This is a genomic window from Leptolyngbya sp. FACHB-671 (genome assembly GCF_014695745.1).
Taxonomy (GTDB): Bacteria; Cyanobacteriota; Cyanobacteriia; order Elainellales; family Elainellaceae; genus JAAUTN01.
Genome location: NZ_JACJOV010000113.1, coordinates 1 through 57,671 on the forward strand (window position 1 = coordinate 1; position 57,671 = coordinate 57,671).

The 57,671-nt window shown below is 48.4% G+C and carries 47 protein-coding genes, 1 tRNA gene and 1 pseudogene (1 of these 49 running past the window's edge); 23 read left to right on the forward strand and 26 right to left on the reverse strand.

The window, feature by feature from the left end; all coding sequences use genetic code 11:
* Nucleotides 1-132, forward strand: a pseudogene (locus H6F93_RS15120) (IS1 family transposase); the annotation flags it as partial.
* Between the two features lie 48 nt (nt 133-180).
* Here the strand turns inward: H6F93_RS15120 and H6F93_RS15125 are convergent.
* Nucleotides 181-2,415 carry an FHA domain-containing protein gene (locus H6F93_RS15125; protein ID WP_190682153.1) on the reverse strand — a complete coding sequence of 745 codons (2,235 nt, stop codon included), beginning with the start codon at nt 2,413-2,415 and terminating at the stop codon, nt 181-183.
* Nucleotides 2,416-2,444: 29 nt separating this feature from the next.
* Complete coding sequence (locus H6F93_RS15130) at nt 2,445-4,688, reverse strand: WD40 repeat domain-containing serine/threonine-protein kinase (RefSeq protein WP_190682156.1); 2,244 nt, start codon at nt 4,686-4,688, stop codon at nt 2,445-2,447.
* Nucleotides 4,689-4,954: 266 nt separating this feature from the next.
* Here H6F93_RS15130 and H6F93_RS15135 point away from each other — a divergent pair, with 266 nt between their 5' ends.
* The 7 genes from H6F93_RS15135 (at nt 4,955) to H6F93_RS15165 (ending at nt 10,911) form a co-directional block, all read left to right on the forward strand.
* Nucleotides 4,955-5,242 (forward strand): hypothetical protein, encoded by a 288-nt coding sequence (locus H6F93_RS15135; protein ID WP_190682159.1) that lies wholly within the window; start codon nt 4,955-4,957, stop codon nt 5,240-5,242.
* 39 nt (nt 5,243-5,281) lie between these two features.
* On the forward strand, nt 5,282-6,169 hold the full coding sequence (locus tag H6F93_RS15140) for a coiled-coil domain-containing protein (RefSeq protein WP_190682162.1): 888 nt from the start codon (nt 5,282-5,284) through the stop codon (nt 6,167-6,169).
* A 159-nt stretch (nt 6,170-6,328) separates the two neighbouring features.
* Complete coding sequence (locus H6F93_RS15145) at nt 6,329-7,312, forward strand: hypothetical protein (protein WP_190682165.1); 984 nt, start codon at nt 6,329-6,331, stop codon at nt 7,310-7,312.
* A gap of 255 nt (nt 7,313-7,567) precedes the next feature.
* A complete protein-coding gene (locus tag H6F93_RS15150) occupies nt 7,568-8,164 on the forward strand; it encodes a DUF6973 domain-containing protein (protein WP_190682168.1) in 597 nt (198 codons plus the stop codon).
* A gap of 20 nt (nt 8,165-8,184) precedes the next feature.
* Nucleotides 8,185-8,583 carry a hypothetical protein gene (locus H6F93_RS15155; RefSeq protein ID WP_190682171.1) on the forward strand — a complete coding sequence of 133 codons (399 nt, stop codon included), beginning with the start codon at nt 8,185-8,187 and terminating at the stop codon, nt 8,581-8,583.
* A 441-nt stretch (nt 8,584-9,024) separates the two neighbouring features.
* On the forward strand, nt 9,025-9,945 hold the full coding sequence (locus H6F93_RS15160; RefSeq protein ID WP_190682176.1) for a coiled-coil domain-containing protein: 921 nt from the start codon (nt 9,025-9,027) through the stop codon (nt 9,943-9,945).
* Between the two features lie 81 nt (nt 9,946-10,026).
* Nucleotides 10,027-10,911, forward strand: a complete 885-nt coding sequence (locus H6F93_RS15165; RefSeq protein ID WP_190682179.1) for a hypothetical protein — start codon at nt 10,027-10,029, stop codon at nt 10,909-10,911.
* A gap of 29 nt (nt 10,912-10,940) precedes the next feature.
* On the opposite strand, the gene H6F93_RS15170 is transcribed toward H6F93_RS15165, so the two are convergent.
* Nucleotides 10,941-11,165 (reverse strand): DDE-type integrase/transposase/recombinase, encoded by a 225-nt coding sequence (locus tag H6F93_RS15170; protein WP_277882238.1) that lies wholly within the window; start codon nt 11,163-11,165, stop codon nt 10,941-10,943.
* An 88-nt stretch (nt 11,166-11,253) separates the two neighbouring features.
* Here H6F93_RS15170 and H6F93_RS15175 point away from each other — a divergent pair, with 88 nt between their 5' ends.
* The 3 genes from H6F93_RS15175 (at nt 11,254) to H6F93_RS15185 (ending at nt 14,322) form a co-directional block, all read left to right on the forward strand.
* Nucleotides 11,254-12,186: a hypothetical protein gene (locus H6F93_RS15175; RefSeq protein WP_190682182.1), complete on the forward strand. Its 933-nt coding sequence runs from the start codon at nt 11,254-11,256 to the stop codon at nt 12,184-12,186.
* Nucleotides 12,187-12,260: 74 nt separating this feature from the next.
* Nucleotides 12,261-12,965, forward strand: a complete 705-nt coding sequence (locus H6F93_RS15180) for a hypothetical protein (RefSeq protein ID WP_190682185.1) — start codon at nt 12,261-12,263, stop codon at nt 12,963-12,965.
* 568 nt (nt 12,966-13,533) lie between these two features.
* Nucleotides 13,534-14,322 carry an ABC transporter permease gene (locus tag H6F93_RS15185; protein ID WP_190645725.1) on the forward strand — a complete coding sequence of 263 codons (789 nt, stop codon included), beginning with the start codon at nt 13,534-13,536 and terminating at the stop codon, nt 14,320-14,322.
* Between the two features lie 267 nt (nt 14,323-14,589).
* Here H6F93_RS15185 and aptA read toward each other — a convergent pair whose 3' ends face one another.
* Nucleotides 14,590-15,927: an omega-aminotransferase AptA gene (gene aptA, locus H6F93_RS15190; protein WP_190682188.1), complete on the reverse strand. Its 1,338-nt coding sequence runs from the start codon at nt 15,925-15,927 to the stop codon at nt 14,590-14,592.
* A gap of 203 nt (nt 15,928-16,130) precedes the next feature.
* Here aptA and H6F93_RS15195 point away from each other — a divergent pair, with 203 nt between their 5' ends.
* The gene (locus tag H6F93_RS15195; protein ID WP_190682191.1) at nt 16,131-17,735 is read left to right on the forward strand and encodes a glycosyltransferase family 39 protein; all 1,605 of its coding nucleotides are present in this window, start codon (nt 16,131-16,133) and stop codon (nt 17,733-17,735) included.
* Nucleotides 17,736-17,857: 122 nt separating this feature from the next.
* Here H6F93_RS15195 and H6F93_RS15200 read toward each other — a convergent pair whose 3' ends face one another.
* Complete coding sequence (locus tag H6F93_RS15200) at nt 17,858-18,181, reverse strand: Mo-dependent nitrogenase C-terminal domain-containing protein (protein WP_190682194.1); 324 nt, start codon at nt 18,179-18,181, stop codon at nt 17,858-17,860.
* 570 nt (nt 18,182-18,751) lie between these two features.
* Complete coding sequence (locus H6F93_RS15205) at nt 18,752-19,447, reverse strand: 2,3-bisphosphoglycerate-dependent phosphoglycerate mutase (RefSeq protein ID WP_190682196.1); 696 nt, start codon at nt 19,445-19,447, stop codon at nt 18,752-18,754.
* Nucleotides 19,448-19,596: 149 nt separating this feature from the next.
* Between H6F93_RS15205 and H6F93_RS15210 the strand changes: the two genes are divergently transcribed.
* The 4 genes from H6F93_RS15210 (at nt 19,597) to H6F93_RS15225 (ending at nt 23,542) form a co-directional block, all read left to right on the forward strand.
* Nucleotides 19,597-20,511, forward strand: coding sequence for a branched-chain amino acid transaminase (locus H6F93_RS15210; RefSeq protein WP_190682199.1), 915 nt, complete (start codon nt 19,597-19,599; stop codon nt 20,509-20,511).
* Between the two features lie 78 nt (nt 20,512-20,589).
* Complete coding sequence (locus H6F93_RS15215; protein ID WP_190682201.1) at nt 20,590-21,612, forward strand: cytochrome d ubiquinol oxidase subunit II; 1,023 nt, start codon at nt 20,590-20,592, stop codon at nt 21,610-21,612.
* Nucleotides 21,613-21,733: 121 nt separating this feature from the next.
* The gene (locus H6F93_RS15220) at nt 21,734-22,621 is read left to right on the forward strand and encodes a D-alanyl-D-alanine carboxypeptidase (RefSeq protein WP_190682204.1); all 888 of its coding nucleotides are present in this window, start codon (nt 21,734-21,736) and stop codon (nt 22,619-22,621) included.
* A gap of 204 nt (nt 22,622-22,825) precedes the next feature.
* Nucleotides 22,826-23,542: a DUF928 domain-containing protein gene (locus tag H6F93_RS15225; protein ID WP_190682207.1), complete on the forward strand. Its 717-nt coding sequence runs from the start codon at nt 22,826-22,828 to the stop codon at nt 23,540-23,542.
* 89 nt (nt 23,543-23,631) lie between these two features.
* On the opposite strand, the gene H6F93_RS15230 is transcribed toward H6F93_RS15225, so the two are convergent.
* The 10 genes from H6F93_RS15230 to H6F93_RS15275 all read right to left on the reverse strand — a co-directional run bounded on the left by H6F93_RS15230 (nt 23,632) and on the right by H6F93_RS15275 (nt 36,548).
* Nucleotides 23,632-26,499 carry a tetratricopeptide repeat protein gene (locus H6F93_RS15230; protein WP_190682210.1) on the reverse strand — a complete coding sequence of 956 codons (2,868 nt, stop codon included), beginning with the start codon at nt 26,497-26,499 and terminating at the stop codon, nt 23,632-23,634.
* A 117-nt stretch (nt 26,500-26,616) separates the two neighbouring features.
* Entirely contained in the window at nt 26,617-28,587 is a 1,971-nt protein-coding gene (locus H6F93_RS15235) for a cation:proton antiporter (protein WP_190682214.1), read from the reverse strand.
* 177 nt (nt 28,588-28,764) lie between these two features.
* Entirely contained in the window at nt 28,765-29,412 is a 648-nt protein-coding gene (locus H6F93_RS15240; protein WP_190682216.1) for a Uma2 family endonuclease, read from the reverse strand.
* A 44-nt stretch (nt 29,413-29,456) separates the two neighbouring features.
* The gene (mltA, locus tag H6F93_RS15245) at nt 29,457-30,695 is read right to left on the reverse strand and encodes a murein transglycosylase A (RefSeq protein WP_347277299.1); all 1,239 of its coding nucleotides are present in this window, start codon (nt 30,693-30,695) and stop codon (nt 29,457-29,459) included.
* A 96-nt stretch (nt 30,696-30,791) separates the two neighbouring features.
* Entirely contained in the window at nt 30,792-31,106 is a 315-nt protein-coding gene (locus tag H6F93_RS15250; protein WP_524537952.1) for a hypothetical protein, read from the reverse strand.
* Nucleotides 31,107-31,181: 75 nt separating this feature from the next.
* Nucleotides 31,182-31,952: a hypothetical protein gene (locus H6F93_RS15255; protein ID WP_190645713.1), complete on the reverse strand. Its 771-nt coding sequence runs from the start codon at nt 31,950-31,952 to the stop codon at nt 31,182-31,184.
* A 487-nt stretch (nt 31,953-32,439) separates the two neighbouring features.
* A complete protein-coding gene (locus H6F93_RS15260) occupies nt 32,440-33,783 on the reverse strand; it encodes a cytochrome P450 (RefSeq protein WP_190682219.1) in 1,344 nt (447 codons plus the stop codon).
* A 794-nt stretch (nt 33,784-34,577) separates the two neighbouring features.
* Nucleotides 34,578-35,537, reverse strand: a complete 960-nt coding sequence (locus H6F93_RS15265) for a hypothetical protein (RefSeq protein ID WP_190682223.1) — start codon at nt 35,535-35,537, stop codon at nt 34,578-34,580.
* A 139-nt stretch (nt 35,538-35,676) separates the two neighbouring features.
* Nucleotides 35,677-36,297: an orotate phosphoribosyltransferase gene (gene pyrE / locus H6F93_RS15270; protein WP_190682225.1), complete on the reverse strand. Its 621-nt coding sequence runs from the start codon at nt 36,295-36,297 to the stop codon at nt 35,677-35,679.
* Between the two features lie 178 nt (nt 36,298-36,475).
* A tRNA-Ile gene (locus H6F93_RS15275) sits at nt 36,476-36,548 on the reverse strand.
* 245 nt (nt 36,549-36,793) lie between these two features.
* On the opposite strand from H6F93_RS15275, the gene H6F93_RS15280 reads away from it, so the two are divergent.
* The 3 genes from H6F93_RS15280 to H6F93_RS15290 all read left to right on the forward strand — a co-directional run bounded on the left by H6F93_RS15280 (nt 36,794) and on the right by H6F93_RS15290 (nt 39,214).
* Nucleotides 36,794-37,054, forward strand: coding sequence for a hypothetical protein (locus H6F93_RS15280; protein WP_190645709.1), 261 nt, complete (start codon nt 36,794-36,796; stop codon nt 37,052-37,054).
* Nucleotides 37,055-37,141: 87 nt separating this feature from the next.
* Nucleotides 37,142-38,689 carry a hemolysin family protein gene (locus tag H6F93_RS15285; protein WP_190645708.1) on the forward strand — a complete coding sequence of 516 codons (1,548 nt, stop codon included), beginning with the start codon at nt 37,142-37,144 and terminating at the stop codon, nt 38,687-38,689.
* Between the two features lie 81 nt (nt 38,690-38,770).
* On the forward strand, nt 38,771-39,214 hold the full coding sequence (locus H6F93_RS15290; protein ID WP_242043477.1) for an EVE domain-containing protein: 444 nt from the start codon (nt 38,771-38,773) through the stop codon (nt 39,212-39,214).
* An 86-nt stretch (nt 39,215-39,300) separates the two neighbouring features.
* Here the strand turns inward: H6F93_RS15290 and H6F93_RS15295 are convergent, their stop codons facing one another.
* Both H6F93_RS15295 and H6F93_RS15300 read right to left on the reverse strand, forming a co-directional pair.
* Nucleotides 39,301-40,242 (reverse strand): c-type heme family protein, encoded by a 942-nt coding sequence (locus H6F93_RS15295; protein ID WP_190682231.1) that lies wholly within the window; start codon nt 40,240-40,242, stop codon nt 39,301-39,303.
* A 118-nt stretch (nt 40,243-40,360) separates the two neighbouring features.
* Nucleotides 40,361-41,806, reverse strand: a complete 1,446-nt coding sequence (locus H6F93_RS15300; protein ID WP_199313737.1) for a GAF domain-containing sensor histidine kinase — start codon at nt 41,804-41,806, stop codon at nt 40,361-40,363.
* Between the two features lie 402 nt (nt 41,807-42,208).
* Here H6F93_RS15300 and H6F93_RS15305 point away from each other — a divergent pair, with 402 nt between their 5' ends.
* Complete coding sequence (locus tag H6F93_RS15305) at nt 42,209-42,529, forward strand: DUF3155 domain-containing protein (RefSeq protein WP_190645704.1); 321 nt, start codon at nt 42,209-42,211, stop codon at nt 42,527-42,529.
* A gap of 378 nt (nt 42,530-42,907) precedes the next feature.
* Here H6F93_RS15305 and H6F93_RS15310 read toward each other — a convergent pair whose 3' ends face one another.
* Entirely contained in the window at nt 42,908-43,348 is a 441-nt protein-coding gene (locus tag H6F93_RS15310; protein ID WP_190682235.1) for an Hsp20/alpha crystallin family protein, read from the reverse strand.
* Nucleotides 43,349-43,721: 373 nt separating this feature from the next.
* Here H6F93_RS15310 and H6F93_RS15315 point away from each other — a divergent pair, with 373 nt between their 5' ends.
* A complete protein-coding gene (locus H6F93_RS15315; protein ID WP_190682238.1) occupies nt 43,722-44,339 on the forward strand; it encodes a TetR/AcrR family transcriptional regulator in 618 nt (205 codons plus the stop codon).
* Between the two features lie 74 nt (nt 44,340-44,413).
* Here H6F93_RS15315 and lpxD read toward each other — a convergent pair whose 3' ends face one another.
* From lpxD to H6F93_RS15335, 4 genes are all read right to left on the reverse strand, one after another.
* Nucleotides 44,414-45,460, reverse strand: coding sequence for a UDP-3-O-(3-hydroxymyristoyl)glucosamine N-acyltransferase (lpxD, locus tag H6F93_RS15320; protein ID WP_190682241.1), 1,047 nt, complete (start codon nt 45,458-45,460; stop codon nt 44,414-44,416).
* A gap of 177 nt (nt 45,461-45,637) precedes the next feature.
* Nucleotides 45,638-47,059, reverse strand: a complete 1,422-nt coding sequence (gene rlmD / locus H6F93_RS15325; protein ID WP_277882856.1) for a 23S rRNA (uracil(1939)-C(5))-methyltransferase RlmD — start codon at nt 47,057-47,059, stop codon at nt 45,638-45,640.
* A gap of 61 nt (nt 47,060-47,120) precedes the next feature.
* Complete coding sequence (locus H6F93_RS15330) at nt 47,121-48,230, reverse strand: Gfo/Idh/MocA family protein (RefSeq protein ID WP_190682244.1); 1,110 nt, start codon at nt 48,228-48,230, stop codon at nt 47,121-47,123.
* A 39-nt stretch (nt 48,231-48,269) separates the two neighbouring features.
* Nucleotides 48,270-50,354: a chloride channel protein gene (locus H6F93_RS15335; protein ID WP_190682248.1), complete on the reverse strand. Its 2,085-nt coding sequence runs from the start codon at nt 50,352-50,354 to the stop codon at nt 48,270-48,272.
* A gap of 1,419 nt (nt 50,355-51,773) precedes the next feature.
* Between H6F93_RS15335 and H6F93_RS15340 the strand changes: the two genes are divergently transcribed.
* A complete protein-coding gene (locus H6F93_RS15340; protein WP_190682251.1) occupies nt 51,774-54,818 on the forward strand; it encodes a DUF4347 domain-containing protein in 3,045 nt (1,014 codons plus the stop codon).
* 142 nt (nt 54,819-54,960) lie between these two features.
* Here H6F93_RS15340 and hemL read toward each other — a convergent pair whose 3' ends face one another.
* The 3 genes from hemL to H6F93_RS35235 form a co-directional block, all read right to left on the reverse strand.
* Nucleotides 54,961-56,262, reverse strand: coding sequence for a glutamate-1-semialdehyde 2,1-aminomutase (hemL, locus tag H6F93_RS15345; protein WP_190682254.1), 1,302 nt, complete (start codon nt 56,260-56,262; stop codon nt 54,961-54,963).
* A gap of 220 nt (nt 56,263-56,482) precedes the next feature.
* Nucleotides 56,483-56,857 carry a DUF7980 family protein gene (locus tag H6F93_RS15350; RefSeq protein ID WP_190645696.1) on the reverse strand — a complete coding sequence of 125 codons (375 nt, stop codon included), beginning with the start codon at nt 56,855-56,857 and terminating at the stop codon, nt 56,483-56,485.
* A 99-nt stretch (nt 56,858-56,956) separates the two neighbouring features.
* Nucleotides 56,957-57,157: a helix-turn-helix domain-containing protein gene (locus H6F93_RS35235; protein WP_347277302.1), complete on the reverse strand. Its 201-nt coding sequence runs from the start codon at nt 57,155-57,157 to the stop codon at nt 56,957-56,959.
* A 175-nt stretch (nt 57,158-57,332) separates the two neighbouring features.
* Between H6F93_RS35235 and H6F93_RS15360 the strand changes: the two genes are divergently transcribed.
* Nucleotides 57,333-57,671, forward strand: the beginning of a protein-coding gene (locus H6F93_RS15360) for a D-Ala-D-Ala carboxypeptidase family metallohydrolase (protein ID WP_190682257.1). Its footprint extends 1,311 nt past the window's final position; the window shows 339 of its 1,650 coding nt (coding positions 1-339); its start codon is at nt 57,333-57,335; its stop codon lies beyond the right edge, outside the window.

Below are 57,671 nucleotides of genomic sequence, written 5' to 3' on the forward strand. Positions count from 1 at the left end.
CGTCTACGGCATTACCTAGCACGGCTGCACCGTAAAACCTTGTGCTACTCCAAATCCCTTGAGATGTTGAAATGTTCACTCCGTTTGCTGCTTCACTATTTGAAGTATCGAGCTATTCCTCTACCTACTTAACCATTACGGTTTCAGCAACGCCAATCAGTTTAATTTAATTCCTGTTCGCTAAGATTTTACCTCTAGAACCCTCCTCAGCTTTTGTAACTTATCGCGATCGCTTCTTAGCTCCTTCTGCAAAACCTCGTGCTTTAAGATGCGTTGTCTAATTGGAGCTTGATTGCTCTCTGTTTCTGTCGTGATCCGAGTAGTTTGGTGCTTGGCAGCTTGAAGAATTTTTTCTACGCGCTGTTCTTCAACTTCCAGCGCTGTAGTTAGATTTTGCACCAGTCTTTCAACTAGACGATTTTTTGCAAGCGCTTGATAATAGCTACGCAGATTATTTCTAATCTTTTCAGCCTCCTTTTCTCGCTCTAAGTCTCGGTCTTCTCGATAGAGACGAATGAGAGACTTGAACAGAAAATAGAGAATCACAAGTAACACAATAGTTGAGATGTAAGGAGAAGCTTTGAATGCATTGACGATGGGCGCTGAGATGTGTTGCATAATCTGCCTTCTGCCTGCAATGCCCAGCACACTAAAGAAGCTAAACATGAATATGAACTGCATCCACTGTCCTCTAATTTTTTTGAGCATATAAACTACTGGAGAGGCTTCCTGATAGCGGCTCTCGCTTAAAGGCATTGCGAATGCTTCCTCGAAAACAGCTCGGTTGTCAATGCTCTGCTCCGGTTGAAAGAGAGAGCGGTTTAAGTTGACGGAAGGAATTGAGTGGAGCATTTCATAAGCTCTCTGCAGAAGTTCCCTCAAACTACTTTGAGGACATAAACAAAGTATTTCCCACTGTTCATCGGCCCACCAGCTCAGTTCAGAGCGACAAAAATTCATGAGAGCCGTATTGGCATCAATTGTTTTTTCTTCGACGGTTTCTGGTTTTAATGGTTTACGTTTAGCTCTCTTAGATTCAACCACTTCAATCGTAGAAAACCGCAGCTGAATATATTTGCGACCTCGATACTTTACAACATTTGGTTTTAGCTGATCGAGAAATCGGCGAATTTTGCAGGAGATGCTGTTTTCGAGATAATCATCCAATAAATCAACCTTTGACTGTTTCAGCTTATCCTTTGTCTGTTTAAAGAATATTGCTTTGTCATCCTGAATTTTCTTTAGAATTTCGTCAACTTTTTCTTTGATTTGGTGTTGTCCTGGCTCTTTTAATTTTGCTTCATCCCGTTCGGTTTCCCTTGCCAGTTTCCTTTCGTCCAGGTCAATCAACTGTTCAACCAGATGCAATTGAGCCAATACTTGAGCGGTTAGACGTTTGGTCAAAATATCTTCGGGCTTACGTTTGACCAGTGACTCCAATACTTTGAAGAATTTGTCTGATTCATGTTGAGAATTAACACTGAGTTGAGCCGCTGATGCTCCAATGTAAGAATTGCACAGTGGAAAGCAAAAGACATCTAGAGGAGATGTTTGGAGCCAAGCATTCATTCTGGACTGGTGTAATTTAGCAGCTTCGGGCTGGCTAAGCGGATCTGGTAATTCTGCTATGACCAAAAGATTAGTAAATCGAGCGGCGCGAATCTTTTCAAGCAATTGTTGCTCGGCAGCAGCTAGAGGTGGCTGGGGATTTATCACCCAACACAACACATCGCACTCTGTAACTAAAGTATCGAATTGCTGGCTGCTAGAATCCGTGATGGATTGATATTCAAAGAGCAACTCTGGACTAGTTTCAGTAGAGGTTGGAGCGCCTAAGGTGATGCGATCGCCCTCTATCAAAATCTGACAGCCCTGCACCTGCTGTTCGTTAATGTAGGTGCCGTTTCTGCTCAAGTCACAGATTTGCCAACTCGCGCAAGCTGAATTAGAGTTAGCCTCTACACAGGGCTGGATGTTAGCGTGGTATCCAGAAACCGACACGTAGGGGTCAGGAATTAGAATCTGGCATTCAGGGTGTCGTCCAATTGCCAATTTGTCTGTTGCAGAAAGTTGATAGCGCTGTGGCGAGGCATCCGTTTGTAGAATCAGAGCCGCTGTGGGTTCGGATTGAGTCAGCTGCAAGTCATCGGTTAGCGGTGTAACCTTAAACTGATAAGCTGCTGATAGTTCACGGTTCCTCAAAAGGTCATATAGCGCTTTTGCTGAGTTTGGATTGTGGCTCACAATTTGCAGGGTTAATTTCCCCTCTTTGAGGGAAGCAACACTCTTCTCTAATGTTTGAGCGATCGCTTCAAAGTTATTGTGCTGCTGGATTCCAGGCTGTTGGCTTCTGGCAGCAATAAACTGCTGGATTTCCTGAATGCTCTTGACCAATTTCTCAGATTTAACTGACATAACTTCTATTCCATCGATTACTAAATTCGCTACGGAAGTGAGTGAGCCTGAGGCATCCGCCAAAGTTTGATTGTTCTATCCCAGCTTCCACTGGCGATCGTTTGCCCGTCTGGGCTAATCGACACCGAGTGAACTTCACTGGTGTGCCCTCTAAAGGTGTAGAGCGGTTCACCTGTGTATAAATTCCAAAGCCTCACTGTATTATCTGCGCTGCCGCTGACCAGCGTTTGACTATTGGGACTAACCGCAACCGTGTAGACTTCGTCTAAATGTCCGGATAGAGTGTTGATTAACGCTCCACTGTGTAAATTCCAGATCTTGATCGTATTGTCTGCACTGCCGCTAACCAACGTTGCGCCGTTGGGGCTGATGGCAACGGCATGAACTTCTGCTGAGTGCCCCCTAAACTGATTCAGAAGTTCTCCTGTAGGTAAGCTCCACACTTTCACAGTATTGTCTGCGCTACCTCCAACCAGCAACCAGCCATCTGCACTGATATCCATTGAAGTAGTAGGTGCGGTATGCCCTGTGAGATCTTTCACGAGTTCACCCGTTTCCAAGTCCCAAATTTTGATGGTATTGTCTTCGCTGCTACTCACCAAAGTTTGACCATCTGGACTCATGGCGATCGCTGAAATCGTCCAAGTGTGTCCTCTCAAGGTATGCAACAGTTCTCCACTATCCAGATTCCACACTTTAATCGTGTTGCCCATGCTGCTGCTAGCCAGGAGTTTTCCGTTCATACTGGTGGCGATCGCCGGACTTTCCCCTGAGCCCTCTGTTAGAGTTTGAATCGCATGTCCCAATGTGATATCCCAAACCTTGATAGTTTTATCTGTACTGGCGCTTGCGATGTTTCCATCTGCGTTGAAGGCGATCGCTGTAACCATTGAGGAGTGTCCTGTAAGGGTCGTGATTAACTGCTCATCCTGTCGTTCTAACAACTCGGTTGATTGTGTGTTTCGGGAGGAACCCGATCCAGACAGATAGCCCCCAAAAATGGTTGCCCCGATCAGCATCAGCCCTATACCCGTCAACCGGGATATCATTTTAGGCTTGAGCAAAACTTTGAGCTGACGCAATCTTTGATTAAGGCTAGTTTGCTCAGCCTGCCCAGATTCCGAGTTCTGAGTTGGTGTGAGCGATCGCTCCGTCTCCCGCGTCCGTCGATTTGTTCTCAGCGACTCACTAGCAGGAAACAGATCTGGTAGAGGTTGAGAGGAAGCCTCAGGTTGAGTTGGAGCAGGTCTTACTTTAGTAGGTGTGTAGATGGGATTTGCTGCTGGTGGCAATGCTGGAGCAGTGGGAGCAACTTCTGGTACAGAAGGAGCGAGTTGTTGCAGATCTTGTAAGACTTCCGTTGCGGTTTGATAGCGATCTTTCCAGTTGTACCGGGTCATGGTAGTTAATATAGCCACCAGTTCAGGATCCACTTGAGCTTGCTGTGTCCAAAGCACCTCTGCAACATGCAGACTTTCCTCAAAACTGCGGGGATGAAGCCCTGTCAACGCTTGAATGCAAATCATGCCAAGAGCGTAAATGTCGCTGTTCAGGCAAGGTCTGCCTCGAATTTGCTCTATTGGAGTGTACCCTGCACTGTTGATTGCAACCGTTACATCACTTTGTCGAGCTATATTTTCAGAAGATTTCGCAGATGTATTCTGTAGGTGTTTGACGGCACCAAAGTCAATTAGAACTAGCCGTTGGTCCTGTTGGCGACGAATAATATTCTCTGGCTTAATGTCTCGGTGAATGATGCCATGCTCGTGAACGAATGCCAGAATATTTAAGACTTCTTCTAAAAGCTGAATAACTTGAGACTCAGACCAGCGATCGCCCCTTTCCTGAGGTTCCTTGTGCAGTGGTGTAGCTGCTTCAGGGCTAGATCCATGTTCAATCAACAGTTCCTGACTAAGCGGGTGTCCTTTAATGAACTCTTGTACCAGGTAAAACTCTCGGTCTTTCTCAAAATGTGCCAACAGGCGAGGAATCTGGTCATGATGTCCCAGCTTTTCAAGAGTTTCTGCCTCTTTGCTAAATAAGCGCCTGATATCATCTAAGCTATCAAGTTCGGCTGTTGACAGCGGTTTGAGATGTTTGACCACACATTTGGGATGTCCAGGACGGCGAGTGTCTTGAGCAATGTAAGTTTCTCCAAAGCCACCTCTGCCAAGTTTACCAATCACTTGATATCGTCCGTCTAACAGTTGATCTAGGACAACAGGTTGAATTGAAACGGATAGATTTTCGGAAATGTCAACATGGGTAGGCATAAAACATATTCCAGACGCAGTTCTCTATCTAGTTCTCGTTTGGAAAAATTGCGTTTTATGCAAACCATCGATAATTTTCAGGTCAAGAACAGAAATTTAAAGCTTGCTCACTGAGCCACAAATCAAATATGTACTTTTGTAACAAGTTGCAGAATTCTGGCATCTCGGCAACAGAGAAACAAATAGAAGGTTAAGCGATCGCCTTGCAAAGAACTGCTCCAGGAGAAGTCAAGCTACCGAGTTGAAAGTTTTGTAGGAGATGAGTGATGAAGTTTTCTCTGGTTTTGACCGTCGTAACAGTACTATTCTTCCAATTCTTTTGGCTAGCTCCACTGCTAGCAGGAGTTTGGGGGCTCTGGTATAGCTGGCAGATGATATCTAACCCTGACTTTGCCCGCACAGAAGTAGATACCTGGCTGCGTTCTCAAGAAATTGCTCAAGTTCCGACTGTTCATTGGAACAAGCCACGGTTTGTAGATGCGCTTTGGCACATCACACTTGGGCCAATCGGAGTCGTCATGGGAATGTGGTTATTCCTGCAACAGATGGGTTGAAATAAGTCAACGTTTGCAGAAACTTAAAAGGAGACAGCAATGTCAGATATCACCGACTTAATTGATCAGAATATTGAGAAGATGCGAGAGCTTTCGGGTGAAGGCGATCGCGCTCTTGAGGAAGTGAATGGACTAGAGGAGTTAATTGATACTCTGGGCGAGAACTTAACCGCTAAAGAACAAGAAACGCTCTCCAGCTTTGAAACCCTCAATCAACGCTTGGAGACGTTAGAACAACAGTTGACTACTGAGATCCAAACCGCAAAAGATAGCCTCAGTCCCATTCAGGAAACCGCTCAGGGAATTGAAACTCAACTCACCGAATTTGCCGAAATGGTTCGCAGTCAGCTTGACGACCTGCAAAGTAGTGCTGAAGAAATGATGGGGCAAATCGAAGCTAAAGTGACTGAAATTCAGCAAAATTTGGACACCATGACCACTCAGGCAGAAGAATTTGGCTCCGAAGTAGACACACTGGAAAATGAAGCGGTTGCAGAGATTGACGGTATGAAAGAATCTGTCGTATCCGTTCGCAGTGAGTTTACCCAAAGCCAAACTGAACTCACCGATGAATTTACCGCTTTAATGAGTCTAATTGGCGAAAAACTAGAAGCCCTGCAAGCAGATTTTGAGCATCTAATCGAAACTAGCAATACCGAACTGGGTGAGCTAGATGTAGCGCTAGAAACCTCTGCCAGTGATGCCTTCACAACTATTCAAGAAAAGTTCAATGAGATCGGAGAAGGAATCACAACATCAGCTCAAGAGTTGGTAGAAGCAGTCGCAGCCGTTGGAGAAGAAGCCGTAACCGACTGTGAGGAAATGAGCGATCGCTTTGGCGACATCATCGACAAATGTGGTGATGTAGTAGCAATTATCCAAGAAATGATGCCCACTCTCGAAAACGTACAGGAAACACTTGGATAAGCAGAAGGATAAGTTTACCTCGTTTCAATGCTCCGCGTTGAAATGTTTAACAGAGGCTCTGCCTCCTCAAACTGATAGCAGAGTCCCTCAGATGGAATTACCAAGCGGAGCCTAAGAACCCGATCAATTGCTCAATTAACCTTAACGGAGTTACTCATCATGGCTGAAGCTGTTGAACTCAATACTAATGTTGAAGAAACTTCAGATGCGCTAGAACGACTACTCACAACCCTAGAGCAAGCTTGCGGAGACTTTCGAGAACTTGCCACAGAGCTGGAAACTGAAACAGAAGAACTGCGACAAGGGGATGAACTGGACGCTCAGCTAGAAGCGCTGGAGCAAAGTCTATCCGATGCCAATACACAACTGGAAACCGCAGAAACAGAAATTACGACTGCGATAGATGAGTTGGAAGGGGCGATCGCCGACATCTCCACCGAACTCGAAGAGGCAAACGGCACCATTACCGAGATGCAGGGAGAATTTGAACAACTCACGACCACTATTACTGAGTTTGAGACCGAACTGACCGAAGCTCAACAAGCATTAGGCACCTTTGAAGGGACAGTGACTCAGCTTGAAGATGGCTTAACAGAGGCAATTCAAACTATTCAGGAAGCCTTTGAGACCCTGGAGCAAACCATCACCGAAGCTGAGACCCAGGTAGACACTTTCTCTGAGATTGAGACTGGCATAGATGAACTGGTGAGTGAACTACGAGATACCCATCGAGAAGCGATCGAAACTGAATTTGACGAACTCAGCGAGGAGTTAAGGAGCACCCATTCTGAAGCAATCACCACCGCCAGCAATGACTGTGAAACTAGCATCAAAGATCTGTTTGAAACCTTCAGTACTGACGTGAGTGAGATAGTTGAGCAATACGAACAGGACGTTACTGAGACAATTTCAGGACTCACAGATGAGTGCGAAAACACCCACAAAGTAGCAGTTGGCGAGGCAACGGAAGAAGTCACAGGTGGAGCCGTTGAAGAAATCGAAGGTGAAACGGAAGAAACTAGAGGCGAAATGGAAGATACCCTATCCGTCATGAGTGAACTTGATCCTCTCACTCAGGAAATCGTCACCGCCGCAAATGTAATGGTTGCCGCTAACACAATGGTCGAAGAAATTCTGGCTTGATCATGTAACTACTTGCTTCATAAGACTAATTAACATACTAAGGACACCTGAACCATGAGTGCAGTAGACGAACTAATGGCTCGCATCAATACAGCGAAGAGCCAATTGCAAGGGGCTAGCACTGTTCTCAATACAGTGAAGAGCCGATTGCAAGAGGCTAGTACTGTTCTTGAGAATTACCGAGTTCAAGATGATATAAAGACGGTTTGGAGCCCTCTTCTTCATATTAGGAACCCTCTTCCTCCTCTTCTTCCTATGTCTCCTATTCGCATGCCTTTTTTAGGGGAAGTATCCATAACAGAGACAGAAGCAAGAATGCTAGACGAGCTTGGGCAGAGGCAGGGACTGTTGGCTTTGCAAAAAGTTCAAGGGATCAAAGACCAGGCATCTGGCGAAGCAGATAATCAATTTGCATCACCAGGAGACATTCCTGATCATGTCCCCCTTGAGAGTCAAGATAAATGGCTGGGTACTGACGGGCATCGAGATGCTTTTCGTCACGCCTATGCGAATAGTTTGTTGACCAAAGAGTTTGGGGAAGAGTGGACTTCTCAATTTGCTACCGCTCATGAAGCGATACCAGATAATCCCCCTAATCGAGAAGCAATGGATTTGTACAACAACGAGGTTGGACGGCGGATTGCGGTTGAAAATCCTGATGCAAGTGAGGCAGAATTAGCCCAGCTCATTAGACGAGCAGTTGACAATGGGGAACTAGTTGTTCTGGATCAAAATGGAGAGCCTGCCTGGAGCAACGAAGTGCCAGAATGGCAGCATGGTCTAGATAACAGTCCACCAGAGGAAGGTGGACAGCCAGTTCCTGATGGTGATGCTTTAGCAGACGGGTATTAAGGAGTGTTTGAGGAATTCCGATGAAATTCATTCTCGCTGCAATATCACTCGTTCTGGCGACTGCTTTGTTGTTACTTGCTTTAAGTCAGGGATGGGGATCTGTGCTTTATCCCATAAAAGCAATTAAACAGACTGTTTCCATAAGTGGCTTTGACGCTGATTTGTGGAAAGCTCAACACAAAAAGAACAAGCGCGATAACCCTCGTATTGTTATGGTGCCTGCTTTAGAAAGAGAAGTTTTACGAGAAGGAATGTCTCGAGAAATGGTAAGAGAGATTCTTGGCTTGCCTGAGCAAATTCAAGAAAATGTAGATTTGTACGATCTGGGTATCTCTCCTTATGGATTTGATTACGAGCAGTATGCAATTGTGTATGATCGAGAGAACAAATTAGTTGAGTTTTCCATCCGTCGTGGATGAGTTTGAATATTGGCGACAGTTAGTAAGGTGGGCACTGCCCACCTTACAATCAAACTTCTGTCTCAGAGTACGAATATCAAGTTCAGAACGCGATGTTTTGAGCTCAGAGCCAGAACTTTTCCTCTCGAAGGGTAAAGTCTTGCGCTCAGAGCAGTAAATTTCTCCTTCAAAAACTGAAATTTCGGGTTCAGAACAGTAGATCTATCCTTTAGAGCGATGGATTTCTCCTCCAAAGGCTAAAGTTTTGAATTCAGAGTAGAAATTTTTGAGTTTAGAACAGCAGATTTCAGGTTCAGAAGCTCAATGGTTGCGATCGCTACCCAAAATTTCCCTTTCAGAACATCAACTATTGAGTTCAAAACAGCATCGTTCAGGTTTCAAGCTTGAACCTTGAGAATTTCCAAGTTCAGCATTTCTCACAATTTATTAGAGGTAATCACCATGAGTGAAGCAACCAGTTCCTTAGAACAATTGGCAGCGGATTTACCTGAAAAGTTGCGGCTTCTGACTGAAGAAGCAAGTGCAGTTCAAGAGGAAATTAATACATTTGAGGAAAGTTTGAGTGGAATGCAGGAGGAGCTTAGTGGACTGATTGATCAGATTGAAACCAGTTTGGATGAGCTTCAAACAGAAGTAACGGAGCATCAGACAGAATTAACCGAAAGCATCTCTGACTTGGGCAGTGAGTTTGAGAATTTGCAAAGTGAAGTGACGAGCGATCGCACTGAACTCGAAACTGAACTGCAAGAAGCCCAGACCAAACTCACCGAACTGAATACTAGCCTGGAGGAAGGATTATCATCCCTCTCAACTGCGGGTGAAACTGCTCTCAACACCTTAAATGAGGGTCAGGGCATCATTCAGAGTGGACAACAACAGCTTGATCAGGTAGTAGATGCCGTTGAGGAAAGTGTAGATACAGCTCAACAGGCAGTTGAGACAGCAACCACTGCGATCGCTGAAGATATCTCTCAAGCCACCGATGCACTGGAGGAAGCCAACGGAGAAATTGATACCGAAGTGCAGGAAGTAGTAAATGAGTTCTCCAATTTGGATGAGTTAAGCACCGAGTTGACCACTCTGCAAGATAGCACCGTCCAAACTGAAATTGATTCCCTTCTGGAGACAGCCAAAGAATCGATTGATACTTTAGGAACCAACATTGAAGATGCCCTGGAGAAAGTAGTCAGCGCCGTTCAAGAAACGGGTTCAGAATTGTCTGGCACTGAGGGCAATATTTCCACCGAACGAGAAGAGCTGAGCGGTTTAGTCGATCAGCTACGAGAGTTGATTGAACCCCTACGCCAAGGTGTAACCAGCGCTCAAGATGCGGCAGATAAGCTGGGCATTCCCTGGGGATAAAGAACATACAAACTGTCTCTACACAATTCATTGCTTAAACCAATAGCACTGCGTTAATTAATCTAACCAAGGAGAAAACTCATGAGCGACTTACAAACCCTTGCTGGTGAAACCGTTAGCAAACTCTCGACCCTGTCCGATGCTACAGAAGCGACCCAGACCAAACTCACCGATGTTAAAACTGAACTCACGCGAATTCGTCAGGCGGTTGATGATGCTTGGGAGACTCTGAGCGATCGCGCCCAATCTCTGATCGAACAGGTAAATGAGGGTAAGACAGAACTTGCTGCCGAAGTAGAGACTGTCACCCAGGTAATTACTCAATTAAAGCAAACCATTGACACCACTCAAAGTGAGTTAACCCAGGAATTAGAGGCGACTAAGGGAGCGATCGCTGCAATCGACGACAAGCTAGCTGAACTAGATCTGGAAAGTGATATCACTGAAGCTGAAACAGCCTTAAACAGCCTTGGTGAGAAGGAAATTGGCGCTGAAGTTGGAGAGGCGATCGGACTGGCGATCGAAGAACTCAATGGTTTCAGTGGTGAACTCGCTGCCTTTGAATCGGGATTAGAAGCTCAGGTAGATGGACTGGAATCCACTATTACCGATCAGGCTATACCTACCATCGAAGGCGGAGCACAATCCCTCTCCGAACACTTTGACATTGTGGTCGAACACTTCAGCACTTCTATTCAAACCGTTTCAGACAGTATGGAAGAGTCTATTCAAGGGTTAATGGAAGAGGTTAACACCTCACAAGGCGAGTTGTTTACTGAGCTTGAAGGCACTGCTACCAAACTTGACGAGATGATGACCCAGTTGGAAGGGGCAGTTGAAACAGCAAAAACCAGTGTTGTAGATGCCACAGAAGCTCTGGTAGAGGGCATCGACCTCAGCAATCAGAGCTGCCAAAAGGCGGTAGAAGTGCTAACGGAATCCAGGGATGCTTTGGAAGCGATTTAAACCCCCAACAGCAACACCGTTCCCTAGTTTCAAAAAGAGCGATAATTCCAAAGATTGCTTCGATAACTTGGCTTGATATCTGTATAGTCCTGCTCGATCCCGTTATTCAAGTATTTGCTCTGCCGTAATTCGGTCTCCACTGAGATCAGGTCATCCGCTCTCATTGCCTCAATTGCCACCGGGTAAGCAACATTTTTGTCCACCGTGATCACCAGTGGAGATTGAGTATGCTTTGCCTTGAGCCATGTGAACAGAGATAAAGAAGCCCTTTAAGTTGAAGTCAGAGAAAATCAACTTTCTACCCTATCATTTTTGCGACACAGCCTTAAGGAGACTGAAATCATGAGTGCAGATGATTTGATGGCTCGTATTGATGCAGCGAGAGATGGACTCCGAGAAGCTAGAGAGGAGGCACTTGCAACCACTGGCGCTCTCAAAGGAATTTATATGGCAAGAGAACAAATAGGTGGTCTATTTAAACCCCCTCCTTTACCTCCTTTACCACCTTTGGAAGAGAGACTGCGTGGTGGAAGGTCATCTTCTAGAGCCAGTTTTGCGCCTGGCAGGATAAATGAGACAGCTTGGAGAGAACACCTTGAACATAGAGCAAGACGTGAAGGCGGTAGAGTTGTTACTGAACCTTACTGGAAAGATCCTGTTACAGGAAGAAATTTTCTGTTTCCAGGTGGTAAGTCGCGTCGCGTCGATGCCGTGTATGTTCACCCAAATGGTACGGTTGATGTAATAGAACTTAAAAAATCGTCCTTTACAGCTACATCTCCAGGAGCAGAGGCTCAGCGAGCAAAGGATAAATATGCCATGGACCATAGCCTACCAATTGGTAAGAAAAGTGAGGGATTTCTTAGTCACGTTGATAATGTTGTTTATACGAATGGGCTTCCCCTTTTAGAACCAGGAGGCAACACTGCTCTGCCAGGGGCTGGAGAAAGACCAACGCATGTTCACATGGAACCCCAGTCCGGAAAAAGTGTTCTTCGAAGTGTTCTTCGAGGAGGAAGTAGGGCTTTAGGTCCGCTGGGTGCCGCCGTGGATCTCTATTATCTTGGTGATGCGATCGCGGAAGACGGTGGCACGTTTGGAGAAAACACTAAGGCAACCGTAGGTGGAATTGCAGGAGGCTGGGGTGGTGCTGCCGCCGGAGCCGCACTTGGTACTGTGCTCATTCCAGTTCCGGTTGTTGGCACGGTTGTTGGAGGCATTATTGGAGGAATTGGTGGGGGTTTGCTAGGTGAATCTCTAGGTGAGCTTTTATAGGGAGATACTCAAAACCGCCTCATAGGCGATGAGCAGCTTTTAAACTTGAACATTGAGTAATAGGTAGAAAACTCATGAACAGAACCATTGATATGCGCCAATTTGAGCTTGTTCTAGTGGTAGAGAAACACAATCCGATATTGCTGAATCCTGAATTCCTAAAAACCAAAGGAATCATTCCTTTTCATTGGGAGTTGGCTCAGCCACCAACCTATGACGAAGGTGTTGCTTTAACGATCTTCCAAAATGGAGTATATATTGCTCACCGAGGCAACGCGATCGCCTTCTTTGAGGACGTTAGAGAAAAGAACCTCAATGAGTTAGAAGTTCCTGATGTAGTTTACAGGTATGTTGAGAGGCTGCCACAGGAAAACTACCAGGCAGTAGGGCTTAACCTGGAAGGACACACTCTATTTGATAATCAGGACACAGCAAGAAGTTATCTTCAAGGAACGCTTCTAAATGGCGATCGCCCTCACACATCTGACCAAAACCTTGTGCAGATGATCTCAAATTTCATCTACAAACTTAAAGGAGGAGTATTTACTCTAACCGTGCGAAACACAGAGTTAGAGCTTTCGGAAACCGAACACATTCCGGTACTTTTATTTGTTGCTAATTTTCATCGCGATTTGTCTAAAATTCCTGAAGCGGAAAGAGTGCAAACATTATCTGAAATCATCGAGAATTGGGAGGACGACGTAGACACCTATCAAGACATTGTTAACAACAAGTTTCTTGCTCAAAGCAACAGATTGACAGTCTCCGCCTACGGTTAAACAACACTCAAACTTTGGCAGAAGCATAGGATGGGCAAAGAGCGATCGCCATATTCATCAATGGAGAGCTTTGTATCTGGATGCACAAGCGCAGCGCCAGTTTGACTGACTCAATAGCGATCGCTCTTAAGATTTAAGATCCTAGCGTAAGATACAGCTTACGCTAAACAGTTGTGAATTCAATATTCAAGTGTTTGCTGAGAAGTGTTTGCTGAGCTGTTTAAAGCCTAATGCATCAGAGTTTGTATCAATACCAAACAGGAAAATTGAGGTTCAAGCTACATGCAGAACCTGATTAATTTGGGGCGCGATGCCTTTTATCGAAATCCCTGCCGGTACCTTTGATATGCCGAACCAGGTGACACCCACCTATGAGCTCTAGATTTGTCGTCGGGAGAATTGGCTGCCCCGTTCAACGTCGCACGCCGATATGAGCGCGATCGAGAAGGAAGGGCACGCACCGAACCATAACCGAAACCTGATTTAGCTAACTGCAAAGACACTGAAGAGAAAAATTCTTAAATTTTTGGTTAAGTTGACAGTATCTGAATTTTCTACCTTGTTTCCCATGCAAAGTTTTTTTCGTAAAGCCAGTACTCTACTATCCGTCTACTACGCCTACATGGTGGAATATCGGGCAGAACTGTTGTTGTGGATGCTATCTGGGACGCTGCCACTCATTCTTATGGGCGTTTGGGTTGAGGCATCGCGAGAAGGGCAGTTTGGACTGGCACCGCTGGATTTTATTCGTTACTTTCTAGCAGTTTTTCTGATTAGACAATTCACTGTTGTTTGGGTGGTTTGGGAGTTTGAACGAGAGATTGTTGAAGGCAAGCTTTCCTTTCGGCTCTTGCTGCCGCTTGACCCCGGTTGGCACCATTTTGCCTCTCACTTTGCAGAACGGTTTGCTCGGTTGCCCTTTGCTGTGATCCTGGTTGTTCTGTTTTTTACCCTTTATCCACAGGCGATTTGGATACCCAGTTTGTCCAACCTTCTGCTGTTTCTACTGGTCACGTTCATGGCGTTTTGCTTGCGTTTCCTGATGCAATACACTTTCTCCATGCTTGCCTTTTGGACAGAACGCGCCAGTGCAATTGAGCAGTTTTGGTTTCTGTTTTACCTGTTTTTGTCAGGCATGATTGCGCCCCTGGAGATTTTTCCCCCTGTGGTGAGGGCGGTCGTTGAATGGACTCCTTTCCCTTACATGATTTACTTTCCCGCAACGATTTTGGTTGGGTTACCTACAGATGTGGTGCGAGGTTTGCTAATGATGCTGGGCTGGAGTCTAATTTTCTTTGGGTTGAATCGCTGGCTGTGGCATAAGGGATTGAGACAGTATTCAGGGATGGGAGCGTGATACCAAATCCGTCTGTAGAGTAGCGGTAGCGGTAGGGGCGAAGCATTCGGTTACAATCCTTGTAACTGAGGCACAATTCTTTTGCCGAATGCTTCGCCCGTACACCCAATAGTGCTTCTTCACAAAACAAATTCTATATGAGAAGGGATGAAAGACGAGGAATGAGAGTTGCTGGGCGATCGCACCAGTGCTTCTTCCAAAATAGGGAGAGGGATACAGGTCTAGCCTGCATCCCTCTCCCTGTAAAACAATTTTGTTGAAGTGGCGTTAAGCAGTTTCGCGCAGAATGTCTGAAAGCATTTCTACAATTTGATCGATGTGATGTTTTTGGATGATCAGGGGGGGCGAGAGTGCGATGATGTCGCCTGTAGTGCGGATTAGCAACCCTTTCTCGTAAGCTCTTAGGAAACAGTCAAACGCTCGTGCAGTAGGTTTTCCGGGAATAGATTCTAGTTCAATGCCAGCCACGAGTCCCATATTGCGAACGTCAATCACATGGGGCAAATCGCGCAGGGAGTGAACCGCATCTTCCCAATAATCAGACAGATCACGAGCGTGTTGAAATAGTCCTTCTTCTTCGTAAACATCCAGGGTTGCCAGAGCTGCGGCACAGGCAAGTGGATGTCCGGAGTAGGTGTAGCCATGCGCTAGCTCGATCGCCTGCTCCGGTCCATGCATGAACGTGTCATAAATCTCTTTGCGAACGAAGACCGCTCCCATTGGAACGGTGCCGTTGGTGATGCCTTTGGCGACGGTGATCATGTCAGGAACTACGCCGAAATGCTCGGCGGCAAAGGAACTGCCCAATCGCCCAAATCCGGTAATGACCTCGTCGAAAATCAGCAGAATGCCATGTTTGTCGCAAATCGCTCGCAGCCGCTCTAAATAGCCCTGGGGGGGAATTAAAACACCCGTTGAGCCAGCCACAGGTTCCACAATCACCGCTGCGATGTTAGAGGCATCATGCAGAGCAACGATTCGCTCTAACTCGTCTGCCAGGTGTGCGCCCCAGGCAGGCTGTTTTCGGCTGAAGGCGTTGTGTTCGAGGCTATGGGTGTGAGGCAGATGATCGACCCCGTTGAGCAGGCTGCCGAAGAACTTCCGGTTGGGGCCAATGCCGCCGACGGAAATGCCGCCAAAGCCAACGCCGTGATAGCCGCGTTCTCGCCCGATGAGTCGCTGACGGGTGCCCTGTCCTTTGGCGCGATGGTAGGCGATCGCAATCTTTAAAGCTGAATCAACCGCCTCAGAACCAGAGTTAGCAAAAAACACATGGTCTAAATCCCCTGGCAGCATCGTCACCAGCCGTTCTGCTAGCTGAAACGCGCCTGGGTGGCCCATTTGAAATGCGGGCGCATAGTCTAGGGTTGAGACTTGCTTGTGGATTGCTTCAATAATTTTGGGGCGACAGTGCCCTGCGTTGACGCACCACAGCCCTGCCGTTCCATCCAGGACTTGCCGACCGTCTTCTGTGGTAAAGTGCATATCTTTGGCGGACACCATGATACGCGGCTTCGACTTGAACTGTCGATTGGCAGTGAAAGGCATCCAGAAAGCTTCGAGATTGGTTGTGGCGATCGCACTGGGGTGGGTCAGTTCTTGCATGGTCGGTTTCCGATTAGGGTCGGGTGTGGCGGTCTGCAATGGAAAATATTCTGGAATGTAGAATATGGGATCATTCTACATAGTCTGCTTCATCTACCTCTTGCATTTGATTCTTTTCGTAAGAAAAGGTCGCCGAGTGATACCTTTGCCAAACCGTTGAACTTCCTTAAACCGCGTTGAATCAAAAATCGAAGGATCAAGCCATGAGACGATCAACTGGGATTCGGAGGCTACAGCCTGCCTGGTTTAAGTACGCCCTCGTTGGACTGTTAATCGTTGGCATCATCTTTCGATTTATCAACCTTGATAAAAAAGTTTACTGGCACGATGAAGTTTATACCTCTTTGCGAATTACGGCTCACACTCGTAGTGAGTTAGTCGAGCGAGCGTTCAACGGAAACATCATCACACCAGCCGATCTACAGGAGTATCAGCAGATTGATCCCAATCGCGGCTTTTGGCTAGCAATGTACCTCTCAGGCATTGAGGACGCTCAGCATCCGCCGCTTTATTATGCGATCGCCTACTGGTGGGCGCAGGTATTTGGCACTTCTATTTCAACTATTCGTAGCCTTTCGGCAATTTCCAGCTTGCTTATATTTCCCTGCCTCTACTGGCTTTGCCTAGAACTGTTTGAGTCACGTCTGGTCGCAGGGGTGGCGCTCGCCCTGCTGGCAGTCTCTCCCTTTCAAGTTTTGTTTGCTCAGGAGGCGCGAGAATATAGCCTCTGGGCTACAACCATTTTGCTCTGTAGCGCAGCATTACTTTATGCAATTCGACGGCAGACAAAATTTGCTTGGACGGTCTATGGGGTGTCGCTGATTGTTTCCCTCTACACCTTCTTGTTTACAGGGTTAGTGGCGATCGGGCACAGCCTTTATGTATTAGCAATCAACCCATCTTATAGTCTGTCTCTTACAGATTTTCGAGTTAACAAATCGATTATTTCCTATGTCATTACCTCAACCATTGCGCTCATTGTTTTACTTCCCTGGTTTTACTTCATCTTCACTTACATCGAAATTGTCAGGGCAACTTCTGCTTGGTCAAGCATTTCTTTACCTCCGTTAATTTCTTTGCAGCTTTTAGCCTTAAATTTCAGCCGCAGCTTTGTTGATTTTGGTCACAGAATTGATAGCCCTGGCGTTTATTGGCTAATCGTTCCCTTTCTATTGCTTCAGCTCTATTCGCTTTATTTCCTTTGTAGCCATACTCCTCTGAGGGTCTGGCTCTTTGTACTAACGCTAATTGGCTCCACCGCACTAATTTTAGGAATACCTGATCTAATTATTGGCGGTCAGCGTTTTACAGTAACTCGTTACCTAATTCCCTGCTTTTTAGGACTGCAATTGTCAACTGCTTATCTGATTGCAGCTTGGCTCAGTTCCATTCATGCTTTTTGGCGGCAAATGGGCTTGGCGATTGCCAGTCTGCTAATCGTCTCTGGCATTTTTTCTTGCGCTATGAGTAGCCAAGCTGAAACCTGGTGGAACAAAGTTGTCAGCTACGACAACCCCAAGATTGCTAAAATCATTAACGCTTCAGAGAATCCGATTGTTGTAAGTGATGCCTTCGCTACTAATCCTGGTAACGTCGTTTCTCTGAGTTACCTATTGAATGAAAATGTCAGATTACTGTTGCTTCCAGAAATTAGCAGGTCACCCACCCCGCCCGACATTCCCGAACAGTTCAGCAACATCTTTTTTCTTGACCTTCCGAATGATTATTTAAACCAATTTCAGGAAAAATATCGTTCAAGTCTCACTCTCATTGGGGAAAGAGCCTGGCAGCTTAAAACCAAAGTTTAGCAACGTTGAATACTTGCGGCTTTGTCAAACCGGATTCGCTGCTGACCCTGGAAGAGTGTGATCGCATCAAGCAACTATATAATCACCACTTTCGCAGTCGAGTAATTATGCAAAGTTTCAAATCAGCAATAGCACCGCACATCCTCACCACACTCATCAGCTAAATAACAAAGCGCTCGAAACCGTAAACCAACCACTTCCTCATACAGTGGATTCAGTTTGCACAGTGGCGGAATATGGGCAATTTTGCGACCAAACAAACAGATGTCGCGCTCAAACGGACACTGCACGGGAACGGTGCGGCAGATGAAATGAGCCATTGTGGTATTGCGAACATCCAATCCGTTTAACCATTGACGAATGGGATACAGTGCATCAAATGCAAACAGTTGATAGTCCATGAGAACACAAGTTGATGAATGAGTACGTTCGGTTTGGTTCAACATAGCTAGTCTCAAAATGGTGTTAAGTGTGTTACTGGGGAGAAATACCCCTCAAATGAGTCAGCGTAAGGTGTTTAGCTCGATATATTTGTAGTTTAGTCATAACTCAGGCAAATTCAAATACAGGAAAAATATAAATATCGTTTATGTGACATAACTCCTGCTTAATCTTCTCGCTGCCTAGTAGTAACAACACCTTTAACTTCTATCATTCCGGTAACTTCTATCATTCCGGCATCCACGCTTACAGTCATGTTCAGATACATAAGCCATGACGTAGGGGCAGTTCGCGAACTGCCCCTACAGGAGTTTGTGGTTCATGGAAGTAGAAATGTGCTGTGAAAGGGGACTTTGAGCAGTCCGGTTCAATCAAGCAGCTAAACCTGCTGATAGGTTTGGATACACTGGTTAATTTGGCTTGGCAACTGCCTGTATCTGCCACAGCTTAATTGTTCTATCCTCGCTGGCTGTCGCAAGGGGTTTACCGTCGGCTGACAAGTGATGTATCCAATACCTTGCTCATGAGCAACCACGCTACAAACAGGGCTGAAATCTGGAACTCGGTAAACCTGTTTATGCCAACACAGTCTTATGTGTTATCTCGCCCTTTGGTGTGATCTCATAGACAATTGGAATTCCGGTTGCCAGTTCCAGAGCAGGCACTTCATCGGGTTCTAGCTGGTCAAGCTGCATAATCAGGGCACGTAGAGAATTTCCATGAGCGGCAACCAGGACGTTATCGCCTGTCGTCAGATGCTTGAGAATGCGATCGAGAAAAAAGGGTACCGTTCGAGCCACTGTGTCTTCCAGGCTTTCTCCTCCGGGGGGACGAATCGAAAAAGATCGCCGCCATTGGTGAACCACCTCTTCTCCAAACTGCTGCGCCATTTCCGCCTTGTTAAATCCTTGAAGGTCGCCATAGTAGCGCTCATCCAGTGACGAAGACATGAAAATAGGAACTTCATGGCTGTGGTCACCGCTATATCTGTCCCAGCCGTGCCAGTCGGGGTCGTCTGCCTCATGCTTAAACACAGGACTTTTGCCACCGCAAACGCCGACACATTCTGTTAGACAAATTGCAGCCGTTTCCATTGCCCGCATCAGCAGACTGGTAAAGGCGACGTTGATTTGGTAGGGGCTGATTTTTTGGGCAGCGGCGATCGCCTCCCGTCTTCCCACATGGTTCAGCGGCACATCGACCCATCCGGTAAAGCGGTTTGCCGCATTCCAGGTACTTTGCCCGTGTCGCACCAAAATCAACTTCGCCATGCAACGTTCTTCCTGCGTGAATAGGATTCTGCCCCAGTAAATTTCTGTCTCACATCCTGACACCCCAGTCATACAGATCACTTATAGTAAGTAATGCTAATTCGATGTACTGGGGTAGTCCATCCAACTTCCAGAGGTTTACCTTTACTATGCATGACTTTTTGCCCGTTGCTTACTTTGAAAATCAGTTCGTTCCGTTTAACCAGGCAAAAATTTCTATTGCAACCCACGCTCTGCACTATGGGACTGGAGCCTTTGGTGGACTGCGCGGTATTCCTGATCCGCAAAACCCTAAGCAAATTTTGCTGTTTCGGCTCGATCGCCACTGTCAACGGCTGAGCAACAGCGCCCGACTGCTGCACTACGACCTACCCGCCGACAAAATTCAGCAGATCATCACAGACTTTGTTCAAAAGAACAAACCCGCCACCTCGTTCTACATTCGCCCCTTTGTCTACACCTCAGACTTGGGCATTGCTCCCCGCTTGCACAATGTAAAAAAAGACTTTTTCATCTACGGTTTAGAGCTGGGCGACTACCTCTCACCCGAAGGCGTAAGCTGCCGCATTAGCTCCTGGTATCGGCAAGAAGATCGCAGCTTACCCCTGCGCGGCAAAATCAGCGGAGCCTACATCACCTCCTCTCTCGCCAAAACAGAAGCTGTTGAATCTGGCTTCGACGAATCCATCCTGATGAATTCTCAGGGCAAGGTCAGCGAAGCCTCCGGGATGAACATCTTCATCGTCAGAAATGGCGAGATCTTCACCCCCGGATATGAGCAAGACATTCTGGAGGGCATTACGCGAGATAGCGTCTTAACGATCGCCAGAGCTCTGGGTATCAAAGCCACCGAGCGCCCCATCGACAAGTCAGAACTGTTCATCGCTGACGAAGTCTTCCTCAGCGGCACTGCGGCCAAAATCACCCCTGTTAGCCGCATCGAAAACTTCAAGCTGTCCACCCATCGCCCCGTTACCGACAAGCTGCGGGAAAAGCTCTCTGCCATTACCGAAAACCGCGATCCAGATTACAAAGATTGGGTGTTTACTATCTCGGTTGAATAAACGTCTACGTTACGCTAACGTTAGCCAACCTTGCCGCCCTAGTAGCGGACTGTTGAAACACAGCAATAAAGAGGTTTTATGGAAACGTTAGAGTATTTCCTGCCACAGGTTTGGTTTGGAATTTTGGCCCTATTTCTCTTCCTCTACGTGATGCTAGACGGATTTGACTTAGGCGTAGGCATTCTTTCCCTTACCTCCGACGATGACGAACGACGCGGTCTTTTAATGACCAGCCTCAGCAATATTTGGGATGCCAACGAAACCTGGCTGGTGTTGATGGGCGGGGGATTGTTTGGTGCATTTCCGCTGGCTTACAGCACGATTTTGAGTGCGCTCTACATCCCAATTTTTCTGATGGTGTTTGGGTTCATCTTCCGTGCCGTCGCCTTTGAATTTCGCGAACAAGCCACTCGCAAGTTTTTCTGGAACATCGCTTTCGGCGGCGGCAGCTTTACGGCGGCACTGGGGCAAGGGTTTGCGCTGGGGGCGGTGCTCAAGGGAATTGCGGTCGACGATGCCGGGCATTTCATCGGCGGCACCTGGGACTGGCTAAGCTGGCAAACGGTGCTGGTGGCTCTCACACTAATCCAGGGCTACGTGCTAATCGGCTCGACCTATCTCGTATGGAAGACTGAGGGAGAGTTACAGGAAACCCACTACAGAACGGCTAAAATTGCCGCCTGGACGACACTCATTGGCGCAATTTTTATCACGGTTTCAACTCCAATCTTTTATGAAAGTGCCCGAGCTCGATTGTTTCAAGAGCCATTAATTTATATTTTTGCTGTGATTCCAGTTATTGGAATTCTGCTGATTTCTCAACTGCTGTTAAGCCTCAACCGCAAAGCAGAACGCGCTCCCTTTATCTGGACAATTTTGCTGTTTGTGCTGACGTTTATCGGACTAGCGCTCGTTGTTTTTCCTTACATCATTCCAACTGAGATCACGATATATGAAGCAGCTGCCGATGCCAGTTCACTGGTGATCATGATCATTTTTATCGGATTTTTGATTCCGGTGATGCTGTTTTACAACCTTTACCAGTACGTTGTGTTTCGTGGAAAGGTGACAGGAGGTGAGGGGTATGAAGGGGAAGGATAAGGGATGAGGGGGCGATCGCCATCCTGATATCCTTCACTTAGCGTTGTATGGTAAATTTGCCCGCAGGGTACTGATCTGCATTCTCTACCCTTCCTCCTCACACGCTAAGATTACGAATTCCATGAATCGAATTAGCCATTGGCTGAAGTTTCTCTCGTTGACTGCTGTGCTGCTGGTTGCTGGCAGTCCTATTCACTCTAAAGTTGGTGCAACCGTTGAAAATCCAGCAGTTTTGGCTCAATCGAATGCTGTTGATATCTATGTTCCACCCCCAGAACAAAGAAACAATGGCATTTGTCCAGATGTTCTAGAACCTGTGATCAATAACATTATTGATAGCCCTAGTTTTGCAGGTGGAAGATGGGGCGTTTTAGTCGAGTCTTTAGATTCATCAGACGTACTTTACAGCCGCAATTCTAATCAACTTCTGATTCCTGCTTCTAATGTGAAGCTGTTAACGACTGCTGCGGCTTTGCAAACTTTTGATCCGCAAAATTTGAATGATTCAGCTTCAATGCGAGAAATCATTCGAGTCACAAACTTAAACAGTGACAATGGCTATGCAGACAATCTTTTGCGACGGTTGGGTGGACCTCAAATGGTTAGGAATCTGTTAACTCCGTTAGGAGTTGACCCAAGCGGCTACCGACAGGTCGATGGTTCAGGATTGTCTCGTTCTAATGTTGCCAGTCCGGCTACATTTGTCACAATTTTGAGAGCGATGGAGTCTGCCGACGGGGGCAATTTCTTTTACTCTTCGCTGCCCACGGGGGGAGTCAGCGGAACGCTAAGAAACCGCTTTCGCAACACGTCTGCCCAAGGCAGAGTTCATGCTAAAACCGGTACCTTAAACGGAGTCAGAGCTCTATCTGGCTACTTGGATAACCCACAATATGGGGAGATTGTCTTCAGCATTCTGGCGAATCAGCCCAATGCGTCGGGTGACACGATGCTACAGGCGATCGATCAGGTCGTGCTGCAACTGTCACGACTGACCCCTTGTGAATGAAATTCTGTGATGCGCTTAAGTTCGGACTTAAGACCCTAAACTGCGGTTGTTTCAACCGCTGCTAGAGGTGAGACTGGCAACAACACCACAATCAACGTCACTAAGCCCCCTTGAGCGAATTACTTTGCCAGATTTTCACATTGCAGCAACCGTAATTTAGCTCAAAGTACCTGAAGCACAGAACAGAATCTAGGAATAATCGTCATGGTCAGGCTATCCCCCCGTTTCGTGAAATCAACCGTCACCTTGCTGCTGAGTTTGGCGGCGATCGCCAGTTTTTCTAATGTGACCAGTGCTCAGGCGAGTATTCGATTTAATTCTCCTTCGATTGGAGCGCCCGGAAACCGCGAAGCTGGCGCGTCGCGCAGTGCGCCCTGTGCAGCTAGCGATCGCGGACTGGTTGCCTTGCTGCCTGAAACCAACTTAGGCTTAACCACGCAAGCCTATCCAACCTTCTTTGCCTATCTGCCCCCGACCACTGCGACCACAGCGGAGTTTGTCCTCTATCACGAAGGCACTGACGAGTTAGTCTACAGCACCTCATTTGAAATCACTGGCGATCCCGGAATCGCTAGCATTCAACTGCCTGAACAGGCGGGGCAAAGACCCCTTGAGGTGGGCGAAAGCTATTACTGGTATTTCACGATTATCTGCAATGCCGACGAACGGTCTGCTGATATGAGCGTACAGGGTGGGGTGCAGCGAGTTGCACCTGACTCTAGCTTGCTCAACCAGGTTCAAACTGCTCAGCCTCAGGAAATTCCAATCATCTACGCCGAGGCAGGCATCTGGCACGAAGCGCTCTCGACGCTAGTCGAATTGAGCCGCGCGAACCCTAACGACCCGACCGTGAACGCTAACTTGGATGAACTGTTGAGTTCTGTGGGATTAGGGGCGATCGCCAATGAACCGTTGTTTTAGGGGCTAGGGGTTAGGGGCTGGGGACTATGGGCTACGACTGTTTCAGGTTCCAAACCCTCCTGGATAAGGGAGTTCTCAGCCCCTAACCCCTAATCCTCCACTAACTGCCGGAACCACTCATCTTCCCAAAGTGAATCAAAGCTGGGATCGGCTTTAGCATCGTCGCGATATCTGCGGTTGAGTCCGATCGCCCGTTGAAGATTCTCTAGCCCCGGATCGACTTCTCCTTGCAGCACATAGCAGACAGCTTTGTTGTAGTAGGCGTTGGCGTAGTCGGGTTTGAGGTCGAGGGCTTTGTCAAATTGGGCGATCGCTTCCCGGTCGCGTCCCAGTTTCACCAGGGCATAGCCTTTTTTGTCTAGCGCTTTGAAAGAATCGGGCTTGAGTCGGAGAACGCGATCAAAAGAGGCAAGCGCATCTTCAAATCGACCCAGTTCTTCTAGCGCTAAGCCGCGATTGAGCCATGCGACGGAGTCATCGGGTTGGCATTGGGTAGCCCGGTCAAAGGCTTTGAAGGCTTCTTCGTGGCGTTGCAGAGTGCCTAGTGCTACGCCGCGATTGACCCAGGCTTCGTGGTAGTCGGATTTAAGGTCAATGGCTTTATCGAAGGAGGCGATCGCATCTTCCTGGCGCTTCAAGCGACTCAGGGTTAATCCTCGGTTGAGCCATGCTTTCGCGTCCTGTGGCTGTACTTGAACGGCTTTGTCTAAGTCAGCAAAGGCATCTTCGTAGCGCTTCAGTTCTCTCAGGCTGACGCCCCGGTGATACCAGATGGCAGGAATGTCAGCGTTAAAGTCCAGAGCTTTGTCAAAGTTGGCGATCGCCGACTCGTGCTGCTGCATTTCCTGGAGGCTTCGACCCCGCTGATACCAAACTTGAGGATTGTTGGGCTGCACCTCAAGCGCCTGATCGTATTGAGCGATTGCCCCTTCGTAGCGCCCTTCCTCAAATAGCGTGTTGCCCTGAGTAATGTAGTCGTCTGCCGTCATGAATAGCTGAGGACGGTTTGACCGCAGCGTTTCTAGCTGTTGGGCAATCTCCTGAAGGCGTTGCTGAAGGTCAGACTCAAACGATTCGGCAATGAACTGCGGCGACACTTCGGCAAGCTGCTGGAGGATTTGCTCTTTACGGCTCTGAGCATCGGATTGAACGGCGGATAGCTGGTTAGCAATTTCTGCTTCCAGCTTTTGCAAGTTTTGCAGAATCCCGTCTTTTTCCTTTTGCACGTCAGTTTGCAAAGTAGACTCTAGCTCAGATACCTTTGCTGCAAATCGGGTTTCCAGTTTCTCTACATTTTGGCGAATAATGTCTTTTTGCGATCGCGCATCTGATTTCACCTCAGACAATTGGTTCGCTAGCTCAACCTCCATCTTCTCCAGGTTCTCAAAGATGCGCTGCTTGCGCTCATCAGAGGCAGTTTGCAGTTCGGTAAGCTGCGCCTCAATTTCAGACCGGAGCCTGTCTAGATTTTCCAGCGCCACATCTCTCATTCCCTGTGCGCCCTGCTGAAGCTGAGAGAGCTGGTCAGAAAATCCTGACTGCAAGCCATCCAGATTCTGCAGCACTTCTTCTCTGCGTCCCTGAATGCCCTGGAGTAGCTCAGCCAGTTGGGTTTCTGCCTGTGCCTGCAAGCGCTCCAGGTTTTGCAACGTCTCATCTCTGAGCCCTTGAACGCCTTGCTGCACTTCAGCAAGCCGCGTTTCTGCGTCAGATTCTAGTTTTTCCAAGTTTTGCAGGGTTTCTGCCTGACGATTTTGAGCGCTAGCCCGCAGGGATGCAGACTGAGCTGCCAGATCAGACTCCAGTTTTTTCAGGTTTTGTAGCGTGCCGTCTTTATGTCCTTGTGCGTCTGATTGAAGCGCATTCATCTGTGACGCAACTTCCGACTCTAGCGTCTTCAGGTACAGCAAAATAGAGTCGCGCTGCTGCTGAATTTGAGACGCTGCGCTCTGCTGAAGCTCGTTAAACTTGGGAGCTAGTTCTGCTTCCAGTCCACCCAGGCGTTCAAACACATGATCTTTTTGCGTCGTAACTTCGGATTGCAGGGCAGCTAGACGAGCGACAAATTCTTGTTCGGATTGCTCCAGGTGTTGCAGAGATTGGTCTTTGCGGGCGATCGCCCCTGCTCCCAATTCGTTCAACTGTACCCCAAAGTTTTGTTCTGCTTCACTCAGGTTTTGCAAGACCTGATCTTTCTGGGAAATCGTGTGCGATCGCAATTCGTCTAGCTGGCTAGTAAAATCTTGCTCTGAAGTCACCAGGTGTTGTAGCGTCTGGTCTTTCCGGTTCACCACATTCACCTGAACCTCAGACAACTGAGCCGCCAAGGTGGATTCTGAATCATCCAGCTTTTGTTGAATTGCTTTCAGATGTGTCTCAAACTCAGCAGCAGTCTTGTCTTTAAGCTGAGTGATTTCAGCGATCAGTTTCGACAAAACATCACGCTTGCTGCCCACTTCAGCCTGAAACTTGTCGGCATACTGGCTTAGCTCGTCAGCGATGTCTTCGGCTTCTTGCAAAATCGAATCGACTTCCGCCTTAGTTTTGACGATTTCGCCTTCCAGGTCGCCCAACTCCTTAACGTGGTTTTTGGCGATCGCCGTCACTTCTCGAATTACAGCTCTTCTCAATAGCCAGAGGCCTGCGATCGCCGCCACCAGCAACAGCGCCAGCACTGCCAGCAAAACGTTAAACAATGTCGTTGTGCGGCTAAAAACTTGATTGGCTTCAGCCTGTACCTGTTCCTGGGTTTGCTGTGCTTCGCGTAGCCGCTCCAGTTCTTCGCGCTCTTCTGCTGTCAGCCGTTGCGCCAGGATCAACTTAGAAGAATCTAACTCTGTCAGCGATTCTGCCGATCGCGCAGGCAGAGCCACAAACCCAATCGACCCTAGCAAAAAGGAAAGGGCGATACCGCTCTGGGCTACCAATGCAACGACTTTATGATTCTTGCGCTTCATCAGGGTTTTCCTTGTCAGTCGGTCAGGGTTCAGGGGTCACAATCGATCGGTCAAATTTTGCGATCGCTACTTCCTCAAGTCTAACCAGTAGTCGGTTATGGAGATTTTGACAAGTCCTTAGCTCGAAGTTGACGATTGAGCCGCTTCTGCCTCTGTCGGTTCTTTTAACAATTCTTGGGACAACGATTCTGATAGAGGCGAAGCAGGAATCGGAATTTCTTCTACCTCAGACAGCTTCTCAATCGCAAGACGGGTTTGAGGTATCCCACCTGACAAACGTTTGAGCAGTTTGGGGCGTGGGTCGTGGAGCAAGTAAATGATGCGATCGCCTACCTGCCAGTCTTCTGCCGCAGTCACCACCAGCAACCGACCTTCTCGCTCAACCAGCAGCGGCACCAGTTCCTCTGCCCGAATTAGTGCCCTAAGATGCGCCTGCTGAAACAATAGACCCGACTCCCGCAATGTCGTTTCACCCAGTTTCACGGCCCCGTCGCTGAGATAGCGATTCCAGGTTTTGAGCGGCATTTGCGCCATAAAAGCGGGTTGAGCTTTGGTTTTAGCGGCTGGGTTTACGTTCTGCGACTCGCTTGGCGGTAGCACTGCCAAAACCCTGGGTGGGCTAAATTCCTCGGCGGCTCGTTGTGCCAACACCAAATTCACTTCGCCGTTGTTGGTCATCGCCAAAAACGTTCCTGCCGTTGCTAGACCTGCCTTTTCTAGCACCTCAGTATCTAAAGCGCTGCTGGCAAATACGGTGATATTTTCTAGCTCAGCTTCTCGACAGGCTTCCTGGTCGGTATCGATTAAAACGGCTAATTCTCCCCGGTCTTTAAATAGCCGTGCAATTAAGCGGCTCACCGGATTACAGCCCACAATCACAGCTCCGGTTGCCTGAGTTGAGGTAATCCGAAGCAAGCGGGCAACCCATCCTGCGGTCAGCCCTTGCAAGAATACAGTCGAAAGGATCGTGAGGAAGACCAGCGCCTTGATCGAGTCACCCCCGTTGATCCCCCGCTCCGTGAGCAGAATTGCAAACAAAGAGGCAACCGAGGCAGAAACAATTCCTTTGGGGGCAACCCAGCAGACAAATAGCTTTTGCCGCCAATTCAGTCCGCTATTCCAGGTGCAAAGCCAAACCGTGATTGGGCGGATCACAAACATCAGCACTGCTACCGTTAAGATTGCGCCGCGACCCAGGGCGAAGACGCTAGCCAAAGACAAATCAGCAGCTAGCAGAATAAACAATACTGAAACTGCCAGGATGGTTAACTGTCCCTTAAATCGTCTCAGCAGCCGTTCTTCAGGAACGGAGGAGGCACGTAGCACGATTCCAGCAACGACGGTGGTCATCAGTCCAGCTTCACTGCGAATCGTTTGAGCTAGTCCAAACAGTCCCCACAAGCCTGCCAGGACGACCAAATTCTTCAACTCATCAGAGAGAAAGTCTGCGCGCTTGAGAATTAACCCCAACAGCCAGCCGCCAACTGCCCCAATGCCTGCGCCGATCCCCAAGCGAATCACTAGACCGCTGACGACGTAGAGGGGATCGGTATCTCCGTTGAGAATAATGTCCAGGACAACGACCGCCAAAATTGCGCCAACAGGGTCAATTAGAACCCCTTCGCCCTCTAACAAGGCAGAAACTTGGCGATCGACTTTTACCTGCTTCAGCAGCGGACTGATAACGGTTGGTCCGGTGACGACGACCAGTGCTGCGTAGAGAAAGGCGATCGCCCAGGGAAACTCACCCAGCCAGTGAGCCGCCATGCCACCGCCCAGCAAAGTAATGAGAGTGCCGAAGGTAACAAGATTGCGTAGACTCCCTGAAACTCTGCCGATTTCCCGCAGTTCCAGGTTTAAGCCGCCTTCAAATAGAATCAGTGCCACCGAGAGAGCAACAATCACCTCCAGCCCCGTTCCCAGAACGTTGGGGTGAAGTAGCCCGACGCCATCAGAGCCTAGCAAAATTCCAAACAGCAGCAGGAATACGATGCTAGGTACTTTCAGGTAATCTGCCACAACCTGAGCGCTAATCCCGGCTATGACGGTCATTACCATCTGTAGCGTAATCTCAAACGGAGTATCCATAGATTTCGCTGGGGCAGGTTAACCCAGTTTTGACGGCTGGGTCTGTTCGCTCTTGCTTGGATTCAACCTACGATAGCAACCTGTCAAGCATAGCTTTAGATGGTGCATAAGCGATGGAATAGATTCAGATCAGAGTTGTTTAATCTCTTTGATCATAATTTGGGATTTATTTTGAACTTACAAATTTGCCTGAAATTGCTGAAGCAACCAGGCACAAACTTGAGATTGATTAACCTGACGAGTACGGTGCAAAGCTTCTTCTAAAAGAGAAATCTCTAAACTTGGTGAAATATTAGATTGCTCAATTCGCCTGCTGCCACGATCGGCGATCGCAAAGGCAATAATTTGCACATTCTGTACGTCTACAATCCAGTATTCAGAAACACCAATATCTTCATAAAGCAATCGCTTCTCATCCTTATCATCTGCCAGAGAACTATTAGCAACTTCAATCACTAAATCAGGTGCAGGATAGGTTCCTAGATTAATAACTGAGGTTCCCCAAGGAGTAGCATCCGCATTCTCCCCAACGTAGTAGGACACATCCGGTTGAGCTTCTTGCACTCCAGTCTTGCGATAGGTGCAGTTTGTTAACCCGTTGACTAGGATTTCTTTGATGCTGCAAAAAAGATTAACCGCAAAAGTAATAATTGTGTTGTCACTGGCGTGATCGTGCCCCAAAGGTGTCATTTCCAGCCTTAATTTGCCATTCCAGTAATAACTTTTAGCTGACGCATAAGCAGGATTTTCAATCGCCTGAATGTACTCATTCCAGGTTGACGAGATCCACGTATCTGGCTTTGGCTGAGTGGGTGAATTACTCATCAATCAGTCTATTTTTAAATAGTCTTTGTTGATTTATAGTATGGCTAATCTTTGAGCAACAGGTAATAGAGTTGTCCGGTACCGTTGATTAGTCCGGCGCGATCGCCCGCCTGCTCTCCCGTTCCCATAAAAATATCGACTCGTCCTGCTCCTCGAATTGCCCCACCTGTATCCTGATCCAACACAAAACGGCTGACGGATCGGGGTTCTAATTCTCCAGCAAAATTCGTGTAGGGAATCTGAGTTTGAATCAGTGCTAAAGCTCCCGGTGGCATGAGGGATTTGTCAGTAGCAATCGACCGCTCTGCGGTGACGGGTACGCCAAGGCTACCGATCGCCGCTGATCCTCTGGTTTCCTGGAAAAACACAAAGCGGTTGTTGCGCGGAATGTACAGGTCTAAATCAGCCGAGTTCTGCTCAAAATATTGAATTAGAACGGGAAGCGACAGTTCTTCTAAAGTAAATTTGCCGTCATTCACTAGTTCTCGTCCCAGGCTGGTGTAGGGATATTCGGTGCGTCCAGCATAGCCAACGGTCATCGTGCTGCCATCTGTAAGCTGGAGACGGGCTGATCCTTGAACTTGCACCAAGAAAGCTTCGAGGCGATCGCTCAACCACACCATCTCCAGCCCTCTCAATAGCCCCGCTGAACCCTGCAACCCGTCTGTACCTTCAAGCTGCAGCCGTGTTGGATGGGGCTGTGCCCATTGCGCCAGGTTAGGCGGCACACGATAGAGCGGATATTGGTACTCAGCAGTGCGAACCCGACTGGCACGATAGGTCGGCTCAAAGTAACCTGTAAACTCAACCGTGCCTGCGCCGTCAGTGCCGATCGCCTGATAAAAGTCAAACTCTCGCAGCACCGCAATCTGTAGCTGAGCCGGAGCAGGATGTGCCAGCACAAGCTGCCGAAACCGCTCTAAACTGCGCTGGACGCGATCGCGTGTAATTCCCGGCACGGGATGCTGCCTGTAGTCCTCTGCTGCTGCCGGGGTCTGCAAATAGTGAAGGCTATGAGCAATCGCCGCTAATAGGGTTTGACGCTGACTCAAGCTTGTTAAAGACTCATCAGGCAACAGCCCTGGCTCAGAACTTTGCTGCTCCAGTGACATCGGATCAACTCGCCTTAAAGGAGTGTCCTCAGACCCAACAGCTACCAGAGCCACACCGAGTACTAGACTCAGGCTCAGACAGAAAAGGGCGATCGCTTTCATTACAGGGCGGTAGGCAGTAAGTGAAAAAACTCGAAAAAACTCGTTCCAAGGCAGAGCCTTGGAATCCACAATTGGAGGTGCCTCCTAAAGCTAAGTAGTGGCAGAGCCACTTGAGGGGCATTCCCAGGTAAAACCTGGGAACGAGGACTATCCCTCATCTTTTCGCTAGAACCGGTCAACGCTAGAGCTAAAGATCGGTTCTACCCGAATGGCAATCACGCGGGAGGGACGGATCACCATGTACTCACCCTGAATGTTTTTAATTGGGACGCTGATAAAGTCATCAGAACTCGACTTGGGCACGAGTTCGCCGCTGTACCATTTCTGAAATTCTTGAATCGTAGCAAAGCGCACTTCCTCGCGATGTCCGCCCTCAATCATCAGGTGAACTGCATACTCTGTTGGCGTTCTGGCGTAACGGCTTTTGGACTTTTCACGCCCTCCCATCACCGCATCTTCTGAACCTGGATTATCTACCATAAACTTTAATCTTGTTCCTACAACCCTACAATTAAACCAAAATAATTGTGGAGACGCGATTTGTTGCCCATCGCACTACGATTGCAGCAGATTGAACTGTTGCAGATGAGATTCGATCGCTTGAGGCAAGGTTTTCCGCAATTCTGTTTTATTCCGAAACAAGAGATGATTACGACTGGGCACATCAAACGGAAACTGCCCCGCTACATCCGATCGCTCCATTTGCGTTAGCAAAATCTGTTCTGCTCGTTTTGCCTGTAGCGCATAACCAACCTCGACACAAACCTTGGGGCTAGGGATCAACTGCGGTGGATCTCCATCTACCTGCAAAATCGGCGTACTGTCTGCAATAAATAGCAGTGTCCGGCGAATTTTTCGCATTAAAGTACTGCTCAACCTGACCGGGCCTTCACTTAGCCGATGGGATTCTTCTAACTTGAGCGGCAGGCGTGATCGCTTATTAAACCGCTCAATCAAATCTTGCAGTTCCTCCCGTAGCAAATCGCTCGACTGAGAATACTCTGTCTGATAGCAAAGGAAAATCGTCGGATCGAGATTCGCCATCACATCTAGCTTGGTGAAGTAAACCTCATGGCTGGTTAAGTCGATGTTGGCGATCGCATACGTACCGCTGCCCTCGATGTAGAACTCAACCGAGTCACCTTCTAGATAGCGCCGAAACCAATCGGACTGCTTAACTTCGTCAATTTCATCTAAAAAGTCAGCCCGCAATGCTGACTTAAGCAAGCTCTTTTTGCTGAGGCGCAGATCGTAGGAACGCTTCTCTAATTCCTGAATCGGTTCATACTCTGGAAGATACCAGGCTTTAACGGCAATAATCGCCATAACGCGCTTCTACCTGCCCCTTGTTTAAAACAACAACAGCACCCAAACCGTTACTAGTTGAGTGACTTCCTCTCTTTCGTGATTTTATCTAGAGTTGCACTAATTGAGCTTTCGGTCAAACGGTCAAGCTATCGGTCAAATCAATTAGTTGCAGCGCTCCCTTATCAACCAGAAGTAGGAAATATCAACGTTCTGCGCGGGTGCTGTTGGGTTGGACGAGACAGATTTGAATTAAACAGCGCTTTTTACCTCTGTGGTAGTGTGAGCGTTTCTCGAACTTGGCTGTTAAATCTGCCAGGGAAGCTTTGTAGCTTCATCTATCACTATAGATCTCCCACCCTAGGAATCAAGCCTGTGAAACCAAAGTTTACTCTGAGCAATGTTTAGCCACATTTGCTGATGAAGGTTTAGCGATCGCCCCGATGCTCCATAAATGCTGACTCGTAGGTTGGGTGAAGCAAAGCGTAACCCAACATTACTTCTATCGCTACTTGTATCGCTTCCCAGTCATCACCAATCGAACCCCACCAGTCGGAGCAAGCGTAAACCCACGACGTTGCATCTTAACGGGTTTATCCTCTGCTAAAGCAAGTTCATACTTGGATAAGATTGTTGCGAGAACCAGTTTCATTTCTAACTGAGCCAAGGCGTATCCCAAACACCGCCGACTTCCGCCTCCAAAAGGGAAGTATTCAGACGGAGAGTACTGACGCTCCAAAAAACGGTCTGGCTTAAACTGTTGAGCATCAGGATACAAATCCTCCCGATAATGCACCAGGTAAATCGTCGGCATTAAGGTTGTACCAGCCTCAAATAAATATCCTCCGACCTTCACAGGTGACTTAGCAATGCGCGGAAAAATGATAGGAAGGACAGGATACATTCGCAGCGTTTCTTGACAAACTGCCGTTAAATAGGGAAGCTGAGCGATTTTCATAGGAGATGACTCCCCTATGTCCAGTTCCTTAAGCAGCTTCTCACGGATATCTGTTCCTTGATGAATTTGATAGAAAGCCCAGGCAAGCATTGTTGCGGTGGTTTCGTGTCCCGCAAATAGAATGGTCAGCAATTCATCCCTTAATTCCTCATCGGTCATCGCCTGCCCATTCTCATCTCGCGCTGTCAGCATCAAGCTCAGGACATCAGTACGCCCCTCGGTTTCACTCGTTCTTCTCTCCTCAATTTCTGCCTGAAGCAAGCTGTGAACCTGGCGCTGAAGCCGTCTCATTCGCCCCCAAGGAGTCCACGCCCCCCAATCTTTTTGTAGAAACTGAAAAAATAACATGCTAGATCGAAGGGGAGAATCAGTCATGTTAATCCAATCTGTTAGAAGAGGTTTAAGCTGCTGATAACGCTCTCCTTCACTTAGTCCAAAGACAACTTGCAAAATTACTTCCAGGCTAATCTTCTGCATGGTAGTCCGAGCCACAAAAGGTTGACCGACCTGCCATTGACTTGCGACCTGTTCTGTAATCAAGCAAATTTGTTTTGCATAAGTCTGTAGCCTTTCTCCATGAAAAGGCGGCATTAGTAATTTTCGTTCTCTGCGATGGCGATCGCCATCCAACAACATCAGGGAATTTCGCCCCACTAGCGGTTCTGCAAGGGCATTTCCACGACCCATATCAAACTTAGAGTCTTGATTAAAAACATCCTGAATGGCTTGTGGGTTGCCAATAACCACATAAGGTTTAGTGCTATTCAACCGTACAGTAAAAATATCCCCATATTTTTGGCTATATCTGTCTTGAGAACCGAGCGGATCAGCAATCCAATTGATTAGTTGCCACAAAGGAGGACTAGTAACACAGTTTGGTAATTGCCCTGACATGACATTTCCCGCTGAGCTATGTGCATGACTTAACTCTACAGTAGAGCCAGAAACCTAACGACTAGAGCTAGCCGCAGCAAATAACACTCAACAAAAGCGATTGCTTCTCCCTAATAGAAAAGCGATTGTCATTCTGCTCGGACAGGTTAACCAAAAAAGATAGCTTTTAATAAGTAGAGGCGATCGCCTCCACATCCTGTTAATCACTCTTAGCAAGAGCAGCTTGATTAAGTTGGAGGAAACCGTTCAAATCAATAATTCCATTGATTAAGAACAATGAACTGATTTTGAAGTGTATGTTCTGCTGGTTCTAGGTTTGCGATCGCCTGTATTGCATTAACTACGAGAACATTATGTCCTGCTGCTCCAAGAAGATTAATCAAATACTTTGCTTGAGAATCCTCAAACAACAGTCGTAGGCTCAAGTGAAACTCCTTTTACTTCCAACCGATAGCGTTCTTCAGCCGCTTCGAGTTTCAGTAACTCCTATTGATTCGTACACCATATCTTGCCAAATCGTTGAGGCAAGCAATTTATGCCTTCGATATAAAGCTGCTTGCATCAAGGATACGGACGAGACACGAGATACTACTGCCAGTCCTCAGTCTGTGATGAGTTCTGCAAGGATTTGAACAGCACTGATTAGGGCAAGGCGATCGCTTACAGAGAGTTGAAATGCTTTTTCCTTAAGCTCTTGCAAAGATATACAACAATGCTCCAACAAATCCTACGCTTTAATATTAGTTCTATCACTCCTATCGAGATCTCCTGAGCCTCTCCACAGCCGTCTCAATTTATGCATTCGTTTCCAGTATTGACAAAATCTCGACCACCAATCTCCTTCGATCTGCTCCCATATAATCAAGGTTGGCAGACCAATGCAGAATATCTATAGTTTTTTTTGATAGGGTAGAATTCAACTCTTTAGTAGTCACAATTCGTCTAAGCGCAAGTAAGGCGCTATACTGCCCGAAAGGCATCTCCAAAATACCAATCGCCCTAGAAAGTAGTAGATCTATATACTCAATTGACGGTTGCCATTCGAGATACTTATACGCAGACATCCTTTCTCCTGCTTTGTTGCTAATCAGTCTTTCATACACGGGAAAATTGGTAGTTTTAGTAACTAAAGCCCACATTGTTGAGGAAATATCGCGCATTAACCTGGTTCGGTTAGACCCGGGGGGCATTTCTTCTCTTACTTTGTCATAGTAAGTAGCTAACTGATCTATTCTCCTCAAGGCTTCTACTGAATCAATATTACTTGCAGCATCAACTAGAGCTATAGCATCTTGATATCGTTTTTCAATCTGTTGATGCACTTCTTGAGCGCTTAGATTTGCGCCTGTAGCTCCAGGATTCCAAACTTTCTCTTCATAGCTTTGTGATGCCTCTTGTACGCCGTACCTTAGCTTGATTTTAAGTAAGTTGGTTTCAACTTCTTCAATACCCTGTTCGCGCAGCCAGGTTAAAGAATTTTGCAATTGTGGGAACTGAGTAAGAAGTAAGGGAAGTAAAACTGGAAGCCAAAAAAGAAAGACAAGAAATAAAGTTGTTGACGTAACCTTTAATTCAACAGAAAAGCTCCAAATATTGCTGTTAACTTCATCCGAAGCAAGTGAAATATTTAATACGCTTAGTATTATCAAAATGAAAATGCTGATCGAGTATTTCTTCCTTAAAGAAGAGGGAAACCCAGGGATGACAGCGGATCTCTCACCTTGATTAAACTTTTGAGTCAAATTATTGGACATGGCTTATAAAGTTTACATACTGTCTCGCTCAAATGGATTTGGACAATGGAACCAAGAGTTTATCAGTCCAGTGGAAGCAGCGATCGCCCCACTCCACTCAATTCACAACTAAAAGTACTCAGTTTTCTAACTTAAAGTTCTAACCCTGTAACTGCGCGTAGCGGGTTTGAATATCTTGAATCGAAAAGACAGCTTGGAACTGTAAACCTTGTTGCTGATATAGCTCTGCTCCGCCCTGCTGTCGGTCTACTAAAGCGATGATTTGGTTGACGGTGTAGCCTGCTTGCCGGAGTCGATCAACGGCTTTGAGGGCAGATTGTCCGGTGGTAACTACGTCTTCTAAGACGATGACAGAGCTACCGGGAGGGAGAGTTGGGCCTTCGATGTACGCCTGAGTGCCATGTCCTTTTGCTTCTTTACGAACGATCAGGGCAGTCAGCGATCGCCCTTCATAGGCTGCGACCACGCTCACTGCTGTCACCATTGGGTCAGCTCCTAGCGTCAGCCCTGCGACTGCCTGCGCCCCGGCTGGAACTAGATCAAGCAGCACTCGTCCCATCGCCAATCCACCCTGAGGATGCAGCGTCACCTGCTTGCCATTGATGTAATAGCTGCTACGCTGCCCTGAAGAAAGCGTAAAATCGCCCTCTCGGTAAGCGGCTTCGCAAAACAAGTCGAGGAGATATTGCTTGACAGTTTCCAGGTCGCCTTGGCTGACCCGCGAAATGGACTGAACCGAATTGGAAGGCTGATTTACCATAAATGAATCGTATCGGTGACAGGCTCAATGGAGTGGGAGGTTTCGAGTAAAATTAGGCAAAGCAAAGTTTCTTCATGGAGATACCCTACTCCCAAATTTCACCTCAGGTTAGAGGCAGCATTAGTTTAACGTTTCTAGGATGAACGTGCGATCGCCAGAAAGCGCTAAATTCTTAGAATCCAGGGTGCAGGAGTTGAACCTGCCTGAGGCGAATTATGAGTTCGCTGCCTAAACCGCTCGGCCAACCCTGGCGATACCTGTTAGAGATTCTACCAGAGACACATTGTATCCTGAGTCCTTGATTCGCAGCTACCCTTTCATTGAACATATTCTTGCTGATTTGTACTGAAACTGATTCACAAAACTCCAGGAATCTCTTTAGGAAACAACTTTACTAACGTCAACGACTTCTTACTAAAAATCTCTTAAGGCTTAACCCTAGCCCCCACCCCAACTCCTAATTCCTAACCCCTAACCCCTAATCCCCATTCCAACAATGAGACTCAACTCGACCGTAGCACTCACCCTGATTTTGCTTTCTTTGATGGTTGCAGCAGGCGTTGTCAGTGCCGCCTGGGGGTATGCGCTGGGGCGCGAAGCGCTTCAGGGAATTACCCAGCCCGATGTCCGCCCTGCTAGCAGTGTAGGAGAGACAGATGGCAATCCTCCTCACCGCGATGAGTTAGTCCTGTTGAAGGAAGCAGACATTTTGACAGACGTAGAAGCTCGTATGAATGGTGATGCAGCAGCTGAATAAGGCAACGTGAACATGAACAGTAGATTTTACTGCCTCTAACTAATTCGAGTTTTGCTGCTTTGCTGTAGCTTTTTCCTGCTTTTAAGAATGATCCCCCTTGTTTCAATTTCTTCAGTTTTTTTGGTAGCCGAACCCAATACCCTTGCACAATCTGAGGTGTTTTTCAGGCTGCTGTCAGTTTTTTTGCTAATTGCCATCAATGCTTTTTTTGTAACCGCAGAGTTTTCGATTGTTTCAGTCCGACGATCGCGGATTAACCAACTCGCCTCGGCCGGAGACATTCAGGCCAAGACTGTTCAAGATCTTCAGCGCGGCATCGATCGCCTGCTCTCTACTACTCAGCTCGGCATTACCTTGTCCAGTCTGGCCCTGGGTTGGATTAGCGAGAATACAATGGCGCTGCCCCTGGCCATTTTGCTTTCTCAGTTGCCGCTGTCGCCAGAGACGAACCAGTTTCTATCCCATTCTCTCGCGATCCCGATCGCCTTTTTTCTGGTTGCCTACCTGCAAATCGTATTGGGAGAGCTTTGTCCCAAGTCTTTGGCATTGCTTTACCCTGAGCAGCTAGCCCGATTTTTAGCCCCCCCCAGTCTGGCGATCGCCCGTTTCTTTAACCCCTTCATCTGGATTTTGAATCAATCAACCCGCTGGCTGCTGCGGTTGGTGGGCATTCAATATACCGGGCAAGGCTGGTATAACCGCGTTACACCCGAAGAACTTCAGCTGATCATCAGCACGTCTACCGAATCTCCCGGTTTAGAAGCCGAAGAACGAGAACTGCTGACCAACGTGTTTGAATTTGCCGAAGTCTCAGCGGGCGAAGTTATGGTGCCGCGTACCAGCATTGTGGCCATTCCTGGAGATGCAACCTTTCAAATGCTGCTGCATGAGGTGGCTGAGTCGGGGCATTCCCGCTATCCCGTGATGGGAGATTCTTTAGATGACATTAGCGGCATTGTTTACTTTAAAGAACTGGCAGAGCCACTAGCACAAGGAATTTTAACCCTCGATAGTTCTATTCAGCCCTGGACTCGTCCAGCTCGGTTTGTGCCAGAATATGTGCCGCTGAATGAGTTGTTGCACCAGATGCAGCGGTCAGCCCAGGAAATGGTGATGGTGGTCGATGAGTTTGGCGGCACGGCAGGGTTAATCACGATTCAAGATCTGGTAGCTGAAATTATTGGCACTACCTACGAACCGGAAGATGAGGAAGAACCGACAATTCAAATTTTGAATGAGCAAACTTTTTTGGTGCAGGCACAGCTAGACATTCAGGAAGTGAATGAGATGCTCAATCTAGATTTGCCAGTAATTGAGGATTATCAAACAGTCGGTGGATTCATGATTTATGAACTGCAAAAAATTCCGGCGGTTGGTGATCAGCTTCGGTATGGAACCTATGAGCTGACGGCAACGCTGGCGGAGGGTCCGAGGCTACACCAAATTCGAATTCAACGTTTGGATAGGGCCACAGCCAGCGGCACCTCGGCTACCGATGAAGTTATTACTGATTATTGGGAAGAGACTATTGCTGAGAGCGATTACCCCAAAGGGGAAACTGCTTCGGATCGCCCCTCCCAAAATGGCAGCTACGACTCATCTAACTCCAATACAGAAGTCAGTTCTGATAAATAGTTCTGACCCGTCAAGCAACGCTAATTTTATTCGTTCACTTACCTTCATACTTCTGATTCATTCCCCATGCGTTACTGGCTAATGAAATCCGAACCGGATGCTTACGGTATTGCTGACCTAGAGCGCGATCGCCAAACAATTTGGGATGGCGTTCGCAACTATCAGGCGCGAAACTTTTTGCGCGAAATGCAGCCCGAAGATCTAGTTTTTTTCTACCATTCCAACACCAACCCACTGGGAATCGCTGGGCTGATGAAAGTGGTCACTGGAATTGACGACCCGACGCAGTTTGATCCCAAAAGCAAGTACTACGATGCCAAATCCAAACCGGAAGCCCCTCGCTGGCAAACCGTCACTGTAGAATTTGTGGAAGCGTTCAACACCTTGATTCCGCTTGACAAGCTGCGGCAAACCTTTGACCCAGACGAACTTTGGGTCGTGCGTCAGGGAAATCGTTTATCAGTCATGCCAGTTGAGGAAGCGATCGCCCAAAAGATTTTGGGGTTAGCAAAGCAACCTTCGTAGGGGTGGGTTTTGCCGTTGAATCTCGACTCTATTCAGGTTTGTCTGCCAAACCCACCCCTACAATGTGAATGCTACTCGCTAACCCATCACTGCGACTCTGGGTTGCGGCGACCCAGACGATATTTGTCGAGTCGTTTCATGGCGATCGCTAAGCTCATTTTCATCCGGCGAAAGGCTTCTGCAAGGCTGCCCACTTCGTCATTCGACTGGTACTCAAAGTCTGCATCCATGTCACCCATGCTGATGGCCTCAGCGGCTGTTGAGATTTGCCGTAAGGGGCGGACGACATATTGTTTGAGCCAGAGGTTGACCATGAGAATGGCGATCGCAAACACACCCACGACCGTTCCCATAATCAGCACAAACGACTGTCGGGCACTTTTGAATACTTGACTGGCGGGAACAGACATCACCTGTGCGCCAATCGGCACGTTCAATTCCCAATTAAATCCATTGGTTGTGCCGTAGCGTTCAATCATGCTCTTAGGCGCAGCTTCAACCGTGCTGTGGCAGCGCAAACAGGTGGCATCCGTAACAATAATTGGTCGAGCCGTGTAGAAAAGATCGCCACTTGGAGTAGAACGGAATCCGCTCACTTCTTTAAGGTTACTGGACTGTTGAAATCGCTCTACAATTTCTGTTTCAAAACTATCTGCTTTGTCTCTTAAATTGGTTGGATTAAGTGTCGCTTCTTTATAAAAGAATTCACTATAAAAAGGGTTAGCTCGAAACTTCTCAAATACTTCGCGAGCTGAGTAGGAAGGCACACTTTCAGGTAAGAATTCAGTGTCCAGGCGATCGGCTAATTCTGGGTTAACTTGGGTGTTGGTATAGTTGCGGACGGAGTTCATAGTCTCCATCAACATGAGTGTTTTAGAAGTCACCTCACGCTGAGCGTTGTAGTTCAAAATGCTGGATAATGCAGCTCCGCTGGCGACAATTCCTCCAAAAAATATTAAGAGTAATAAGACCGTAAACTTCTTGCCTAATTTGAAGTTTTTCAGGAACGATTCGATTGGTTTTAGCATAAGAAATTCGACGTTATCAGGAATTGGTCGTCGATAACCAGCCCAATGATCCTTACGTCTTGATCGAAAGAAGTTCCGGAGAAATGATTCGCTTTCAGAATTGATTAATTATCCGCTTCTAGACCCTGGCTTCGGGTAGCCAGACCACAAAAGCTGTTCCTCCCTGGCTGGGAGATGAAGTAGGGCGATGCGAAGCCGTTTCCCCTTTGGGGTAATTGTCTCCTCCTGCTTGCCCAAACAGCCGTTCTACCGGACTAAAAACCTGAATCTCACCCTGCATTCGCTTGACTAAATCACGGGCGATCGCCAGCCCCAAACCACTGCCAGGAATGTCAGTTTCTGCCTGCACCCCGCGATAGTGTCGCTCAAAGATATGCGCCTGGTCTGCGAGGGGAATGCCGCCCCCCGTGTCGGCAACAATCACAGATTGCCTGCCCTGACGCGAGGTGGCCCAAACGTAAACCTTGCCCCCTGAAGGGGTATATTTCAGCGCATTGTCGATCAGGTTATTCAACACCTCCCGCAGGGCTTTCGGGTCAGTTTGCACGGGGGGTAGGTTGGGCGGAATGACAGAACGTAACTCTAGCTGGCGGTCTTGGGCGATCGCCTCTGCCGCATCCAACAGCGGTTCCAAAACCTCACTCAGCAAATGCGGCGCTAGAGTTAGCGTAGTTCCAGTCAAGAAATTTGTTCCGGGCAGCAAAGGAACGGGCTTAGGGTCAGTCACGATATCATCCGCTGCTTGAGAATCATCGATTTGAGCTTGCCAGCTTGCAGGTGGTGCAGAGTCTACAGGCGGCAGCAGGTTTGCCTCACCCATATCAATGGCAGCATCAAATTGCTGCAACAACTCCTGGAGGCGATCGCTCTCGCGCACGATGCTAGTTGCCACACTGCGGTTTGCATCATTTGAAGCCAATCGACGCAGCAGCAGTTTGCCGAAGGTTCGGAGCGCTGTCAACGGATTGCGGAACTGGTGCAGCAAATCATCAAACACATCATGCTGCTGGGCTTGCAAGAGGCGCTGCTGGCGCAAATCCTGGTCGAGCCACTGCGATCGCTGATCGAGTACACAGGCGATCGCCAAAGTTCGAGCGACCTTTTCAATTTGAGCTTGCTCACTCACCGTCCAATCTGCCTCAGGTCGGGCAGTCACGAGCAAACCCATCACGACCCCTTCATGGATCAGCGGCAAAACAATCTGCTGCGGGTAAGACAGTTTTTCGGATGGACCACCCCCAGAAGTGTGACGATGAGAATGAGTACTCTGGTCAAATCTGCCCGTATCGGACGAGTTAATTTGCTTTAGAGTAGCTGAAGCTTCGGGCAATAGCAGCCGCAGGCTTGGACTGGTTCCAATCCGGGCTGACCAAAATGCAGGCATTTGCTCTTCTCGCCAAGTTTCTGCCTCTGGGTAGGTCACAATGGGAATCAGCTGAGCGTTTGCATCACCATCGGTTAACTCTTCTGTCAGATAAACTGCACTGAATGATGCGCCTAATCCCTGTGTCAGCAGCGCAATCTGGGCGCGGCACAGAGCAACAAATTCAGAGCTGGCAGGCATCAACATGCAGTCACACAGGTAGTCACAGGGCAATCATAGAGCAATCACACAACAGCCACGCAGCAGCCGGATAACCCATCACCTTGACAGCGTACAGTGGAAACAGGAGGGCTGCGAAGCAGTTCCCCCTTGGGTAATCGCTCTTATCACTCAATACAAAAATTATAAATTCCCCTTCTCAATTCCCACCCGATCCCGCTAATCTTAGCTCAGATCAACAGCGGGGATCATTACAGTACAAGGCTATAAGCATAACGCGAGAAACTTTTGTAGACATCTTAAGACTTTGTATCGAAAATTTAAGGGGAGTTGAAATCTTAAACTCAAGCCGATATACTTTCGACGGTTTTCGTATTTTGTAACTACGATTACACCTGTCAGTTAAGAGAGGAGGTAAGGGGGTTGGCAAGGAGACGCAAGCGTAAGAGTCGTCGTCGTCAAGAGGGGCGCAGAATCCTAGAGCTGGTGCCTCAGTACAGTATCGAAAGCGGCGAAGAGAAACCCGTCACGGCAGCTCGAAAGTTTATTCAAGCTGAAGGCATTTTGCCCCCAGCTTTGCTGCTCGTGAAGCGAAACGAACACACCACAGATCGGTACTTTTGGGCAGAGAAAGGGCTGTTTGGCGCTCAGTATGTTGAAGAAAATCATTTTCTGTTCCCTAGCTTAAGGGTGCCAGAAGATGACGAAGCTGAAATGCTACCGTTAGCTGCTGCTAGTCGCTAGTTTGCTTAGGCGCAATTGTTCCTGATGAGGTTGGTCTACCCTACACAAGCTTCTGTGAAACGCTGACCAAAATTCTCTAAGGGCGATCGCGAAAAGTGTAACGGTTCAGTGTTCAAGCTTCAGCACAGTCATAGCAAAAGACAGTCGTAGCAAAAGAACTCATCTTTATGCTGGCTGACTTAATTTCTTCAAGATTGTGAATTCACTAAACCCGGATTTCCTGAGTGAAAGCATCGCAAAGTTGTGTCTCCACTCAAGTTCTCCGGGTTTTATAGATTCACTTCCCCTACATATCGCTGTAGCCATAAGCAAAAAAGCGGGATCAATTGATCCCGCTTTTTTCTTAGCTTCGATAATTTAGAGTCAACTCAGAGATGCTTAAGCAACATTCACCTTCACAACTTTGTTCTTTTCCGCCTCAACTTTGGGCAAATTCAACGTGAGAATACCGTCTTTGTATTCGGCTTCTACTTTGTCGTTTTGCACTCTAGCAGGCAAGGGAACAACGCGACGGAACTTGCCGTAACGGAACTCAGAACGAGTCACACCTTTTTCTTCAGTGCGAGTTTCAGATCTGCGTTCGCCGCTAATAGAAACTGCTTCGGCAGTCACTTGAACATCCAAATCTTTTGCTTCTAGACCTGGAATTTCAACTTTTAGGTGAACTGCCTCAGGTGTTTCCTGAATTTCTGCGGCAGGAATGAATGAAACTCTTCCAGTCTCTCCATTTGCGGCGGGAGCAAGGGTGTCAAACAGGTGATTCATTTCCCGCTGCAAGCCTTCAATTTCTCTGAATGGTGCCCAATGAACCAGTGCCATAGTTGTTGTCTCCAATCTCAATTTCTTTTAGAAGTTCAAGAGTTTTTATCTCTTGGCTTCATCTGTTATTACTTTATCTAAAGCAATCAATAGAATGAGTTCGGTTTCCATGCCCAAGAAAAATCGCAATTTCCACACCTTCAAAAGCCTTGGTTCGGTTCTCACGCATAAAAAATCCTATTAACCGTAATGCACACTATTTGATTTGAGCGTGCTCAGAATCATTTGATTGGCTTAAGCCCCTTATTCCGTATTCCTTGACATAGAAATGGTGTAAGTTTCCAACGTAATGTTGTGTAAACGATTTGCGGATTAACTAATGAAGTAGTAGACAATATTCCTACATATATTTGTTGGCGTTGAGTGCTCGGCTATGCAAATTTTCCATCGTCCCCCCACTACTGAGGTAGAAACGCAAACGCGAATTCTACAGGCAGCGCAACGGTTATTTGCCCGTCGGGGCTACGATGGCACGACCACCCGCGATTTGGCACAGGCAGCCGGAGTTGCAGAGGGTACTTTGTTTCGCCATTTTGAGAACAAAAAAGCGATTTTGATTGAGGTTGCGACGCAGGGCTGGATAGAAATTCTGACCGATCTGTTGACCGAGTTGAGCGAAATGGGCAGCTACAAGGCGATCGCCCAAGTAATGCGGCGACGAATGCTCAACCTACATCAAAATGCTGACATGCTCCGGGTTTGCTTCATGGAAGCGCAATTTCACCCGGATCTGCGCGATCGCATTCAATCTGACGTAATCGCCAAGATGACTGATGTAGCTGAAGCCTTCTTTCAAACTGCGATGGATCGGGGCATCTACCGCCCAATGAATCCTAGAATTGTGGCTCAGGTCTTTTTAGGTATGTTTACCATTGCTGGGTTTAGCCAGGACACGGTGATGGTAGAAGGATCTTCCCCTCAGGCAATGCAGGAAATGGCAGAAGGTCTGGCAGATATTTTCCTCAATGGCGTTTTGGCAACCAAAGACTAAGGCTGTTTCATGGCACTGGTCATCCCAGTTAGGGCAAGAGGTGTGAGCGAAGCTCACACCTCTTGCCCTAACCTTTATGGCTTGTTCCCTAACTGGCGCTGGAGCTGTTTCAGCGTTTGGTACATCTCGGGCAGACGGTTGTAAACCGCCGAGGCTTTGAGATAGAGCTTGTGGGGAACGGCTGGAGTGCCCGAAACGATTTCACCGGGTGGCACATTGGTATGAATTCCGGTTTTGGCAGAGGCAACAGAACCGTCCCCCATTTTGGCGCTGTTGGCGATGCCGACTTGTCCCGCCAAGATGACTCGATTACCGATGGTGACTCCGCCTGCCATGCCCACCTGTGCTGCCATTGCACAGGCTTCTCCGACTTGACAGCCGTGAGCAATGTGAACCATGTTGTCGATTTTGGTGTTGCGGGCAACGCGGGTTTCCCCTACAGCAGGGCGATCGATCGCTGAATTGCAGCCGACCTCAACCCCATCTTCTAAAACCGTGTAGCCCGACTGCTCCATCTTGAACCAGCCTTCTCGCGTGGGCACAAAGCCAAAGCCTTCAGAGCCGATCGCCGCACCACTGTGAATCACGCAATCTGCACCAATTTGGGCACGTTCGTGAATGACACAGTTGGCGTGCAGGGTGGTGCGATCGCCAATTTGAGCCTCTGGATAAATCACCACGTTGGGGTGAATGCAAACCTGATCACCAATTTTTACCCCTGCCTGAATCACGACATGGGCACCGATCGCCACCTCTTTCCCGACCTGAGCAGAAGGGTGAATTACAGCCGTCGGGTGAATTTCAGGCGCAGGGCGAAAGGGTTGATAGAAGAGAGCGATCGCCTGAGCAAAAGCTAGACGTGGCTGCGAAGTGGCAATCCAGGCAATCTGACGTTCTGTTGCTTGAGCCTGTAACGCTTCGTCCAATGGCAAAATCAGGGCACTGGCACCAGTTTTGCCCACCTCCGCCGCAAACTTGGCACCTTCCACATAGCTTATGCTGCCAGTTACAGCTTCCTCAATCGCTGCAACTCCGACAACCTCTGGGTCGCAGTCAGGACGAGTGATCAAACTGGTGCGATCGGCAACAGTGATGTTTTGGGCTATTTGGCTAAATTTCATGGCGCTAATTTAAGGCGGGCAGCGTAAACAATCGTACCAACGAAGCCCTCCCTTCAGCCTTGTTTGATTCTGCTAGAAAAGATAGAAAAGATTTGAGGAAGCGATCGCGCCCTCGTTCTGGGCGATTGTCACCGCAACTGCGGGAGTTGCAATTCGAGCGCTAAGAGAACTTACACCTCAGTTAGAGCTTGCAGCGGACAAAAACGCAGCGCATTCCACGTGGGGCGTTTGGGGAAAGAAGTCCGCAGGTTGGACGCGGGTTAAACGATAATCTCCCGCCTGACACAGTAGCTTCAGGTCACGCGCCAGAGTGGAAGGATTGCAGCTTACATAGACGATGCGGTTGGGCTTGCTCTGCAACAAGGCGTTGATTACAGCAGGGTCGCAGCCTTTGCGGGGTGGATCGAGCAACACGATAGTGGGGGCAGTTCCTTCATTGCGCTCTGCGGTAGTCACCATCTTCGGCAAAAGATCTTCTACTGCGCCTGCCTGAAAGCTAACGTTCTCAATGTTGTTGAGGTCCGCGTTCAAGCTAGCTTGCTCGACAGATTCGGACTGCACTTCCAGTCCGATCGCCTGCTGGACTCGCTGGGCTAGTGGCAGGGTGAGAGTGCCAATGCCGCAGTAGGCATCGAGTAGCACCTCATTTCCCTGCAAATTTAACTCCTGCATAATCACCTGAAGCAGCGCTTCGGCTTGTTCGGTGTTGACCTGGAAGAATGTGGTGGGGCGAATTTGAAATTCTAATTCAGCAAAGATTTCTCGGATGTAGGGACGACCCGCTATGCAACGAGTTTCTGAGCCAAAGATGACGTTAGTGCGATCGCCATTCCGATTCAATGCCACACCAACTAGTTGAGGATAACGGCTGAGCCAGTCCTCCGCCTGCTCTGAAATTCCCGGTAGCTGCCAGTCGGTTGTCACCAGGGTAAGCAAAATTTCCCCCGTGCGGCGACCAATTCTCAGGGCAAGATGGCGTAGTTTTCCTTGATGCGTCGTTTCGTTGTAGATCGGCCAGCCACGCTGCTGAAGGTCCTGCTTCACTTCCGCCAACAGTGGATTGAGCCGCGCATCTTGAATTGGGCACTGGTCTAAATTCACCAGACGATGACTACCTTTTTGGTAGTAGCCTGCCTGCACCTGCCCAGAAGCTGACACACCTAGCGGAAAAGTCGCCTTATTACGATAGCCCCAGGGGACCGAGGCAAGCACGTCATCTACGGGCGGGTTCTCAATGCCGCCAATTCGCTCTAGCGCGTCAATAATCTGCTCTCGCTTGACCTGAAGCTGGTAGTCATAGTCAATAAACTGCCACTCGTAGCCACCACATTTATCGGAGACGCTACAGTCGGGCTGCACTCGATGAGGAGATGCTTCCAAAAGCTGGTGCAGTTTGCCGTGAGCATATTGGGGTTTGACGCGCACCAACCGAACCAGAGCGCGATCGCCCGGTACCGCGTTCGGCACAAACACCACACGACCTTCCCAACGCCCAACGCCATCGCCGCTGTTGCTCAGGTCGGCGATCGCCATCTCCAACAGTTGCCCCTGCTGCCATTGCGGTGGCTGACTCGTTTGCACAAAATTTTGACGAATCAAATTTGACTGCCCCGGATCTCTACCATCTCAAGGCTAATACCAATTTGTGGGTAATGACGATCTACGCCTGCCGCAAAAAAGTTTCTAGACTGGGCACGTTGACCCAGGTGCCCGTCTCGTTAGATTGGTGCGTTAGATCCATCAAAAGCTGAGAATAGAGTCCTTCGCGTAATGAAGGGGTAAGCGATTCGCCTCGCTCGATTGCCTCGACCAAGCGATCGACAATCCGAATGAATGGAGCCAGACGACCATCGGCGTAAGTCTTGGGAAACTCCAGACGCTGAGGAATTTCCACCTCAGTTAATGGCTCTCCTGCTTGACTCGCCCAGAGTCGAAAGCCATGCACATAATCTTTCTGGTGGTCGCTGCCGAGAACGAGGGTGCCGCGATCGCCATACACCTCCACCCAATGCCCTCTGCCTTGATAGGTCGCGGCACTTAGCACCACTTGACACGGCGTACCGTCTGCTAACTCCAGCATCAGGCTGCACGTATCATCACTGTCAACCGGCTTCGTGCCACCCTCCGGAGCAGGACGAGTTGCAATTCCAGTACTCAAATAGCCGCATAGCCGCTGAACGGGACCAAACAGCCAGGAAATGTAGTCAAAGGTATGTGATCCCAACGCTCCCAGTGCGCCACCACCCTGATCTTTGCGGGAATACCAGTTCCACGGACGGCTTGGATCAGCCCGACCCGAGACTAGCCAGTCCACGTTGATCAGACGCTTTTGCCCAACAAAGCCTTCTGCCAGCAGTTCAGCGAAGCGCTGCCAGGCAGGAACATAGCGGAACTCAAAATCCATTAGCGCTGCAACGCCCTGCTGCGTTGCCAACTGGTAAAGTTCCGCAGCTTCCCTTGCTGTCAAGGTTGTCGGTTTTTCCAACAGGAGATGCTTTCCAGCTTGCAGAACGGCTTTTGCCATTTCGTAATGCAAGAAGGGTGGCGTGGTGATGCTAACGGCTTTAACTTCCGGTAGGGCAAGAATTTCTTCTAGTCGCTGGCAGGCATAGGGGATGTTGTGGGCGGTGGCGATCGCCCTTGCCGTCTCCGCGTCGCGATGATAAACCGCCATCACCTGAGTACGGGGATGTTCTTGAAATCCAGGAATGTGAATTTTTTGACCAAAGCCAGTGCCAACGACTGCGACACCCAGAGGAAATTGAGCCATAACACGATTAAACTGAGCAACCTTTGGAGCGGGCGATCGCTAGCCTACCTTACAAACCATCTCTTCAGAAGAGGGTTCGGTGTCTTCCACGAGATCTTCTACTAACTCTTCTGCCAAATGCTGCTGAAGTGAAAGCGCTCCGTTTTCCGAGGATAAAGACTCAGAGGATAAGCAAGGATTGACTAGTGCAGGCTGTTCAGATATGTCTATAAACTCTTGAGAAAACTCTTGGGAAATTGAGTTCAAGGCAGTAATTTCTGGCAACAATGCTTTGTCAGAGTAGGGCAAAAGAGCAGCTTGGGTTATTGCCAAATTAGCGGCTAATCCAATTCGACTGCGCTCTAGTACGCCTAGCACCTGACGCGGATTTTCACGCGCCACAACGGGCAGCAAAAACAACCCTCTTGCCTCCATTCGACAAAGCGCTTCAGTAACGGATTCATCTTCATAGGCAGAAACAACATCTGCTGTACGAATCTCTCTAAGCGTTTGTCGAAACTTGCCTGAATCTTTGGCTTGCTGAGTTACTTGATCAATGTGCTGCTTAATATCAACGAGTGAAACGATACCTACTAATTCTTGCTTAGAGTCTAATACTAGAGCGGTGTTAGATTTTGCTTCAACCATTCTCTGTCCTGCTTCTAGCCAGCCTAGAGAATCGGGAAGCGCCAGATAGGAACGTTCGAGAATTGAAGCGATCGATACTTGCTGCAACACTTCAAACTCATCCTGCTTTTCCAGATTCATTCCCATTTGCTGAAGGTTAAGTCCCTGGATTGAGGGAATTGACTTAAACCGATCAACGACCCAAACGCTAACACCCACTGCCGCCATTAGTGGCACAATGATCAAATAGTTTTGGGTTAACTCAAACAGCAGCAAAATTGCCGTTAAGGGTGCTCTTACAGTGCCTGCCAAAACTGCAGCCATGCCCACCATTGCATAGGCAGGTGGAGGCGCAATTTCTAACCAACTTGAGGGGAGAACGATCGCCAACACATTTCCATAAACTGAACCTAAACACGCCCCTAAAAACATGGCTGGGGCGAAAATTCCACCGACGAAGCCGCTGCCCAAACTAATGGCGGTTGCCACGAGTTTAACGAATAGTAACAAGCATAGAAATTGTAGAGGAAATTCTTTTCCTTCCAGGATTACCTGAAGCGTCCCATACCCAATTCCGAGGATTTGGGGCAACTGGAGCGCGATCAATCCCAAACAAAGTCCACCCAGAACGGGTCGAACGGGTTTTGGCAATTTCAGCCAGGTTAAGCCAGCCATTTCTCCCTGAAAACAGGCTTGTACTAGCTTAATAGCCTGAGAAAAGGCGATCGAAACTAGACTTGCCAGCAATCCCAGCCCCAGGTAGAGCATCCACTCCCAATGGCTCAAAACTTCGTATGCAGGCAGATCAAAAGCAGGATGCACCCCAAAGGCAATTCGGGCAATCAGGGCAGGCACGATGGATGAGAGCAAAATCAGACTAACGGCAGGGGTGGTAAACGTTGCGCCCAGGACAACCTCTAGGGCAAAGAAGACCCCCGCAATGGGTGCGTTAAACCCAGCGGCCAATCCGGCTGCTGCGCCTGCCCCCAGCAACAGGCGATATCGCTCTCTTGACACCTGAAACAGTTGACCAAACAAAAACCCAATGTTGGCCCCAATTTCGACGCTGGGGCCTTCTGGTCCAAGGGAAGCGCCCGTACCTAAGGAAACGGCAGCGGCAAACATTTTGATGAAAGGCCGCAGGGGCGAAATCTTTTGCGCTCCGGTGCTGTTAAGCAGCGCTGAAAAACCTTGACCCAGATAGTCTCGAAATCGCCAGGTCATTAGCCCCACAACCAATCCACCTAGGACTGGAATGCAGGCTAGTGTCCAGTTGCCCCAGCTTGAGAGGGTGCCAAACAACCACTCAAACGTTAGCGTTTCAGACCATTCAATCAAGCAGTGGAAAAGGACGATCGCCAGCCCTGCGCCACCACCAATGAAGACGGCAGAAATGAGCACTAGAGCTTCTGGGGAAGGCTGAAGACGGTTCAAGAAGCGGGTCAGGCGATCGCTCAAAGAAATAAATTTAGGAGGTTCTGGTAAAAGTAGTTTGGGTTTAGGAATAAGAGTAGTCATTGATAGGGGAGGAACCAGGAAATAGGCGTAACTCAAGCAATCGACTCTAATGCAGCAGTGCAGCCATCGGAATTAGCCACAACTCGCTACAACCAGCACTAACTTAGCGACTCTGTCTGTTAGCAGCTCGCTTTGACCCAGCTAACAGACACCCGCAAAGACATTGGGCACTCAGAGGTAGATGCGGAGTTCAACCCCTCGTCCCTGTCATATTTGAATTTTAATAATCTGAGTTCTAATACCCATTCCCCTCAAGGCAGCATCTGTTAGAGTGCGCGAGGCACGCTCTAAAGAAAGCAGGTCCCCTTGGAAACGGTATAAGAACTAGTATGTCTCAGTTATGAGAATTTGGTTATAAAAATTAACTAACTGTCAAAACAAATCTAGCCTTATTTCACCTGGAGTTCAACCGCCGACTGCTTAGATTTACGCCTCGATCGGGCGTCCGTCGGGCTAGTCGCTGGCTGAATTTACAGTTCTAGGGTTTGGCTAGCACTAATCCTAGCAGCAGCAGCGAGATATGCTTTGTAGCGCTCGCAGCAAATGAAGGGCGATCGCCAGCAAGTTTCCGGGTATTTGCGGATTCTCCTGATTTTTACGGATTCTGTTAGGATTACCGCCTTACTGTGTTCCTGATCACTTTCAAGCAACGTTTAAAGTGCGAGGTTGTATTAGTTTTTCCAAGGCAACTTCCGTAGAGGTTCGTGTTAAACAAGAATTCTGTCATTGCCTCATTCTAAAAACTCAAGAAAACGCTGAATCTAGGTTAAGTTAGAGCGATCGCAACTTTGCCTCAAGGTTGCTTCAATTCTTAGAGGTTACTGAATCAGCGTCAAAAAAATATAACTGTCGGCTCTACAGATTAAAGTCCACGCGTAGTATAGTGGTTACTCGTTTTCCTAAAAACCTCCAAATCTTGGAATAGCATCCTTTACAAAGGAGTTTGTGAATCGAGTTCTAAACTGTTGAAATCCAAGTTTTAGGGTGCATCTCGAACTGATTCGTCTGCAGTCGGGCGATCGCTAAAGTCCAGTGATTTTTTGATGAGGGGCAACTTCTCGATTTAATCTACCTCAGGCTTTCAACACAGGAAAGTTGCCAGTGGGTCTGCTCCCATACCCGTTTTATGATTAAAGAAAACTCAAGCTCAAGTAATTTCACTTAGATTACAGAAGGCAACTTCAGCATGTTCCGTGCCCCTACCCTCGGAAACTACTGTAAGAAAGTCATGAAGTTTTCTTTAAGCGACCCCTCACCTCGATTTGCGCGTATAAAATAATACCAAAATCACTGGGCTCGGCGTGTCGTATTGCAGGCTGGATTTTTTAACGTTCCATTGCAGGAGGACACCAGCGGAATTCATCTGTCTGCTGCCCCTTGCTTTTCGTTCCGGTTCGATTTTTTGCAAAGGTTTTTACCATGACATCTCCAACTGCATCCACCGTCGTTTTCGTTGATTCAACCGTTGATGACTACCAGAGCTTAGCCAGCAGCGCTTCTCCGGGTACTGAAGTCATTGTTCTTGATGCCACTCAGGATGGCGTCACTCAGATCACTTCAGCCTTGGCTGGGCGTAGCGGAGTGGAAAGTGTGCAAATTCTCTCGCATGGCAGTTCTGGGCAGTTGCAGCTCGGTTCTACTCAGCTCAGTTTAGAAACCCTGAATCAGTACACCGCTCAAATTCAAAGCTGGTCAAGTTCGCTAACCGAAACGGCTGACGTTTTACTCTACGGTTGTAACGTTGCAGGAAGCGACACAGGCAATTCGTTTATTCAGCAATTTGCGACGCTCACCGATGCTGATATTGCTGCCTCTACTGACCTGACTGGCAACATGGCTCTGGGTGGCGATTGGGATCTAGAAGCAGCCGTCGGTCAAATTGAAACCTCCCTGAAGCTCGATCAGGCAATTTTAGAAAGCTACGATTCAACCCTGGCACTTCTGTTTCGTGAAGACTTTACAGGTACCGACGTCAGTAATCGTCCATGGCTATTTGGAAGAGGAGTGACCACCTCTGCTGACCCTTTCCTGACTGCCAGAGGCACTGTAGCCCCATCGACGGGTGGGCTTCCGGGTACTGCAAATCCCATTGATGCGCCAGGTCAAGGTGCTTTGCGGTTGACAGGTGCTCGAACCGATCAGGCAACCTTTGCCATCTACAATGAGGCAATTCCCTCGAATGCGGGGCTTTCTATCACCTTTGATCTGTTCTCTTACGGAGGGACAGGTGCAGATGGTATTAGCTTCTTCTTGATAGACGGACAAAAATCTCCGACCGTTGCGGGTGGTTTTGGCGGATCTCTCGGATATGCCCAAAGAAACACTCCCATCAATGTACCGGGGCTAGAGGGAGGCTATGTCGGAATTGGATTTGACGAATTTGGTAATTTTTCGTCGGGTACCGAAGGGCGCGTTGGCGGACCCGGTCGTCGCAGAAATACAGTCGCGATTCGGGGTAGCGAAGCTAATGACTATGAGTACCTCACTGGCAACTCTAATCTACCTGGGCGAATTGATACCCCTAACGCAACCAATCGGGATGATGCACGACGCAGGGTCAACATTGAGCTAGATCCGGGCGGATTAATCGATGTTCGGATGGATTTCAATGGAGACAACGATTTCAGTGATGCGGGTGAACTGGTCATTGATTCGTTTAATGTGGTGGAGGCGAATGGTTCTCCCTTGCCTGCAAACTTCAAGTTTGGTTTTGCTAGCTCAACGGGTGACTCTACCAACATTCACGAAATTCGCACATTCCTAATTGAAACCGTTACGGGTGATAATCTGTCTCCCGTTGCAGCCAATCGAAGGATTGAGGTTGGAGTTGGCGATGTAACTCCCATCACCAGCGTTATCGCGAGAGATCGAGACGGCACGATTGCCTCCTACACCGTTAGGACGATTCCTCCGCGCGCTCAGGGCACTTTGTTTTTGGGCGACCCAAGCGCTGGAGGTCGAGCCGTCACGGTTGGGCAACGGATCGCTCCCCGTCAAATTAGCCGACTCTTCTTCCGAGCCACCAATCAGTTCTCAGGAGCTACTTTTACATACGACGCAACCGATAATGACGGTGCAGTGAGTGAATCTCCTGGAACCGTCAGCTTAGTTGTACCTCCCGGCGAGGGTCCCAACCGTCCTCCCGTTGTTGCCAACCGCACGTTTGAGGTGGAGCCTGAAAGCACACTACGGTTGGTCAGGGGTTTGGCTGGCACCGATGACGGCGAAATTACCTTCTACCGCATCTCAAGATTACCCGAGACAGACCAGGGCGTTCTGTTCCTGGGCAACCCGGCCGCGGGTGGCAGAGCGATTGAGGCGGGGCAGGGAATTCGACCTGATCAGGTGGGGCAACTCTACTTCCAGGCAAACGAAGACTTTACAGGTGCTAGTTTCATCTATGTTGCGCTCGACGATGACGGAGCGCGTAGCATTACCCCAGCTACTGTTACGCTCAACTCAACTGATAGGATACCTCCTGGCTCTCCTGGCTGTGGACCTGGAGTCACGCTTACCGGAGACATTGGTAACAATGTATTGCAGGGCGGTGATGATAGCGACACGATTTCTGGTTTAGGAGGCAATGACAGGCTCCGGGGGTTGGGCTGCGACGACCAGATTAATGGGGGTGATGGAAGCGATCGCCTGCGAGGTGACAACGGCAACGACCTGCTTGTTGGCGGAGACGGCAACGACCTGCTTTTTGGTGGCAGTGGAGAAGACTTCTTGCGCGGCACGCTTGGAGTTGATGTGCTGCGCGGCGAGAGCGGCAACGACCTCATCTATGGCGGCGGAGACAATGACAATATTGAGGGAAACGATGGCAACGACGTAATTAGAGGCGGCAGCGCGAATGACTCGATCAGAGGCGCAGAGGGGAGCGACCGAATTAGCGGTGGTACAGGTGATGACATCGTTGACGGGGGTAACGGCAATGATGGCTTGAGGGGAAGCGAAGGTAATGACGTAATCCGGGGGCGCTCCGGCAACGACCGAATCAGCGGCGGCGCTGGCAACGACCGTGTTGACGGTGGAGTCCGTAACGATCGCCTTAGAGGTGCAGAAGGTAACGATGTCATACTCGGTGGAGACGGCCGCGATGTGCTGATTGGCGCAGAAGGTAGGGATGTCCTATTTGGCGGCACGGGTGCTGACGAACTGTTAGGGCAAGAAGGCAGAGACTCATTCCTCTACACGTCCTACGACGACAGAGGCGATACGATTCTCGACTTCACAATTGGTGACGACAAGATTGACCTGAGTCGGGTGTTTCGAGAGCCAGGCTATAGCCTGGAGGGAGAAGCAGCCTACCGTAGCTATGTAGCGTTGTCTCAAAGTGGCTCTGACACGATTTTGAGGATCAAACTCGATAACAGTACTGATGCAGGTGGGCAATTCAGGTACCTTGCTACCCTGCAAAACATAACGACTACTAGTCTCTCCTTTTCTGATTTCGTTGTCTAAGGATGATGAGAAGCACACTTCATCAGTAGAGTACGCTTCCCATACTTAGAAAGGTACTTAAAAAGGGAGTAGAGTTTAGCTCTGCTCCCTTTTTTCCTAACTTAGTGACTAACTTTTCCTAGCTTAGTGACTAACAGTACATCTAGAGGTTAGACATCACTTCACGGGCAGCATCTAGAGTGCGATCGATGTCTGCCTCCGTGTGAGCCAGAGACATAAACCCTGCCTCAAATTGGGATGGAGCCAGATATACACCATGCTCTAACATGCCGCGATGGAAACGGGCAAATTTGTTCAAATCAGACTTCTTGGCATCCTCATAGTTATGCACTGGTCCTTCGGCAAAGAAGAAACCGAACATACCGCTGATTTGTCCACCACAGGCAACATGCCCTGTTTCTTGAGCAACTTGCAGCATTCCATCGGTTAGCCGCTTGGTGATTTGGTCAAGCCGCTCGTAGTTACCTGGTTGCTGTAACAATTGCAGCGTCTTGATTCCTGCCGTCATTGCTAGTGGATTGCCAGACAGTGTCCCTGCCTGATACATCGGGCCAGCCGGAGCCACCATTGACATAATTTCTTGCTTGCCGCCATAGGCACCCACGGGTAGCCCACCCCCAATGATTTTGCCCAAGGTGGTCAAGTCTGGGGTTACGCCAAATCGCTGTTGGGCACCGCCGTAGGCAATTCGGAAGCCAGTCATCACCTCATCAAATACGAGCAGTGCGCCATTTTCGTGAGTGAGTTCTCGCAATCCTTCCAAAAATCCGGCATCCGGGGGAATGAAGCCTGCATTGCCGACAACGGGTTCCAAAATCACGCCTGAGATTTCACCAGGATTTTCGGCAAATAGAGCTTTGACGGCTTCCAAATCGTTAAACGGAGCCGTTAGCGTATTAGCTGTGGTGGACTTAGGCACACCAGGGGAATCGGGCAATCCTAGCGTTGCCACACCCGACCCAGCTTTGACCAAAAACATGTCGGCATGGCCGTGGTAGCAGCCTTCAAACTTGATCACCTTGTCGCGTCCGGTGTAAGCCCGCATCAGACGCAGGACAGCCATGCAAGCCTCGGTGCCAGAGTTAACAAACCGTACCATTTCAATACTGGGAACAGCATCGATCACCATTTCGGCTAAGACATTTTCCAGATAGCAGGGTGCGCCGAAGCTAGTGCCTTTTTCCAGCACTTCGTGGAGGGCTTGCAAAACTTCGGGATGGGCATGACCGCAAATTGCAGGGCCCCACGTACCGATATAGTCAATGTACTGGTTGCCGTCTACATCCCAGGCATACGCGCCTTTGACGCGATCGAACACAATGGGCTGACCGCCAACAGACTTAAATGCCCGCACCGGAGAGTTGACCCCTCCGGGCATGAGCTTTTGTGCAGCAGCAAAAATTTCTTCTGATTTGGTGGTTTTCAAACTGGTGGAGGTAACCAAAACTTTCTCCTTTCGGCTCTGATTCTAATTTCTAGGCTAAGGGACAGCGGCGATTTAGGACTGATTGTGCAACGAATTGTTTCACCGGGATGATTGCTTCGTCTAAGTCTAGATTTGCTGAACTGTCGCAATTCTTATATATAGCAGCTATGTAGCAGTCATCAATTGACCGGGGGTGATTGAGGGTGATTGCGAGTTGGTAGTCTTGGACTACAGCTGACTATGGATGTAAGTCCATCAAAAAATCAGGCACTTGCAGAATGTGAAAGTAAACCAGAACCGAGACGATCAATGTATAGAGGGTAGAACCTCCTAACCCAATCAGCAGACCCCGTTTAGGATCTTGTTTCTCTCCATCCACAAACATATCTATTGCGCCAAACTGCATCATCACGATTCCCAGAACATTTGAAATCCAGTAGCCAACAATAGTGCCGGGTAGAAACCAGTCTGGCTTAATCCAGCTGATTGCATAGCCAAAGACTAAAGCGATCGGCAAATTGAAAAATAAATCATTCCACCAGGAAAGCGGAGACAGCATATATCCGATGCCCATAATCGCTCCGCCCCGCAGTTTCTTTAATAGGTTTGTCATCTTCTAAAGGTTTTGAAGGAGACGAATAAGTCTTATGTTTTATAGGTGCTATATCTAAATGTAACTTCTCGGCAGGCGGCTCAATCGTTCTCCCTCAGATTAAGGCTTAATTTCCTTTGCAAGATACCGATCTAAGGCTTCCTTTCCGATTTGGTAGCACTCACAGGCGGAATCTTCCATTCCTCCTCGATTAAGGATTGTGATGCGGCCTCGGTCGGCACGAATTAATCCTGCTGATTGCAAAGTTCCAGTCGCTAAGCTAACAGAGGGTCGCTCTGCGCCAATCATCTGTGCCAGAATCTCGTGTTAATAAAATCTCTGAAGTTTGGCTCTGATTTTGTGCAGCTAATAGCCAACGACAAGGCGTTCCTCAATGCTGTGGAAGCGGTTGCATAATGCAGATCACACATCGCATCAATGGCTAAAACAGTGCAAAATTTGAGAAGACCGATTTTGCACAGGGGTAGGGTTATTTATGGCAGACTTGACCGCCGACCAGCGCAATTACTACTACTTGCTAGAAGCAGCCCGCACTGGCATTCACAAACCGATTTTGGCGGCACTTTATGAGGTTCATGACAGCCCTAGACTGACGGATGGTGAAACCGGATTAGGAATCTCGCCAGCAAACCGGATTCCGCTCGACCAGGTCAATACCTTTCCTGAACAGGTGCAGTATGCTGCTAACACCGTTCGCAGCATCACAAATCGGCTTACAGCTCAAGCTTGGAGAGGAGATGAAATCTGGGATCGGGATGAGGGACGCTACACCGATCGCTTTGTTGAGGCGATCGCCAAAGGCTATGCCCCGCCT

Bases quoted from the DNA above. Each gene is read 5' to 3' on its own strand.
- H6F93_RS15125 (WP_190682153.1), bottom strand. From the start codon at position 2,415: ATGTCAGTTAAATCTGAGAAATTGGTCAAGAGCATTCAGGAAATCCAG.
- H6F93_RS15130 (WP_190682156.1), bottom strand. From the start codon at position 4,688: ATGCCTACCCATGTTGACATTTCCGAAAATCTATCCGTTTCAATTCAA.
- H6F93_RS15135 (WP_190682159.1), top strand. From the start codon at position 4,955: ATGAAGTTTTCTCTGGTTTTGACCGTCGTAACAGTACTATTCTTCCAA.
- H6F93_RS15140 (WP_190682162.1), top strand. From the start codon at position 5,282: ATGTCAGATATCACCGACTTAATTGATCAGAATATTGAGAAGATGCGA.
- H6F93_RS15145 (WP_190682165.1), top strand. From the start codon at position 6,329: ATGGCTGAAGCTGTTGAACTCAATACTAATGTTGAAGAAACTTCAGAT.
- H6F93_RS15150 (WP_190682168.1), top strand. From the start codon at position 7,568: ATGTCTCCTATTCGCATGCCTTTTTTAGGGGAAGTATCCATAACAGAG.
- H6F93_RS15155 (WP_190682171.1), top strand. From the start codon at position 8,185: ATGAAATTCATTCTCGCTGCAATATCACTCGTTCTGGCGACTGCTTTG.
- H6F93_RS15160 (WP_190682176.1), top strand. From the start codon at position 9,025: ATGAGTGAAGCAACCAGTTCCTTAGAACAATTGGCAGCGGATTTACCT.
- H6F93_RS15165 (WP_190682179.1), top strand. From the start codon at position 10,027: ATGAGCGACTTACAAACCCTTGCTGGTGAAACCGTTAGCAAACTCTCG.
- H6F93_RS15175 (WP_190682182.1), top strand. From the start codon at position 11,254: ATGAGTGCAGATGATTTGATGGCTCGTATTGATGCAGCGAGAGATGGA.
- H6F93_RS15180 (WP_190682185.1), top strand. From the start codon at position 12,261: ATGAACAGAACCATTGATATGCGCCAATTTGAGCTTGTTCTAGTGGTA.
- H6F93_RS15185 (WP_190645725.1), top strand. From the start codon at position 13,534: ATGCAAAGTTTTTTTCGTAAAGCCAGTACTCTACTATCCGTCTACTAC.
- aptA (WP_190682188.1), bottom strand. From the start codon at position 15,927: ATGCAAGAACTGACCCACCCCAGTGCGATCGCCACAACCAATCTCGAA.
- H6F93_RS15195 (WP_190682191.1), top strand. From the start codon at position 16,131: ATGAGACGATCAACTGGGATTCGGAGGCTACAGCCTGCCTGGTTTAAG.
- H6F93_RS15200 (WP_190682194.1), bottom strand. From the start codon at position 18,181: ATGTTGAACCAAACCGAACGTACTCATTCATCAACTTGTGTTCTCATG.
- H6F93_RS15205 (WP_190682196.1), bottom strand. From the start codon at position 19,447: ATGGCGAAGTTGATTTTGGTGCGACACGGGCAAAGTACCTGGAATGCG.
- H6F93_RS15210 (WP_190682199.1), top strand. From the start codon at position 19,597: ATGCATGACTTTTTGCCCGTTGCTTACTTTGAAAATCAGTTCGTTCCG.
- H6F93_RS15215 (WP_190682201.1), top strand. From the start codon at position 20,590: ATGGAAACGTTAGAGTATTTCCTGCCACAGGTTTGGTTTGGAATTTTG.
- H6F93_RS15220 (WP_190682204.1), top strand. From the start codon at position 21,734: ATGAATCGAATTAGCCATTGGCTGAAGTTTCTCTCGTTGACTGCTGTG.
- H6F93_RS15225 (WP_190682207.1), top strand. From the start codon at position 22,826: ATGGTCAGGCTATCCCCCCGTTTCGTGAAATCAACCGTCACCTTGCTG.
- H6F93_RS15230 (WP_190682210.1), bottom strand. From the start codon at position 26,499: ATGAAGCGCAAGAATCATAAAGTCGTTGCATTGGTAGCCCAGAGCGGT.
- H6F93_RS15235 (WP_190682214.1), bottom strand. From the start codon at position 28,587: ATGGATACTCCGTTTGAGATTACGCTACAGATGGTAATGACCGTCATA.
- H6F93_RS15240 (WP_190682216.1), bottom strand. From the start codon at position 29,412: ATGAGTAATTCACCCACTCAGCCAAAGCCAGATACGTGGATCTCGTCA.
- H6F93_RS15250 (WP_524537952.1), bottom strand. From the start codon at position 31,106: ATGGTAGATAATCCAGGTTCAGAAGATGCGGTGATGGGAGGGCGTGAA.
- H6F93_RS15255 (WP_190645713.1), bottom strand. From the start codon at position 31,952: ATGGCGATTATTGCCGTTAAAGCCTGGTATCTTCCAGAGTATGAACCG.
- H6F93_RS15260 (WP_190682219.1), bottom strand. From the start codon at position 33,783: ATGTCAGGGCAATTACCAAACTGTGTTACTAGTCCTCCTTTGTGGCAA.
- H6F93_RS15265 (WP_190682223.1), bottom strand. From the start codon at position 35,537: ATGTCCAATAATTTGACTCAAAAGTTTAATCAAGGTGAGAGATCCGCT.
- pyrE (WP_190682225.1), bottom strand. From the start codon at position 36,297: ATGGTAAATCAGCCTTCCAATTCGGTTCAGTCCATTTCGCGGGTCAGC.
- H6F93_RS15280 (WP_190645709.1), top strand. From the start codon at position 36,794: ATGAGACTCAACTCGACCGTAGCACTCACCCTGATTTTGCTTTCTTTG.
- H6F93_RS15285 (WP_190645708.1), top strand. From the start codon at position 37,142: ATGATCCCCCTTGTTTCAATTTCTTCAGTTTTTTTGGTAGCCGAACCC.
- H6F93_RS15290 (WP_242043477.1), top strand. From the start codon at position 38,771: ATGAAATCCGAACCGGATGCTTACGGTATTGCTGACCTAGAGCGCGAT.
- H6F93_RS15295 (WP_190682231.1), bottom strand. From the start codon at position 40,242: ATGCTAAAACCAATCGAATCGTTCCTGAAAAACTTCAAATTAGGCAAG.
- H6F93_RS15300 (WP_199313737.1), bottom strand. From the start codon at position 41,806: ATGCCTGCCAGCTCTGAATTTGTTGCTCTGTGCCGCGCCCAGATTGCG.
- H6F93_RS15310 (WP_190682235.1), bottom strand. From the start codon at position 43,348: ATGGCACTGGTTCATTGGGCACCATTCAGAGAAATTGAAGGCTTGCAG.
- H6F93_RS15315 (WP_190682238.1), top strand. From the start codon at position 43,722: ATGCAAATTTTCCATCGTCCCCCCACTACTGAGGTAGAAACGCAAACG.
- lpxD (WP_190682241.1), bottom strand. From the start codon at position 45,460: ATGAAATTTAGCCAAATAGCCCAAAACATCACTGTTGCCGATCGCACC.
- H6F93_RS15330 (WP_190682244.1), bottom strand. From the start codon at position 48,230: ATGGCTCAATTTCCTCTGGGTGTCGCAGTCGTTGGCACTGGCTTTGGT.
- H6F93_RS15335 (WP_190682248.1), bottom strand. From the start codon at position 50,354: ATGACTACTCTTATTCCTAAACCCAAACTACTTTTACCAGAACCTCCT.
- H6F93_RS15340 (WP_190682251.1), top strand. From the start codon at position 51,774: ATGACATCTCCAACTGCATCCACCGTCGTTTTCGTTGATTCAACCGTT.
- H6F93_RS15350 (WP_190645696.1), bottom strand. From the start codon at position 56,857: ATGACAAACCTATTAAAGAAACTGCGGGGCGGAGCGATTATGGGCATC.